The sequence below is a fragment of the Nocardia sp. NPDC050710 genome (assembly GCF_040654375.1).
GTDB lineage: Bacteria > Actinomycetota > Actinomycetes > Mycobacteriales > Mycobacteriaceae > Nocardia.
The window spans coordinates 1142324-1199626 of sequence record NZ_JBFAHV010000001.1 but is presented as its reverse complement, the minus strand read 5'-3'; the positions used below and the strand labels follow the sequence as shown (position 1 = coordinate 1199626).

Genomic DNA, 57303 nt, shown 5'->3' with positions numbered 1-57303 from the left:
GGTCGGATCAGGGTGTGCTGCTGCTGAACCGAGTTCTGACGGTGCAGCCCGGCCAGCCCGCCTCACACCGCGGCAAGGGCTGGGAAGCGGTCACCGAACAGGCGATCCGCGCGCTGGTGGCCCGGGACGAGCCACTGGTCGCGATCCTGTGGGGCAAGGACGCGTCCACGTTGAAGCCGACGCTGGCGGCCGCCGAGGTCCCCTACATCGAATCCGCGCATCCCTCGCCGCTGTCGGCCTCGCGCGGATTCTTCGGTTCCCGGCCATTCTCCCGTGTGAACGAACTGCTGGACGAACTGGGCGCCGAGCCCGTCGATTGGCGCCTGCCCTGACCACCGACCGTCCGGCGCCCGCCGGGCATGCACGACCGCTAGACCGGAAACAAGTGAGGAGCACTTCCATGCATAACAAGACTGTTCGCGGCGCGCTGCGCGGCACCACCGCCACCCTGGCCTTCTGTGCCGCGTTGGCCGGAGGCGCGGCGAGCGCCGGTGCGGCGCCGCTGGCGTTGGAACCCGCCGCGGACACCAGCGCGACCCCGGTCGGCGAGGAATTCACCTCCACCGGCTCCTCCACCATCTCCTCTTCGGTCAATGCCAAGGTCGCGTGCCTGTTCCAGAACACCTTCAGCGGCACCAAGCTGAACTGCTGAAATCCTGATCAGCGAGGGCTCGCGCAGGGCCGAACTTGTTACTGTGCGATCCTCGGATCGTGAGTAATGCGAACAATCTGCTCGAACCGGTCCGGCTGCGGCTGCGAGGTTCGGGCGGGATCGAGCTGGCCGCCGACCAATTCGGCCCGGTCGACGGCCCGCTCGTGGTCTTTCTGCACGGTGGCGGTCAGACCCGGCACTCCTGGAAGCAGACCGGCGCGAAGCTGGCCGCCTCGGGTATGCGGGTGGTCACCCTCGATGCCCGTGGGCATGGCGACAGCGCGTGGGCCGAGGACCGCGACTATCGCCGCGAAACCATGGTCGCGGATCTGGTAGCCGTGCTGGCACAGCTCGGCGCCACACCGGAGAACGGCGCCGTGACGGTCGGCGCGAGTATGGGCGGTATCACCGGCCTGCTCGCCACGGCGGTTCCGGAAGGAGCCGCGATCAGCGCCCTGGTGCTCGTCGATATCGTCACCCGCCCCGAGACCGAGGGCATTACGCGAGTCATCGACTTCCTCACCAAGCACCGCGACGGCTTCGACAGCGTGGAGCAGGCCGCCGACGCCGTGGCCGACTATCTACCGCACCGGCCGCGACCCAAGTCCACCGACGGGCTGCTGCGCAATCTGCGTCAGCGCGACGGCCGCTGGTACTGGCACTGGGATCCGGATATGCTCTCCGACCGGCTCGACGATCCGGCCCGGATGACCGAGGTGATGGAGGCGGCCGCCGCTACCCTGACGATCCCGGTGCTGCTGGTGCGCGGCGTGCAGTCCGATGTGGTGAGCGCGGAAGGCGCGGCCGCATTCCAGCGATTGGTTCCGCACGTGCAGCTCGTGGAGATCGGCGGCGCCGCGCACACCGCGGCGGGCGACGATAACGATGCCTTCACCGACGCGGTCGCCCAGTTCGTACTCGAGGCGCGAGACTAGCGGCGATCCGCGTCGGCGGCACTCAGCCGAGGTTCCGGTAGTCCGGCTTACGCTTCTGCGCGAAGGCGTCGACACCCTCGCGCCCGGCCGGGCTCTCGGCGGCGGCCGCGATGGAATCCCGTTCGCTGTCGAGTTGTTCGCTCAGTGTGGCCGAAGACGACTGCGCCAGAAGGGTTTTGATGGCAGCGTAGGTGGATCGCGGTCCGGTGGCGAGGTCTCGGGCCAGCTCGAGTGCCGCATCGCGCACCTCCTCGTCGGCGACCAGTCGGCTGAGGATGCCGAGACGCACCGCCTGCTCGGCGTCGAGAACCGCGTCGGTGAGCAGGATTTCGCGGGCGCGCCCGGTGCCGACGATGCGCGGCAGCGTCCAGGACATGCCGCCGTCGGGGCTCAACCCGATCCCGGGATAGGCCGGGCGCAGCTTGGTCGACGGTCCACCGAGGGCGATGTCGGCCGCGCAGACCAGGCTCATGCCCGCGCCCGCCGCCCAGCCCTGGACCCCGACGACCACCGGAACGGTGGCGGCGTCGAGTGCGCGCACGAAGTCGTGCAGATCCGTGGCCAGCCCGTGGATATGCGCCGAGCGGTCCGCCGCGGCGGCGAATCCGCGGACATTGCCACCCGCGCAGAAGTTCGCGCCCGAGCCGGTCAGCAGGACCGCGCCGACCTCGGATCCGAGTGTTCGCAGCGCCGCGGCCCCGGCATTGATGCCGGCGAAGTCCATCGAGGTGCCGTTCGCGGCGGTGGCGATGGTGATCTGGAGAACGCCGTCGACGGTGGTGACGTAATCGGTCTGCTCGGTGGAGGTCATAGTTTCGCACCCTATCGTTTGCTCGGGCGCGGACCAATCCGCTTCCATCGGAGCCGAGACGGTGAGCGTCAGGGTAGGGGGACAGCTGCCGCCCGTACCATGCGCACCATCAGCGCCGGGGTGAACTCCTCGATCTTGCGGGCGCCGTCGAGTTCGAAACCATGTTTGCGGTAGAAGGCCTTGGCGCGTGGGTTCTCGTCGAAGACCCACAGCGACACCGACTCTTCCGAGGACAGCGCGGCCCGGATGAGATCATCCGCGACCCCGCTCCCGTACCAGGGGGAGCGTACGTACAACGCGTTCAGTTCGACGGCCGCGACGGGTGATTCGTCGTGGGGCGCACCCGCGCTGGCGAACCCGATCACCGTCCCGTCGGCAATGGCCACATGGGTGCTGTCCGGATACCGGACCCGGTTGCGCTCCCACTGGTCGGCGCGTCGCTCGATATCGAAGGCGTCCAAGACATGGTCGGGGACCAGCCCCCGGTACGCCTCCCGCCAGCAAGCGATATGGCATTCGGCCAGGCCGCGGGTGTACTCGGCGGCAAGCCGCTCGATCCGCCAGCGCTGCTGCGCGATCATCTCTGCTCACCTGGTGGTCGAAGGGCGCCAACTCGTCTCGCCCGTACCCGGGCCCGCACAAGACAACGCCCCGGATCACCCATCAGGGTGCCGGGGCGTAGATCTGTATTACCGATCGGCCGGGGCCAGCTCAGCCGCGGGCGACCTTACCGGCCTTCAGGCAGGAGGTGCACACGTTCATCCGACGGGTGTTGCCCGGGGCGACCTGCGCACGAACGGTCTGGATGTTCGGGTTCCAACGACGGTTGGTGCGCCGGTGCGAGTGCGAGACCGACTTCCCGAAGCCGGGGCCCTTGGCGCAGACGTCGCAGACGGCAGCCATAGTCGCGAACTCCTTCATGTCAAGTGGGGACCGCTGCACGCGGCAGCACGTCCGGAAACAATGTCGTGATGTGCCCAACCGACTGACGTCGGCCAGCGCAAACCGGCGAGGCCGCGCGAGGCAACCCTGCAAGGGTAGCTAACCGCAACCCGATCCGCCAAACCGGTGATCCGGAAGACCGGGCCGAGACGATCCGGCACATCGGTGAGCCTACTCGGTCGGTATAGCGGGTCGCGTGTCGGGATGTCCCGCTAACCTGGCGGACGGTGGGTGATGTGCAGGTGGCGACAGGGAGTGAGGTGACGGTGCCCGGAGTGCGGGAATCGATCGATGGCGCGGCGCTGCTGCGCTGGGGGCGGACCTGTCTGGAGGGTCTGGAATACCGGCGCGAGGAGATCAACGCGCTCAATGTCTTCCCCATCGCCGATTCCGATACCGGCACCAACATGCTGGCAACCATGCGTGCGGCGGTGCGGGCCGCGGACGTGATGGTGCGTGCCGCGGCCGGTGGAGCCGAGTCGGCCGGCGTTGTTCCGTCCGCGCACGCGGTGGCCGCCGCGATGGCGCGCGGGGCGACCGTCGGCGCCCGCGGCAATTCCGGGATCATCCTGTCGCAGGTGCTGCGTGGCGTCGCCGAGGCCGTGCGCGAAGGCCCGCTCACCGCCATTACCCTGCGCGCCGCGCTGGCCGGAGCCTCGGTGCTGGTGCGCGATTCCCTGAGTGTGCCGGTCGAGGGCACCATTCTCACGGTTCTGGAGTGTGCCGCGAACAGCGCGGCGTCGTGCCCGGATGATTCGCTGGCCGAGGTGGCACTGGCGGCGGCCGACGGCGCCGCGAAGGCGTTGGGCGATACCCCGTCCCAGCTCGGGGTGCTGCGCGAGGCCGGGGTGGTCGACGCGGGCGCGCGCGGACTGGTGGTGCTGCTGGACAGTTTGGTCTCGATGACTCGCGGGGAGGCTCCGTCCAGGCCGGACTACGTCCCTGGGGATCTCGACGCCGGGGCGGGGGAGGCCGTGGCGGCCGCCGAGGATGGCCGCCCCGATGTCTCGGATGCGCACTTCGAGGTGATGTATCTGCTGGCCGATACCGATGATGAGCGAATCGCGCGGTTGCGATATCGCCTCGCCGAATTGGGCGATTCGGTGGTGGTCGTCGGCGACGGCGCGGGCATCTGGTCGGCCCATGTGCACTGTGCCGACGCCGGTGCCGCGGTCGAAGCGGGCCTGGCCGCCGGGACACTCGCTTCGATTCGTATCGAGAGCTTCGTGGTCACCGCCCCGCTCGCGCACCGCGAGCCGCGGTGGGACGGCGGCCCCGCGGACCGCGTGGTCCTGGCCGTGGCGGCGGGCGAGGGCGCCGCCGAACTCTTCGAGGCCGCAGGCGCGGTCGTACTCGGTGGCGGCGAAGGGCTCACCTCCGCCGCGCTGCTCGCCGCCATCCGGCGATTGCCGAACCGCGAGGTGCTGGTGCTGCCGAATGGTGCGCTGCCCGCGCACGAGCTGGTCGCGGTCGGTGTCGCCGCTCGCGACGCGCATCGTGACGTGCTGTTGCTGCCGAGCGGTTCGATGGTCCAGGGTCTGGCCGCGTTGGCGGTGCACGATCGCGGGCGGATCGCGGTGGACGACGCCTTCGCCATGTCCGAGGCCGCCGCCGCGACCCGGTGGGGTTCCTTGCGTGCGGCCACCCAGCGCGCGCTCACCATGGTCGGCACCTGCGAACGCGGTGACGGTCTCGGTCTGGTCGGCCAGGATGTGGTGGTCATTGATTGCGAGGTCCGGGCGGCGGGTCGCACCCTGCTGGATCGGATGCTCGGTTTCGGCGGCGAATTGGTCACCCTGCTGATGGGCGCGGACGCACCGGATGAGCTCGCCGCGGAGTTGGCCGCGCATATCGCGCGGGGCTTCCACGGCGTCGAGGTCACCGTGTATTCCGGTGGGCAGCACGGGGATCTGGTGCAGATCGGGGTGGAATGAACCGGCGTGCGGACAAAGGAATGAGGCATGGCGACACTCGGTGACCGGCTGGACCACATCCTCGGCGCGAAGGCGGCCGACTCGCTGGCCGAGGCGTTCGATATGAGTACGGTCGAGGATCTGCTGCGGCACTACCCGCTGCGCTATGCCACCCAGGGGCAGCCGCTGACGGAGGAGGCGCCGGAGGACGGTTCGCATATCACCGTCATCGGCCGGATCACCAAGACCGAGCTCAAGCCGATGCGCAACCGCCGCGGTTCGTTGCTGAAGGTACTGCTCGACACCGGTTCTGGCCGTCCCGTCGATGTCACGTTCTTCAATGGCGACAAGGTGAAATATGTTGTCAAAGAGGGACTTCGGGCGATGATGTCGGGCACGGTCAGCTATTGGCGGCCCGGCACCTGGAATCTGAGTCATCCCGGTTATCTGATTCTGCCCGAGACCGAGGACGATTCGGTCGGCACTTTCACCCGGGTGCGCGGCGGCGGTGATCTGCGCGGTCTCGCGGAGAGCGCGAAAGGCGCCGGGGGCGTGGATGTCTCGTTCATGGAGCGCGAGTTCATCCCGGTCTATCCGGCGACCGCGAAGGTGCAGAGCTGGGATCTGCTGGCTTGTGTGCGGCAGGTGCTGGAACAACTCGATCCCATCGATGATCCACTGCCGGAGGCGATTCGGGACGACCGCGCATTGCTGAAGGTTTCCGACGCGCTGCGGCTGATCCATCTGCCCGAGCGCAAATCCGATATCGACCAGGCCAGGGAGCGGCTGCGTTTCGACGAGGCGCTGGCACTGCAACTGGTGCTGGCCGAGCGCCGCCACGAGGTCGCGGGCCGGACCGCGCGGCCGTGCCCGCCGCGCTCGGACGGCATCGCCGCCGCCTTCGACAAGAAACTGCCGTTCGAGCTCACCGCGGGTCAGCAGCAGGTGATCGCGGAGATCGCGGCCGATTTGTCCCAGCCGCAGCCGATGCACCGGCTGTTGCAGGGCGAGGTGGGCTCGGGCAAGACCATCGTGGCGCTCCACGCCATGTTGCAGGTGGTGGATGCCGGTCAGCAGTGCGCACTGCTGGCGCCGACGGAAGTCCTTGCCGCCCAGCACTATCGGTCGCTGCGCGGCATGCTCGGAGAGCTCGGGACGGCCGGTGAGCTCGGCGCGGCCGATCAGGCGACGAAGGTGGTGCTGGTTACCGGGTCCATGTCGGCCGCGGCCAAGAAGGCCGCGCTGCTGGACGCGGTGACCGGCGAGGCGGGCATCGTGATCGGCACGCACGCCCTCATCCAGGACGCGGTGGAGTTCTTCGACCTCGGCATGGTGGTCGTCGACGAACAGCACCGCTTCGGTGTGGAACAGCGGGACGCGTTGCGCGCCAAGGCGAAATCCGGTACCAGCCCGCATCTGCTGGTCATGACGGCGACCCCGATTCCGCGCACCATCGCGATGACCACCCTCGGTGATCTGGAGACCTCCACGCTCACCCAGCTACCCAAGGGTCGTTCGCCGATCACGTCCAAAGTGGTGCCGCGCAAACAGCATCCGAACTGGGTCGACCGGGCGTGGGAGCGGATACTGGAGGAGGTCGGGGCCGGGCGGCAGGCGTATGTGGTCTGCTCGCGCATCGGTGACGACGAGGAGAACGGCTCCGGCAAGGGTAAGGGCAAGGGCAAGTCGAAGGCGCCGGAGGAGAAGGAGGGCCCGACCACCCAGGCCGCGCTCGAGGTCTTCGACACGCTACGTACCGGCCCGCTGGCGAGCGTTCGCGTCGGCCTGTTGCACGGTAGGCTGCCCTCCGATGAAAAAGACCAGGTGATGCGCGCTTTCAACGACGGCGCTATCGACGTGCTGGTCTGCACCACGGTCGTCGAGGTCGGCGTGGACGTGCCGAATGCGACGGTGATGGTGATCGTGGACGCCGACCGCTTCGGCGTCAGCCAGCTACATCAGTTGCGCGGCCGGATCGGCCGCGGCAAGCACGCGGGTCTGTGCCTGCTGATCACCGACGCCGCCCCCGCGGGTTCGGCCATGACCCGCCTGGAGGCGGTCGCCGCCACCACCGACGGCTTCGAACTCGCCGTTCTGGACCTGCGCCAGCGCCGCGAGGGTGACGTACTCGGTGCGGCCCAATCCGGCACCGCCAGTTCGCTGCGCCTGCTCTCGCTCCTGGACGACCTCGAAGTCATCACCGCGGCACAGGATCTCGCCCGCGAGCTGGTCGACGCCGACCCGGGTCTGGTGAAGCATCCGGGTCTGGCGAGCATGATGCATGCCGCCGTCGACGGCGAGCGCCTGGAGTACCTGGCCAAATCCTGAGCCGATGCGAGGCCGGGCGCGCACCGGCCTCGCGGCGGATCGGTATTACGCGGCAATGGTGGGCGCCGGTTCGCCGGAATCCGCTGTCTGCTGGGCGCTGCGGGAATCGGCGGTCCACAGCCCGATGACCGCGGCGGCGACGGTGATGAAGCCGCCGATCAGCAGTGCCCACTGGAAGCCGTTGGTCATCGCTTCCAGCGGCGGGCGTCCATCCTCCAACTGGCCGGTGGTGCGCGAGGTGGCGATCGCGGTGAGTACCGCGATGCCCAGTGCGCCACCGATCTGCTGCGCGGTATTGAGCAGTGCCGCGGCCAGACCGGCCTGTTCGGCGGGCACCCCGGCGTTGGCCGCGGTGGTGTTCGCGACGAAGACCGCGCCCGCGCCGACCGACAGCACGAGCATTCCGGGCAGCACATGGATCAGGTAGGAGCCGTCGGCCGGGATCCGCGACAGCCAGAACAGGCCGATCCCGGTGACCAGCGACCCGCCGACGATGAAGGGGCGGGTTCCGGTGCGGACGAAGAACTTCGCCGCCAGCCCGGCGGCCAGGCCGATGGTGAGGCTGACCGGAAGGTAGGCGTTACCCGCCTTCAACTCGCCGTAACCGAGTACGGACTGCATATAGAGGGTCACGAAGAAGAACATCGCGAGCAGGCCCGCGGCGATGGTGAAGTGTGTCAGGTTCGCCGCGGCAAGCCCTCGGATACGGAAGATCGACAGCGGCACCAAGGGATCGGCGGTGCGCCGCTCATTGACCACGAACGCGATCAGCAGTGCCACGGCCACACCGAGCATCCCGATCGTCCGTACCGAGCCCCAGCCGTGTTCGGGCGCCTCGACCAGGCCGTACACCAGCAGCATCAGTCCGCCGGTGGCCAGTGCGGTGCCGGGCAGATCGAATCCGCCGCGGATCTCGTTGCGGCGATCGTTGGGCACCAGTGCCGGGACCGCGGCCAGCACCAGCAGGCAGACCGGCGTATTCACGTAGAAGACCCAGCGCCAGCCGGGACCTTCGCTGAGTAGACCGCCGAGGAAGACTCCGGCGGCCGAGGCCAATCCGGCGGTGCCGCCCCAGACGCTGAGCGCGGTGGTGCGATCGGAGCCTTCGCGGAAGGTGGTGGTCAGGATCGAGAGTGCCGCGGGCAGCATCAGCGCCGCCCCCACTCCCTGTGCGAGCCGAGCTCCGATCAATACCGCGCTGGTATCGGCCAGGCCGCCGATGGCCGCGGCGACACCGACGATCACCGTGCCCGCGATCAGGATCCGGCGTCGCCCGAACAGATCGGCCAGCCGGCCGCCGAGCAGCATCAGCCCGCCGTAGGTGAGCAGGTAGCCGCTGGTGACCCATTGCAGGGTCGACACCGACAGGTCGAGCTCGCGCTGGATGGTCGGCAGGGCCACATTGACGATCGAGCCGTCGACGAAATCGAGGAAGGCGACCGTGCACAGCAGTGCCAGCGTGAGCTTGCCACGGCGGGTTGCCAGATACGAGGGTGCTTCGATGGGTGGATGCACGGTGGTGTCTTTCTCTCGGGTCCGACGGTGTGTCGTCCGTTCGCCAACCCAGAGCCCGTATTGCCGCGCGCCGTGACATCGGGCGGGCGATCCGAGATTCAGATCACAATCCGGGCCTCGGATGTCACCTTTGAGCGGCTGATTCACTCTTGGTGAGCGAGACCAGGGGCGCGGCCCACGCGCACGGAACAGAGGAGTCACGATGATCGACAAGGTGGAGGATCGCGCGACCAGGATCTTCGCCGACCATCGGGAACTGCTCTTCTCGATCGTGTACAACATGCTCGGCACCGTGGCCGACACCGAGGACGTATTGCAGGACACCTGGCTGGCGTGGGTGCCGCGCAACCGCGCGGACCTGGACGAGATCATCAATCCCCGCGCGTATCTGGTACGGATCGCGGTCAACAACGCGCTGGCCCGGCGTGCCGCGATCAATCGCCGCCGCGAAACCTATGTCGGACCGTGGCTGCCCGAACCGCTGGTCGCCGACGCTCCGGTGCGGCAGGACAATGCGGACGCCGCCGATACCGCACTGCGCGCCGAGTCGGTGTCCATGGCGATGCTGGTCGTGCTGGAAACGCTGACCCCGCTGGAGCGCGCGGTCTTCGTCCTGCACGAGGTTTTCGGCTACCCGCATGCCGATATCGCCGAGATTCTCGGCCGCCAGATCAGCGCGATCCGTCAGCTCGCGCACCGCGCCCGCGAACACGTTCATGCGCGACGCCCGCGCTATCAGGCCGACCCGGAGGTTCAGCGGGCGGTGACCGAGAAGTTCCTGGCGGCTCAGATCGGCGGTGACGTGACGGCCCTGTTGGAGTTGCTCGCGCCGGATGTCACCTTCTGGTCCGACGGCGGCGGCAAGTCACGGGCCGCGCTGCGCCCGATCCACGGGCCCGGCAAGATCGTTCGCCTGCTCACCAGCCCGATGGTCGTCGACGGGGTACCGGATTTGGGCATCCAGTACCGCTGGGTCAACGGCGATCCGTCCGCGGTGGTGCTGTCCGGCGGCGCGCCCTACGCGGTCGTCGTCCTGGATATCGATCCGGAGACCGCGAAGGTTCGTGGCATCTACGCGGTCCGCAATCCGGATAAGCTCAGCCACATCGACGCCCACTCACCGTAGGGCGCGCGGGTACGGCAGATCGACGCTGGTGTGCTCGGAAACCGCGAGCGGGCTGCCGATCTGCGGGAACGCGCGTTGCGGGCAGGCGGGTCGTTCGCATACCTTGCACCCCGCGCCGATCGGCACCGCCGCCGCCGGATCGTCGAGCTGCAATCCGGTGGAATACACCAGCCGGTCGGCGTATTCGATATCGCAGCCCACACCGATCGCGAAGTTCTTTGTCGCCGTGCCGAAGCCGTGCGGTGCGGTCATGGCGGTGCGGGCGATCCACAGATAACGCCGTCCATCCGGCATGGCCGAGACCTGGGTGAGGACGCGGCCCGGATGCGCGAATGCCTCGTGTACCACCCACAGCGGGCAGCTACCGCCGACCCGGGAGAAGTGGAAGGCGGTGGCGGACTGGCGTTTCGAGATATTGCCCGCGCGATCGGTGCGGACCAGGAAGAACGGCACGCCGCGCTGGCCCTGGCGTTGCAGGGTGCTGAGCCGGTGGCAGATCGTTTCGAAGCCGACCTCGAAACGCAGGCTCAGCAGGTCGATGTCATAGCGCAGTTCCTCGGCCGAGCGCAGGAACCTCCCGTAGGGCAATACCAGCGCACCCGCGAAGTAGTTCGCCAGGCCGATCCGCGCCAGCGCGCGGGATTCCCCGGTGAGCGAGGGGGCTTCGTCGAGCACCGCGTCCAGATCGGCTCCGTACAGCAGGAAGCCGAGGGTGGTGGCGATCTGGAACGCGCGCTGCCCCGGGCGCAGCCGCCGAGCCAGGGTCAGTGTGCGGCTCTCGGCCTCGTAATGCCGCTTGGGAATCGACGGATCCGCACCGTCACCGCGCACCAGCACCGTGACCCCCGCGCGCTCCTCGGCGATCCTGGCCAGCTGACGATCCAGCGACCCGATGGTCAGGCCGCACTCGTCGAAGAGTTGTTCGGCGGCCATATCCAATTGCGGAATGTGGTTGTGGTGGTCGTAGAAGAAGTCCCGCACATCCTCGTAGGGCATCGGCACGCCGGGGGCGCCCGTCGGCGCGGACACCCGGGACGAGAGCAGATCGAGCTGGTCGGTGGCCGCGCGCAGCCGCCGATGCATCGCGACCAGGATTCGAGCGACCTCCGGCTGCCTGGTGGCGAGTTCCTCCACCTCGGTCAGTGGCGCACTGTCACCGCCCGCCGCGTCCACCAGCACCTCGTGCAGGTCGGAGACGAGCCGAGCGTCCGAGTCGGCGGCGAAGAACTGCACGTCGAGGTCGAAGGTGGAGTTGAGCTTGAGCAACACCGGAATGGTGAGCGGCCGCTGGTCGCGCTCGAGCTGGTTGAGGTAGCTGGGCGATAGGTCGAGGGACTTCGCCAGTGCCGCCTGGGTCATCCGTCGTTCTTCGCGCAGTCGCCTCAATCGGGCGCCCGCGTACATCTTGCGCACGGGCGAAATCCTAGCCGTCCGGCTTCGCAAACATTGCAAAATGCGCAGTTCTCGCCCGCGGAAATCTGCTAGTGCAAGGTGTTTTGTGGCAGATGTGTCCTGCGTAGCGTGCGAAGGAACGGATCAGCACCCGTCACGAACTCCGGAGGATGCATGAAGACCCATATCGTACGCGCCCGCGGCGCCGCCGAGGACTTTCCGCGTTCAGAACATCTGGCAACGAAAGTTGCCGAGGTGGCCGTGGATCCGGTCGAGGTGACCGAGGAGGTCACCGAGATGATCGTGAACCGCATCATCGACAATGCCGCGGTCGCGGCGGCCGCGCTGGTCCGCGGCCCGGTGACCGGGGCTCGGGTGGACGCGGCGCTATCACTCGACCGATCCGGGCGAAAAGGCCTTCGGCGCACGAGCGGTGGTGACGCTGAAGAGCGGGGAGACCATCGTCGACGAACTCGCCGTCGCCGACGCGCATCCGCTCGGTTCGCGACCCTTCGCGCGGGCGCAATACATCGAGAAGTTTCGGACGCTCGCGGACGGGGTAGTTGATCTTGCGGAGCAGGACCGTTTCCTCGACGCGGCGCAACGCACCCCGGAGCTGGGTGCGGGCGAACTCGATCAGCTGACGTTCACCGTGGCGCCCGAGGTTCTAGGCCGGGCACCCGAGGCTCGTGAGGGGATCTTCTGATGCCCGGTCTAGTGCCCGCCCCACACCAGCGCCTGCGCGGCGATCACCTGGGCGCCGTTGTACGTCACCGCGGGGCCACCGTGCAACGCGTAGCCCTCGTCGAGCAGTGCGCTGATCCGCTTGCAGAATTCGTCGTCGTCGACGCCGGTGATCAGCCGGTATCGCAGTGGATGGTCGTCGGTCATGGCTTCAGCCTAGGAGACGCGCGATGACCGGACTGATAGCGGCCGCGACCAGCGCGGCGGATAAGCGGATCGCGCTGCGCGCCGGTCTCGGGTCCGGGCGCATCCAGCGGCTGCCCGGCGCCTTCAACCCCTTGGTGGCCAAGGTGGTGCAGGAACTCGGCTTCGACGGCGTCTATGTCTCGGGAGCGGTGGTGTCGGCCGAACTCGCGCTGCCGGATATCGGGCTGACCACCCTCACCGAGGTGACCGCCCGTGGGCAGCAGATCGCTCGGGTCACCGATCTACCGGTGCTGATCGATGCCGACACCGGATTCGGCGAGCCGATGAACGCCGCGCGCACCGTGCCCTTGTTGGAGGATGTGGGGCTGGCCGGATGCCATATCGAGGATCAGGTGAATCCCAAGCGCTGCGGACACCTCGACGGCAAGGCGGTGGTGCCCGTGGCCGATATGGTGCGGCGGCTGCGAGCGGGGGGAGTGCGCCGATAGCGGGTTCGGCACCGGATTCCGACCGTGTTGTGCGGCCGGAATTCGGTCCGATGTTCGGAGCCGGACTTCGATACCCGCCGCGTGCGTCGGCCGGACGGGCCGGTGACGACGCGGGCCGCGAAATTTCCGGCGATTGCGGGAACCGAAGCGGGGGGCCGTGCGTCGAAGATTGCAAGCCGGGAGAGATGGTCGACGTGTGAAAAGGGGTGGCACATGGATCGTTGTTCGGGAAGTCACGGGTTCAGGCGGCGTGGGATCGGTGCCAAGGTGCGGATGCGGCCGGTGCTGCGGGCGGGGGAGGCGTGCGAGACGTATACGTCGCGGCGCAGGCCACGTCCCGGTCCGAAACCTGAGACCGATGACGGGCGGTGACGAGGCCGCGCGACTAACCGGTGGCCTCCTCCGGGAGTAGGTGCGCGAGGAGGAGTTTGATCAGCAGCACCGGCGCGAACCAGGCGACCGCGTGCGGCACCGTAAGCACGCTGGTGACCACCATCAGCCCGAAGGCGGTGGCGCCGAAGGCGATCGGGCGACGCAATGGCCGTGGCGCGGTGGTCACGACCACGGCGCCGGTCAGCGCCACCGCGTATATGGTTGCGGCGGTGAGCCAGCCGAAACCGGGCACGACCGATGCCAGGATGAACGGTTGCACGTGGATCGCGACGAAACCCAGGTGGTGCACGGAGGTGCGGCCGGGACGATGAAACCAGCGTTTGGCGGCGCCGGTCGCATTGACCACGGCGCCGCCGAACATGTCGAAGGCGACCAGTGCGATGACGGCGACGCACAGCATCGACAGGTTCGCGTGCACCGCGAGAGCGAAAGCCAGTGCGGCACCGGCACATGCGACCGACAGGCTGGCCGTGACCTCACCGCGGGTGGCATTCGGCGCAATCAGTCGATCGGTCAGCGTCATCGCCGGATCCCCTCGACGCAGATCTGTAGCACGGGCTCGACCAGGTCGAGTAGTGACAACTCCGGATCGACCAGACCCTGCACCAGGCAGCCCTCGATCGTCCCCACGAGGACTGCCGCGTGCCGCTCATCGATGCCGTCCCGCAGTTCTCCGTCCTCCGCCGCCTCGCGCAGCAATTCCGCAATGGACCCGCGGTATTCGCGATACATCGCGGCCATATCGATGGGTGGATTCGACGCCCACACGTCCAACAGAACCCGCGCGTGGTCGGGGTATTCGGCCAGCATCTCGAGGGTGCCGCGCACCAAACGACGCAGCCGTTCCAGTGCGGTGCCCTCGCCCAGTTCGGCGGGCACCCGCGCCGCGCGTGCGGCATAGCTGTCGAATACCCCGGTGAGCAGCGAGTCACGACTGTCGAAGTACAGGTACACGCTGCCCTTGGCGATCCCCGCCTCGGCGGCCACATCTTCGATGCGCGACGCGGCGAACCCCTTGCGCGCGAACACTCGTGCCGCCGCATCCAGGATCTCCTCCCGACGCGCGGCCCTGTCGACGATCTTCGGCATGCGCTTTATTATGAATGACTGGTCAGTCATAAACAACCCCTTGCCGAGCCCGAACCGGTTCCGCGCGGATCGCCTGCGCGGAACCGGTGTCGATCAGCGGACGGCTCGGGTGGCCGCGACCATATTGCGCAGCGACGCCTCCACCTCGACCGGTCCGCGGGTCTTCAGTCCGCAGTCCGGATTGACCCAGAGCCGTTCGGCCGGAACGGCTTTCAGCGCGGCCCGCAGCGAGGCGGTGATCTCCTCGACGCTCGGCACCCGCGGCGAATGGATGTCGTACACCCCCGGTCCCACACTCAGGTCGAAGCCCGCGGCATTGAGGTCGTCGAGCACCTCCATCCGCGAGCGGGCCGCCTCGATCGAGGTGACATCGGCGTCCAGGCCCGCGATCGCGTCGATGACCTCACCGAACTCCGAATAGCAGAGGTGGGTGTGGATCTGGGTCGCGTCGGCGACACCCGAGGTGGCCAACCGGAAAGCCCGCACCGACCAGTCCAGGTACGCGGGCTGTTCGGCGGCGCGCAGCGGCAGCAATTCGCGCAGCGCGGGTTCGTCGACCTGGATGATCCGGATGCCCGCGGACTGCAGGTCCACCGTCTCGTCCCGGATCGCCAGCGCCACCTGCTCGACCGAATCGGCCAGCGGCTGATCGTCGCGCACGAACGACCAGGCGAGGATGGTGACCGGCCCGGTGAGCATGCCCTTGACCGGTTTGTCGGTCAGCGACTGGGCGTAGGTGATCCAGTCGACGGTCATCGGATTGTGCCGGGTCACATCGCCGTACAGGATCGGCGGCCGCACGCAACGGGTGCCGTAGGACTGTACCCAACCCTGTTCGGTGGCGGCGAAGCCGCCGAGCTGTTCGGCGAAGTACTGCACCATGTCGTTGCGTTCCGATTCTCCGTGCACCAGCACGTCCAGCCCCAACCGCTCTTGCAGCGCAACGACATCCGCGATCTCGGCGCGCATCCGGCGCAGGTACTCGGCCTGATCGATCTCGCCCTTGCGCAGCGCCGCGCGGGCCAGCGGGATCGCCGAGGTCTGCGGATATGAGCCGATCGTGGTGGTGGGCAGTGCGGGCAGGTGCAGGCGTTCGGCCTGCACGGCGCGCCGCTCCTCGGCGGGCGCCCGCCGGGTGGCGCCCGGGCCGAGCGCGGCGAGCCGGGCCCGCACCCGCGGGTCGGACAGCCGGGGATCGGTGCGTCGCGCGGCCAAAGCCGCACGGACCGCATCCAATTCGTCGCTGATCGCCGCCGGTCCCGAGCCCAGGGCCGTTGCAAGCAGTCGCACCTCGGTGACTTTTTCGGAGCCGAAGGCGAGCCAGGACCGCAGCTCGTCGTCCAGCTGGGTTTCGACGGCCAGCGAGTACGGCACGTGCAGCAGTGAGCACGAGCTCGAAACCGCGACCGACGCCGCGGAGCCGAGCAGGGTGCCCAGTGTGGCCAGCGCCCGATCCAGATCGGTGCGCCACACATTTCGCCCGTCGACGACACCCGCGACGAGCAGCTTATTCGCCAGTGCGGGCACCGCGACCACGTCGGACAGGTCGCTCTCATAACCGATATCGAGTGCGACGCCCTCGATATCGGTGCTCGCCAGCGCGGACAGCGCCGCGCACGGCCTGCCGAAATACGTGGCCACCAGCAGCGCTGAGCGCTCGGTCGCCGCCGAGAGCTCAGCATAGGCGCCGCGCACCAGCTCGATCTCGGCCTCGGTGAGGTCGGTGACCAGCACCGGCTCATCGATCTGCACCCACTCGGCGCCCGCCGCGGCCAGCAGTCGCAGCAGTTCGCGGTACAGCGGAATCAGCTCACCCAGTCGATCCAGGGCCGGGCCGCCGGTCGCCTTGGCCAGCTTCAGGAAGGTGACCGGGCCGATCACCACCGGCCGGGCGGGTACGCCGAGCGCGAGCGCCTCGGCCAGTTCCTCCAGCAGTTTTCCGGATGCAGCGAAAACGTGGTCTCCGGACCGATTTCCGGCACCAGGTAGTGGTAGTTGGTGTCGAACCATTTGGTCATCTCCAGTGGTTCCACCGTGTCCGTGCCGCGGGCCGCGGCGAAATACCGATCCAGTGGATCGGCAATTCCGGCCACTCGGGGCGGCAGCGCGCCGAGCAGCACGGCGGTGTCGAGCACCTGGTCGTAATAGGAGAAGGTACCCACCGGCACCGAATCCAGCCCGGCCGCCTGCAATTCGGCGAATTGGGTGCGGCGCAGGTCGCGGGCGACCCGGTGCAGTTGCTCGGCGTCGATGCGCCCAGCCCAGTAGGACTCGGTGGCGCGCTTCAATTCCCGGCGCGGTCCCACCCGTGGCAGCCCGAGAACCGTTGCGGTGAACTCGGGGGCTGGCGATCGGCGGGGTGAGTGAACCCGGTATGCGAAGAAACAGTCACGATGTTTGCTCCAGTGCTGTGAACGTAAACCATCGCCATACGGGTACGCGGCAACCAGTCGACGACTCGGCGGTCCGCCACGATGGTCGGAGCCCGAGAAGTTCAGCACTGGAGGTCCGCGCGCCCAATCCACGAGGCGGTGGCCGCCGGATACGGCGTATCCGGCACAACCGGCAGGTCTTCGGACTCGCAGGCACGGGCCTTCTGGCCGGCCCCGGCGTCCGGGGCTCCCCTACTGGCCGTCGCTTCCCAGGCTTGCGCCCAGTGCGTATGACGGCGGTCGTTCCTGCATACCGCTGCGGGACAGTCCCGGATTCCCACCGGGTTCCCTCTCACCCGCGCGCCGCATCGGCGGACGGGCTTCGACTCCGGTACGCGACGTCGGGGCTCCAACTCGTCGGCGCACCGGAGAAACCAGCTGCCTCGCCAGTGTATGCGGTGCGCTCGATCGCGTCGCTCATCGGTTGCCCGCGTGGGCGAAGCCGCCCGCCGATGGCAAGGATCCGTTCCGCACAGCGGAACGGAGGCTACGGTGATATGTGACCGCCCGATGAACACAACTTCGCAAGCCTGCTACATCTCGTTGTGAAGATTTCTGCGAAGGGGACTTCCGTGTCAGAGCCGGGTTCGGGGGCGGGTACCTTAGTTCAATGTTCTCGAAAGTCTTGGTTGCAAATCGCGGCGAGATCGCCATCCGTGCCTTCCGCGCGGCCTACGAACTGGGCATCGGGACGGTCGCCGTCTTTCCGCACGAGGATCGCAACTCGGTCCACCGGTTGAAGGCCGCCGAGTCCTACCAGATCGGTGAGCAGGGACACCCGGTGCGGGCGTACCTGTCCATCGACGCGATCATCGATGCCGCCAAGACCGCGGGTGCCGATGCCATCTACCCCGGGTACGGCTTCCTGTCCGAGAATCCCGATCTGGCGGCGGCCTGCGCCCGCGAGGGCATCACCTTCATCGGACCCTCGGCCGAGGTGCTGGAGCTGGCGGGTAACAAGGCCCGCGCCATCGAGGCCGCCAAGGCCGCCGGGCTGCCGGTGCTGCGGTCCAGCGCGCCGTCCGCGGATGTGGACGAATTGCTCGCCGCCGCCCAGGAGCTCGATTACCCGATCTTCGTCAAGGCGGTCGCGGGCGGCGGCGGGCGTGGCATGCGCCGGGTCGCCGCCGCCGAGCAGTTGCGCGAATCGATCGAGGCCGCGTCCCGCGAAGCGGAATCGGCATTCGGCGATCCGACGGTGTTCCTCGAGCAGGCCGTGGTGAATCCGCGCCACATCGAGGTGCAGATCCTGGCCGACCAGCACGGCAATGTCATGCACCTGTTCGAGCGCGACTGTTCGGTGCAGCGCCGCCACCAGAAGGTGATCGAACTCGCACCCGCGCCGAACCTGGATCCCGCACTGCGCGAACGGATCTGCAACGACGCGGTGGCCTTCGCCCGCCAGATCGGCTACAGCTGCGCCGGCACCGTGGAGTTCCTGCTCGATGAGCGCGGCAATCACGTCTTCATCGAGATGAACCCGCGCATCCAGGTCGAGCACACGGTGACCGAGGAGGTCACCGATGTGGATCTGGTGCAGTCGCAGCTGCGGATCGCGGCGGGGGAGACCCTGGAGCAGCTCGGCCTGAGCCAGGACAAGATCACCGTCCGCGGCGCCGCGCTGCAGTGCCGGATCACCACCGAGGATCCGGCCAACGGTTTCCGCCCGGACACCGGACGCATTACCGCCTACCGCACCCCGGGCGGCGCGGGTATCCGGCTCGACGGCGGAGCCAACCTCGGCGCGGAGATCGGCGCCTACTTCGACTCCATGCTGGTGAAGCTGACCTGCCGTGGCCGCGATCTGCCCGCCGCGGTGGCGCGCGCCGGTCGTGCCCTCGCGGAGTTCCGCATCCGCGGTGTGTCGACGAATATTCCGTTCCTGCAGGCCGTGCTGGACGATCCGGATTTCAAGGCGGGGCGGGTCACCACCTCGTTCATCGATGAGCGCCCGCAGCTGCTGACCCTGCGCGGTTCGGCCGACCGCGGCACCCGGATCCTCAACTACCTGGCCGACGTCACCGTCAACAAGCCGCATGGTGAGCGTCCGACCACGGTGTATCCGCACGACAAACTGCCCGCCATCGACCTGAGCGTGCCGCCGCCGTCCGGCTCCCGGCAGCGCCTGCTGCGGCTGGGCCCGGAGGGTTTCGCGCAGGCGCTGCGCGACCAGAAGGCGGTCGGTGTCACCGACACCACCTTCCGCGACGCGCACCAGTCGTTGCTCGCGACCCGGGTGCGTACCAACGGCCTGCTCGGCGTCGCCGGGCATGTGGCGCGGCTGACCCCCGAACTGCTCTCGATCGAGGCATGGGGCGGCGCGACCTACGATGTGGCGCTGCGCTTCCTGTACGAGGACCCGTGGGAGCGACTGGCCGCGCTGCGCGAGGCGGTGCCGAATATCTGCCTGCAGATGCTGCTGCGCGGCCGCAATACCGTCGGGTACACGCCCTACCCGGAGCAGGTGACGCGCGCCTTCGTCTCCGAGGCCGCCGCCACCGGTATCGACATCTTCCGCATCTTCGACGCGCTCAACAATGTCGACCAGATGCGTCCCGCCATCGACGCGGTACGGGAAACCGGCACCACCATCGCGGAAGTCGCGATGAGCTACACCGGCGACCTGTCGGATCCGAACGAAACCCTGTACACCCTCGACTATTACCTCAAGCTGGCCGAGCAGATCGTGGACGCGGGCGCGCATGTGCTGGCCATCAAGGATATGGCGGGTCTGCTGCGCGCGCCCGCCGCGGCGACGCTGGTCACCGCGCTGCGCCGCAACTTCGACCTGCCGGTACATGTGCACACCCACGACACCCCGGGCGGTCAGCTGGCCACCTACCTGGCCGCCTGGCAGGCGGGTGCGGACGCGGTCGACGGCGCCAGCGCCGCGATGGCCGGAACCACTTCTCAGCCCGCCCTGTCGGCGATCGTCGCGGCCGCGGCCAATAGCGAGTTCGATACCGGCCTGAATCTGCAGAACGTCTGCGATCTGGAGCCGTACTGGGAGGCGCTGCGAAAGGTGTACGCGCCCTTCGAATCCGGTCTGCCCGCGCCGACCGGCCGGGTCTACACCCACGAGATCCCGGGCGGTCAGCTGTCGAACCTTCGCCAGCAGGCCATCGCCCTCGGCCTCGGCGATCGCTTCGAGGAGGTCGAGGCGAAGTACGCGGCGGCCGACCGGCTGCTCGGCCGCCTGGTCAAGGTGACCCCGTCCTCCAAGGTGGTCGGCGACCTGGCCTTGGCGCTGGTCGGCACCGGTGTCGACATCGAGGACTTCGCCGCCGACCCCGGCCGCTACGACATCCCCGATTCGGTGATCGGCTTCCTGCGCGGCGAACTCGGCACCCCGGCCGGCGGCTGGCCCGAACCCTTCCGCACCCGCGCTCTGGCCGGCCGCGGCCCCGCCAAGCCCGAGACGGCGCTCACCGCCGACGACGAGGCCGGGCTGGCCGGTGATTCGAGCCGGCGGCGCGCGACGCTGAACCGGCTGCTGTTCCCCGGCCCGACCTCCGAATTCCTGGCGCACCGGGAGAAGTACGGCAATACCTCGGGGCTGTCGGCCAATCAGTTCTTCTACGGGCTGCGCCGTGGCGAGGAACACCGGGTCCAGTTGGAGAAAGGCGTCACCCTGCTCATCGGCCTGGAGGCCATCTCCGAGCCCGACGAGCGCGGTATGCGCACCGTGATGTGCATCCTGAACGGGCAACTGCGCCCGATCGCGGTGCGGGACCGCTCGATCTCCAGCGAGGTCCCGGTCGCCGAGAAGGCCGACAAGACCAACTCGGGCCATCTCGCCGCCCCGTTCGCGGGCGTGGTGACGCTGTCGGTCTCCGAAGGCGATACGGTCGCCGTGGGCGACACCATCGGCACCATCGAGGCGATGAAGATGGAGGCGGCGATCACAGCGCCGCGCGCGGGCATCGTGGCCCGGATCGCCATCGGCAAGGTGCAGCAGGTCGAGGGCGGTGACCTGCTGGTCGAGCTGGCCGGGCGCGAGTCCGCCGCGGAATGACGCGGATCGTCGCGGGAACGGCGGGCGGGCGACGTTTGCGGGTGCCGCCCGCGGGCACCCGGCCCACCTCGGATCGGGTGCGCGAGGCGCTGTTCAGCGCGCTCGACGCCCGGATGGATTTCGACGGCGCCCGGGTGCTCGACCTGTACGCGGGCTCGGGCGCACTCGGCCTGGAGGCGTTGTCGCGCGGCGCCGCCCGTGCCCTGCTGATCGAGTCCGACCGCAAGGCGGCGGCCATCGTGCGCGGCAATATCGCCGATCTGGGTCTGCCGGGCGCGGAATTACGCGTCGGAGCGGTCTCGGCGGTATTGGAGCAGGCCGGGGCCGGGGAGTTCGACCTGGTCTTCTCCGATCCGCCCTATGACGTCGAGACCGGCGCGGTCACCGCCGATCTGCGTGCCCTCGCCGAACGCGGCTGGCTGACGCCCGACGCGGTGGTCGTGGTCGAGCGCTCCATCCGCTCGCCCGAAATCGACTGGCCCGCAGGCTATATCCCCGCCAAGGCGCGCAAGTACGGCGAGACCAGGATCGAGCTCGCGGAGTTCGCTCCGGACAGCTGACCCGGCACAGCTGTCGGTGGTCGGCGCTACCGTGAGGGCGTGAACCGCACGGACCGGTTGTACGCCATCGTCGAAGAACTACGGGCGATCGCGCCACGGCTACGCACCGCACGCGAGCTGGCCGAACGATACGAGGTCAGCGTGCGGACCATCGAACGCGATATCGGCGCGCTCCAGCAGGCGGGCATCCCGATCTACGCCGATGTCGGCAGGCGGGGTGGTTACGCGCTGGAGAAGAGCATGTCGCTGCCACCGCTCAACTTCACCCCGGCGGAGGCCGTCGCGCTCGCCGTCGCGCTGCAACAGAGCACGGGCAGGCCGTTCGAGCGGGCCGGGCACAGCGCGTTGCGCAAGATCGTGGCGGCGATGTCGGAGCGCAATGTCGCGGCCGCACGCGATCTGGCGACCCGGGTGCGGTTGCTCGATTCGTCGGATACGCCACGCGCCCAACGGATTCCCTCGGTGATCGAGCAGGCGATCGAATTGCGGCGCGTGCTGCGGATCGAGTATCTGGACCGATTCGGCGCACCCAGCGCACGAGAGGTCGAGCCGATCTCATTTCTGCACGGCGCCAACGGGTGGTACCTGGTCGCCTGGTGCCAGCTGCGCGACAGTTCCCGATGCTTCCGGCTCGACCGCATCCGGTCGGTGACGATGACCGAGCATCCGGTGTCGGGACGCTCATGGGAGGGCAGCGTGTCCGACCCACCGGCTCTCGCACTCAGGAGTGTCGCGTTGTAAAACACCGACAGGGGGTTGTCGCGGCGTCGGGCGATCGTGATCGGGCAAGACGTGATCCCCGATATTTGGAGAAGACAGATGAGTACACCCCTGGAGAACACCGTGACCTGGTTCCAGGTCGGTAGTGACAAGCCGGAGGAGGTCGAGAAGTTCTACGGTGGCCTGTTCGGCTGGAACTTCACCCCCGACCCGAACAGCGACGGCTACGACCTGATCACCTACCCGGGCAGCGACACCCCGAGCGGCGGCATCGCACACGCCCCCGATGCCGCCGCCAATCACGCGACCTTCCTGGTCTTGGTCGCGGATGTGGCGGCCACCATCGCGGCCGCCGAGAGTCTGGGCGGCAAGGTGCTCGTGCCGCCGACCACGAGTAAGGACGGGCTGGTCTTCGCCCACATCCTCGACACCTCGGGGAACAACTTCGGTGTTTTCACCCCCGCGCCGCGCTAGCCGGTAGCCGAGGTGACGGCGGCCCCGGCTCTCGAGGCCGGGGCCGCCGTGTCCCGAGCCGAGGATCCCGGGCCGGATGCGTCACCCCGCGAAGCCTTCCGGCTGATACCGTCAGCCCATGGCTGGAGCACTGTGCCCCGGGTCGTTCGATCCGGTGACCAATGGACATCTCGACGTATTCACCAGGGTGGCGGCGCAATTCGACGAGGTCGTGGTGACCGTCATGATCAACCCGAAGAAGCAGGGCATGTTCACCGTCGAGGAGCGGATGGAGATGCTGCGCGAGGCGACCGCGCATCTGCCCAATATCCGAGTGGAATCCTGGCAGGGTCTGCTGGTCGACTTCGCCAAGCAGCAGGGTATCGGCGCCATCGTCAAGGGCCTGCGCGATGCGGGTGACTTCGGCTACGAACTGCAGATGGCGCAGATGAACAAGAAGCTCTCCGGCGTCGACACCTTCTTCATCGCCACCAATCCGTCTTTCAGCTTCCTGTCGAGTTCGCTGGTCAAGGAGGTCGCCTCCTATGGCGGCGATGTCACCGACATGCTCCCGCCGTTGGTGCACAAGCGCCTGCTGGCCCGCTTGGCCGAGCTGCGGGGCTGAACGCTGAGGAATTCTTGCGTAACAACCGATTTCACAAGAACATGGGTAACTCGCCGGGTACGGGCTAACGCGACCACTTACCGGCCGTCGGCCGCCAACGCTGGCTGGCGTACTACCTGAATCTGGCCTGAAGACGCGGAGAGGCGGCTCAGAAGACCAGACCGCGCAGTGCCAGGAAGCGCATGCCGCCGACCGCGGCGGTAATAGCGAGGACGGCCGTGGCCTGCATGGTGCCGCCGAGTCCTGGCGCCCAGATTTCCAGTGCGGCCAGGCCCGCGGTGGTGATGCCGAGGCCGACCAGCGCCAAGCCGCCGCCCTCCCACTGTGCGGTGAACCAGCCGACCCGGCCCGCCGCGTGGAAGGTGAGCTGGCGGTGCAGCTCGTTGGCGATGACGGTGCTGACGATCGAGCCCGCGACATTGGCGATCAGCGGGCCGATGCCGTGCATGGCAAAGAACAGCAGGACGTAGGCGATATTGCTGGATCCGCCGACCAGGGCGAACCGGACCAGTTGCGCGAAGGCGTGATCGCCGCGCAGGTACCCCATCAGCTGACCGAACCGCTCGCCGACCGGCGCGGAGCGCAGCACCGGGTACGGGCCGGCCCACGGCGTGTACATGCTGGCGGGCAACACGGTCGTCCGCGGCACTTCCAGAACGGTCATGGTCTTTCCGATCCAACGTGAGCCTTCGGTATGGACAACAGCGATGGACATCGCTTTCCTTCCCGTCGACTGATCAGTTCCTCATGTATTGCGTGTTCAGTATGTACTGAACAGTTGGAACAAGTCAATCGGTATTGGAAAGGGTGATCCGACCGACGGCCTCCTCTCGGCTTCACAGTCCCGGGCGGGGCCTGTAATCCGCTTATGAAGATCTTGTTCCGACCCTCATCAAAAAATGTAGCACGAAGCGGAGGGGGGTTCTCCACTTGATTTCTGTGGTCTGCGAGACACTGGCCACGACACACCGGAAGGTGACTCGGCGTCAGCCGTGATGAGGGGCACACTGGGCTCGGCGGAAAGTTTCGCCGTAGGTCTGCAGGAGAGCGGGGTAGTCAGCATGTATCGCGTATTCGAAGCGCTCGACGAGTTGGTGGCCATCGTCGAGGAGGCGCGTGGCATCCCGCCGACCCGCAGCTGCATCGTGCCGCGCGGTGACGTGCTGGAACTGCTCGACGATGTGCGCGATGCGCTACCCGGCGAACTCGACGACGCCCAGGACGTCCTCGATCACCGCGATAAAATCGTCACCGATGCCCGCAATGCGGCCGAGATCGCGGTGACCGGCGCCAATGAACAGGCCGCCGAAACCATCGGATCGGCGCGCGAGGACGCCGACCGCATCCTCGCCGACGCCAAGGCGCACGCGGACCGGATGGTGGCGGAGGCCAGCGCGCACGCCGATCACCTGGTGAATACCGCGCAGGCCGAGGCGGATCGGGTCGTCGCCGACGGCAAGGCCGAGTACGAGGCGATCGTCGGCCGGGCCCGCGCCGAATCCGAGCGCGTGATCGAGGCGGGCAAGGCCTCCTACGCCGCCTCCGTCGCCGAAGGGCAGGCCGAGCAGGCCCGTCTGGTGGCGCAGACCGAGGTGGTGCGTGCCGCGCACGTCGAATCCGCCCGTCTCATCGACGGCGCGCAGGCCGAGGCGGACCGGTTGCGCGACGAGTGCGATCACTATGTCGACTCGACGCTCGCCGACTTCGAGGAGACGCTGAACACCACGCTGCGCACCGTCGGACGGGGCAGGCACCAGTTGCGTTCCGGTGCGGGCGCCCCCGATTACGCGAGTGAGTACCGCCGGTAGTCACCGCGCCCGGGTTTTGGTTCGCCCGGTGGACCTCGCGTATTGTTGAGTGGTTGCCCATTCCCCTTCGATCGTGAGTGAGTTCGTGATGTCCGCCGGTTCCGGTTCTACGTCGCGTTCGCGTGCGGCCTCGCACCGCCAGCCGGACGCGGCCTTCGTGCTGGACGTCCGCAGCCTCGGTCGCCGTCCCGGCACCATGAAGGAGTTGCGGCGCACGGTGATCGCGGCCGATCGAATCGGCCTGGAGATGATCGCCGTTCCGGTCGGCTCGGAGGTCGAACTCGATCTGCGCCTGCAGGCGGTATCCGAGGGTGTGCTGGTCACCGGCACGGTCTCCGCGCCGACAGCCGGGGAGTGCTCGCGTTGCCTGGAGGCATTCACCGGTGAGGCGGAATTGAATCTCACCGAACTATTCGCCTACCCCGACAGTGCCACCGAGCAGACCACCGAGGACGACGAGATCTACCGCATGGTCGACGACACGATCGACCTGGAACCGGTGATCATCGATCAGCTCGGCCTCGAGCTCCCGCTGCAGCCGCTGTGTACGCCGGACTGCGCCGGCCTGTGCCCGGAATGCGGTGTACGGATGGCGATTGCGGGTTCTGATCATGGGCATGAGATACTTGACCCTCGCTGGGCCGGGCTGGCGAAGTTCGCCACCGAGTCGCCCGGCAGCGGCAGCCCCGATTCGGGCGCGGCCGAGCACCCAGACCACTGAGAGCAAGAGCAGTCAGCCGCCATGGCAAACGATGTCATGGCAAGCAATAGGACAGAGGAGAAGTAGTCGTGGCCGTTCCCAAGCGCCGGATGTCCCGTTCCAACACCAGGTCGCGGCGCAGCCAGTGGAAGGCCACCGCGCCGACCCTGATCACCTGCCCGAACCGCGCCTGCGGCGAGAAGACCCTGCCGCACATCGCCTGCCCGTCCTGCGGCACCTACAAGGGCCGTCAGGTTACCGCCGCTGTCTGACAGTTCGATCTGTCGTATCGACGTGACCGTCAGCAAGGACGAAACCGGCCCGTCCGGTGAACACGCGAGTCTGCTAGAGGCGCTCGGCGTCGAGGTGGGGCCGGAGTTGCTGCGGCTCGCGCTGACACACCGGTCCTACGCCTACGAAAACGGCGGGCTGCCGACGAACGAGCGCCTGGAATTCCTGGGTGACTCGGTACTCGGCCTGAGCATCACCGAGCGGCTGTACCACGAGCACCCGGATAAGTCCGAGGGCGAACTGGCGAAGCTGCGCGCGAGCGTGGTGAATATGCATGCGCTCGCCGAGGTGGCGCGCGGGCTCGGTGAAGGCGGACTCGGCGTGCATCTGCTGCTCGGCAAGGGCGAAGAGCTCACCGGCGGCCGGGACAAGCCGAGCATCCTCGCCGACGGCATGGAATCGCTACTCGGCGCGGTGCACTTGGAGCACGGCATCGACGTGGCGCGCGAGGTCGTGCTGCGTCTGTTCGCCGAACTGCTCGAGCGTGGACCCCGGATGGGCGCCGGTCTCGACTGGAAGACCAGCCTGCAGGAGCTCACCGCCGAGCGTGGTATCGGCGTGCCCAGTTACGAGATCACCTCGACGGGCCCCGACCACGACAAGGAATTCACCGCCACCACGGTGATCGGCGGCCGGTCCTACGGGCAGGGCGTCGGCCGATCCAAGAAGGAAGCCGAGCAGAAGGCTGCGGGCGCCGCCTATCAGGCGTTGACCGCCGAATCCTGATATGCCCGAACTCCCCGAGGTCGAGGTGGTCCGGCGCGGGCTGGCCGAGCATGTGGTCGGCCGCACCGTGGAATCGGTGACGGTGACGCACCCCCGGTCGGTGCGTCGTCATCTCGAAGGCTCCGCGGATCTCGCCGCCCGGTTGACCGGGCGGCGAGTCGAATCCGCCGAGCGGCGCGGCAAATATCTGTGGTTCACCTTCGACGAGCCCGATATCGCGCTCGTCGTTCATCTCGGTATGAGCGGTCAGATGCTCGTACAACCCGCCGACGCTCCCGTGGAGAAGCACGCCCACATCCGTGCCACCCTGCACGACGGAGCCGAACTGCGTTTCGTCGACCAGCGCACCTTCGGCGGCTGGGCACTCGCCCCATTGGTCGAGGTGGACGGTTCGCTACTGCCCGAATCCGTCGCCCATATCGCCCGTGATCCGCTGGACCCGCACTTCGAACTCGACGCCGCGGTCGCCGCGCTGCGCGCCAAACAGTCCGAGATCAAGCGTGTGCTGCTGGATCAGTCGGTCATCTCCGGGGTCGGAAATATCTACGCGGACGAATCGCTGTGGCGGGCCCGGCTCCACGGCAACCGTCTCGCATCCGGTCTGACCCGGCCCGCGCTGCGTACCCTGCTCACCGAAGTCGGTGCGGTCATGGGTGACGCGCTCGCGGCGGGTGGTACCTCGTTCGACGCGCTCTACGTGAATGTCAACGGTCAATCCGGCTATTTCGAGCGGTCGCTGGCGGTGTACGGCCGCGAGGACGAGCCATGTCGCCGCTGCGGCGCGCCGATCGTGCGCGAGCGCTTCATGAACCGTTCGTCCTACTCTTGTCCACGCTGCCAGCGGAAGCCTCACCACCGCTGAGCCGAGCGAGCTAACGTTTCCCTAGGCGGTCGGGAGACCACTGCGGCCGTGGAGGAAGGACATATGCGCAAGCTCGCACGATATGGATCATCAGAACCCTTCGGAGGGCGGTGACCGATGCGAAAGCTGACCTATTACGTCGCGTCGACGATCGACGGATTCATTGCCACCGAGGAGGGGTCGGTGGACTTCTTCCCGGTCGGTGGCGATCACGGTCCGGCGATCACGGCGCAATACCCCGAGACCCTGCCCACCAAGGTGCGGGAGGCCCGGGGGATCACCAAGCGCAACGCCAACTTCGACACGGTGCTGATGGGACGTAAGACGCATGATTTCGGGGTGCGTACCGGAACCTCCAGCCCCTACGCGCATCTGCGGCAGTTCGTGGTCTCCACCACGCTGCCGGAGAGCCCGGATCCGGCGGTCGAGTTGATCTCCGAGGATCCGCTGGCGAAGGTGCGTGAGCTCAAGCGGGACAGGGGGCTCGGGATCTGGCTGTGCGGCGGCGGGGAGCTGGCGCAGGTGCTGCTGCCGGAGATCGACCAGATCTTCCTCAAGCTGTATCCGATCGTGCTCGGCCGCGGCAGGTCGCTGTTCGGAACGGGGCCGAGGTTGCCCGAGGCGGCCCGGTTCCGGGTGATCACCAGCCGGGTGTTCGAGGACGGCGTGGCCTTCGTGAAGTACAGCAGGATTCGATAGTCACTGTGCCGGAACAGGATCCGACAGCGGCGCCGAGTCCGGCCGCGGTGCCGGGCCCGGTCGGGGCGCTGCGTGAGATCGGATTCTGGCTGGAACGTGCACGAGCGCAATCCCATCGGGTCAAGGCCTACCGACGCGCCGCCGATATCGTGGCGGCGTTGCCGGAGGACGAGCGCGCCGCGCACCGGGCGGCGCGCAGCTGGCGTGAGATCGGGGGGATCGGGCCGAAGACCGCGGCCGTGATCGAGCAGGCGTATTCCGGCGTGGTGCCGGAGTATCTGACCGAGCTGCGGGCGGCCGCGGAACCCATCGGAGCCGTGGGTAAACCGTTGCGCGCCAGGCTGCGTGGTGATCTGCACACCCATTCGAACTGGTCCGATGGCGGCAGTCCGATCGAGGAGATGATGGGGGTCGCGGCAGCGCTCGGACACGAATACTGTGCGCTGACCGATCATTCGCCGCGGTTGACGGTGGCCAACGGCCTGTCCGCGGACCGGCTGCGACGCCAGTTGGATGTGGTCGCCGAGCTCAACGAGCGGATGGCGCCATTGCGGATCCTCACCGGTATCGAGGTGGACATTCTCGACGACGGCACCCTCGATCAGCAGTCGGATCTGCTCGCCGAGCTGGATATCGTGGTGGCGAGCGTACATTCGCATCTGCGGGCCGACAGCGATGTGATGACCAAGCGCATGGTGTACGCGGTGGCGAATCCGAATGTGGATGTACTCGGGCATTGCACCGGCCGACTGGTGGAGGGGCAGCGCGGCACCAGACCGGAGTCGAGCTTCGACGCCGAGGTGGTCTTCGAGGCGTGCAAGCGGTACGGCACCGCCGTCGAGATCAACAGCCGCCCGGAACGCCGTGACCCGCCCGCGCGGCTGCTGCGCCTGGCGGTGGAGATGGGCTGCTTGTTCGCCGTCGACACCGATGCGCACGCGCCCGGCCAATTGGACTGGCAGGGTTACGGATGCGAGCGTGCGGTGATGAACGGCGTTGTGGCGGAACGGGTTATCAATACCTGGCCGGTCGAGCAGCTGCTGGCATGGACGCGATCGACGGATCGGTGAACCGGCGGGGGATCGCGCTGTGGCACTGGTCGGTTGACTTTTCGTGAACTGTTGCCGAACACTGGCGCCGGGTCCGGGCATGATCGCGATCGCGTCCGAAAATGATGGGCACACAGCGGTGGCCGAAGGTCGCGCCGTGGCCGCCGAGTAGGGGAGGGGAATAGCGGATGGGTGGGTTTCCGGTCGATACCGTGCTGGCACTCATCGGTATCGCGGTGCCGATCGCCGCGTTCTTCTGGGAGTTCGTCTTCGTCGGACGCCGTCGCCTCGGCTACCGGGTGCAGATGGATACTCCGGTCACCGGTGAGGTCGAGGCGGTGTTCCCCGGCGTGCTGACGCGGCTGCGTGAGGACCGGGGCACCGAACTACGTGATCTGTCCATCGTTCTGGTGCGCATCGAGAACAGCGGCACCTCCACCATCGAATCGGCCGACTATCTGGCCCCGGTCCCTCGGGTCGGCTTGCACCTGCGCTTCCCGCAGCGTCGGGTGGTCGGATTGGCGGTGACCGAGCTCAGCGATCAGGATCTGGCCGACAGCCTGGGCCCGAATTCGGGCATCGGCGTCCGTGAGGACACCGGTGGGCATATCGGCGTCATCGATCTGCCCAAGGTGCCGCTGAACCGCGGGGATCACTACAAGATCCTCGCCATCCTCCAGCGCTCCGAGGGCAACGGCGAGTACCCGGCGCCCGTGCTGCTCGGCGGGATCAAACGCGGGCGGGTCACCGAAACCGAGAGCCGCACGGGGGTGTCACGAATAATGCTGGCGCTCATCACCTTCCTGGTGCTGGTGATCGTGGTGCAGTTCGTCGTCGCGGCGGTCGAGCCGCCGCCGAACCCGTTGGATTGCGCCACCGGGAAACTCATGGTGGTCGGATCGTCCGCCTTCGAACCGGTCATCCGCGATGCCGCATCCCGGTATGAGAAGCGTTGCGCCGGAGCCGAGTTCGCCTTCGACTTCGCCGGGACCGAACGGGGTCTGGATCGGGTGGCGGAGGCGGGCGCCGATCCCGAGCTGCTGACGATCAGCGACGGAGCCAAGGGCAGAGGGTATCCGGCGCTGTTACCGCGTCCGCTGGCGCTATCACTCTTCACGGTGATCGTGCACCCGGATCTGGGTATCACCGACCTCACCGCGGCGCAGATCGCCGACCTGTTCACGGGCCGGATCACCAATTGGAGCCAGGTCGGTGGACCGGATCGCGCGGTGGTGCTGGTGAACCGCACGCCGGGCTCCGGGACCAGGAATATCTTCGAGCGCAGACTGCTCGGCGGTGCGCAACCCGAACGCCCGCATCAGAGTTGCACGGCGATCAAGGACACCGCGGGCACCTACTGCGACGTGCCGGTGACCAGGGATATGCACAAGGCGGTCGCCGAGATCCCGGGCGCCATCGGCTACAGCGAATTCTCCGAGGCGCGCGAGGCGCGTATGCGGATCGTCACCATCGACCGGATCGCCGCGGGCCGGCAGCAGGGGATCGACCGCTCGTATCCGTTCTGGGGGGTCGAATACGCATACAGCAATGGCGATTTGCCCGCGGACTCGCTGGCCGCCGGGTTCCTGCACTACCTGACCGGAAGTATCGGTGCGGAGGTATTGCGGGCGCATGGGAACGAGCCGTGCGGCAGCGACCTGATCGAGCCGCGACGGTGCTATCCGGAATCGTGATGTCACATTCGGCGCCGCCGAATCGTCCTGTGTGGTGTATCGACCACCCGATGAAAGGACGAAACCGTGGCGCGAATGAATCTCTCCGAGATCGCCCCCGAGGTTTATCACGCGTGGTACGCGGCGGAGGTGGCGATCCGGCGCGGCCCGCTGGACGCGACGGTCAGGGAACTGGTCAAGATCCGCGTATCCCAGATCAACGGCTGCCTCTACTGCGTCGATCTGCACACCACCGATGCCCGCCTGGCCGGTGAGACCGAACAGCGCATCTACCACCTCAGCGCCTGGCGCGAATCGGTGAAGTTCACCGAGCCCGAGCGCGCCGCCCTCGCCTACGCCGAGGCCGTGACCACCCTCGGCGACCACGGCGTCGGCGACGAGATCTGGGCCGAGGTGGAAAAGCACTTCGACGAGGGCGCGCGGGGCGGGCTGGTCGCGGTCACCGCGATGATCAACCTGTGGAATCGCATCGGGGTACCGCTGCGAATGCAACCCGCCGCGGTGTGAGGACGGCCGCGCCGCCCGGCCGCGCCACAGCGGATCTGTCGGTGGCATCGGCGAGGATTGCACCATGACGGAGCTATCGTTGCGTGAGCTGAACCGAACACTGCTGGTCCGCCAGATGCTGGTGGAGCGGGTGGCGTTGAGTCCGTTCGAATTGGTGCGGCATCTGGTGGCGGTACAGGGTCAGGAGCCGAACTGGCCCTACGTCGGATTGTGGGCCCGGCTCACCGACTTCGCGCACGACGATCTGGCGGTGCTGTTGCGCGATCGGAAAGTGGTGCGTTCCACCATGATTCGCCGAACGGTGCACCTCGCCGACGCTTCCGATTTCCGTTGGCTGCGGCCCACCGTGCGGCCGATCGTCCATGCCGCGCTCCAGGCGCCCTACTATCGCGAGGAGATCGCGGGCCTGGATTTGGACGAGCTCGCGGCGGCAGGGCGCGAGGTGCTCGCGGGGAAGACATTGAGTCGCAGTGACTTCGGGAAACTACTGGGTGAGCGCTTCCCGAATCGCCTGCCGCGCAGGCTCGCCGAATCGGTGGAGCTGATGGTGCCGATGGTGCACGGTTCGGAGACCGGCGAATGGGGTCGCTGGCGCAACCGCTATGTCACCATCGGCCTCGCCGAGGAGTGGATCGGCGCGCCGATGTCGGACGCCCCGGACCCGGAGCAGCTGATCCTGCGCTATCTGGCGGCCTTCGGCCCCGCCACGGTGGCCGATATGCAGGCATGGGCGGGCGTCACCCGCTTGGCCGAGGTCATCGACGATATGCGCGACCGTCTGCGGGTATTCACCGACGACAAGCACAAGGTGCTTTTCGACCTCCCAGACGCGCCGCTGGCCGACCCGGACCTTCCGGTGCCGGTGCGCTTCCTGCCGGCCTTCGACAACGCCCTGCTCGGCCACAAGGACCGCCGCCGGGTCATCAGCGACGAGGACCGCGGCCGCATCGCCAAGGAAGCCTCAGCCGGTGTGCCGATGTACCTCGTGGACGGTTTCGTTCACGGTCGCTGGGCGCTCGAGAACGAATCGACTATTCGGATCACCCCGTGGCACCCGATGTCGGTCGCGGATGAGGCCGCGGTGCGTGCAGAGGCCGAGCATTTGCCGCTATTTCTCGCTCCGGATGAGGACGGCAAGATCGTGCTCGACGCCTGATAGTTGGTCCGCTGACCAGGTAATTTAAGACCGAGTGACTGGTTTTAGGGACAGGAAACGAGGTACCTTTCTGACGGCCCCCCTGTTCACACTTCGGTGTGACCAGGCCAACCAAGCCCCATGGACGGCGGTGCTGCTTCTCGCTCCACCTCCGCCGCGGCGGCCACCTTGCTAGGCGCCCGGTGCTCCGAGGTGCTGGGTGGATACGAGTGCTGATGGTTGTGCCCTTGGAAGGACGGTCATGAACACTGCCTTAACGGTGCCGATGACGGCGCCCGAAAGCTCTTCGGATCTCTTGTCTCTCGGTCACAGCGGCGAACGATTCCGCATTGCCATGGTTGTCCCGCCCTACTTCGACGTTCCGCCCAAAGCGTACGGAGGCGTCGAGGCGGTGGTCGCCGATCTCGTTGACGCACTGGTGGATCGCGGTCACGACGTGACCCTGCTCGGCGCGGGTGAGCCCGGAACCAAGGCCAAGTTCGTACCGGTCTGGGATCGCGCGATGCCGGAACGCCTCGGCGACCCGTTCCCCGAGGTCGTGAACGCGCTGCGGGTGCGCCGCGCGATCGAGCGGCTCGCCGCCACCAGCGGGGTGGACCTGGTCCACGACCACACCTTCGCCGGACCGCTCAACGCACCGGCGTACCGGGGTCTCGGACTGCCGACTGTGGTCACCGTGCACGGGCCGGTCGAGGACGATTGTTACCACTACTACCGGGAACTGTCCTCGGACGTCGCACTGGTCGCGATCAGCGACCGCCAGCGCCAGCTGGCGCCGGATCTGCAGTGGGCCGGACGGGTTCACAACGCCCTGCATGTGGACCAGTGGCCCTTCCGCGCCGACAATGACGGCTACGCGCTGTTCCTCGGCCGCTTCAACGAATGCAAGGCGCCGCATCTGGCCCTCGAGGCGGCCCACGCGGCGGGAATTCCCTTGGTGCTGGCCGGCAAATGCAGCGAAGCCCCGGAAAAGGCCTACTTCGAGCGCGAGGTCGTTCCGCGGTTGACCGATAGCGACCATGTCTTCGGGCTCGCCGATGCCACGGCCAAGCGCAAGTTGCTGACGGGTGCGAGCTGCCTGCTGTTCCCGGTGCGCTGGGAGGAGCCCTTCGGCATGGTCATGATCGAGTCCATGGTGTGTGGCACCCCGGTGATCGCACTGCGCGGTGGCGCCGTGCCCGAGGTGATCGTGGACGGGGTGACCGGGCGCATCTGCGAGGATCCCGACGAACTGCCCGGCGCGATTGCCCAAGCGGGAGAACTGGATCCGGCGGCGTGCCGCGCGCATGTCGTGGCCAACTTCGGCTCCGACACACTCGGTCGCGGCTACGAAGAGGTATACCGCAAGCTGCTGCGGGAGCGGCGCAAGCAGCGGGTTGCCCGACTACTGGAGGTCACTGCCCCCGTCCCGGTGGGTGCGAGCGGGTTCGCGTGACACCCGAGGGCAGCCCAACGCCGTTCAACTCGGGCGAGCCGACGGGGCTCGGCGGGTGCGGCGGGACGGTAACCCTGGTCGAGGGCGGCACTTTCTGCCTGTCCAACCGGCTCGGTGATGTCGAGCCGGGCCGCCCGCACGGCCTGTTCTTCCGTGACGCGCGGGTGCTGTCGCGCTGGGAGCTCTTGGTGGACGGTAAGCCCGCCGAATCGCTCTCGGTGCTCAGCCCCGAGGCGTTCGCGGCCCGGTTCGTGCTGCGAAGGCCCCCGCAGGCGGGGCTGGCCGACAGCACGCTGCTCGTGGTGCGCGAACGCCTCGTCGCGGACGGGATGCACGAGATCCTGACCCTGGAGAACATGGGTAGTGAGCCGACGGCGGTCAGTTTGGAGCTGCACGTCGACGCGGATTTCGTTGATCTGTTCTCGGTCAAGGAGGGTCGGGCCGGGCATGGACGCGCCGAGGTGATGGTGACCGAGGGCGAGCTGGTGTTGCACGATCGCTCCGATCGGGTGCGCGGGCTGTCGGTCTCGGCCACCATCGAACCTGCGGTGCTCCCGAATACGCTGGTGTGGCGGGTCGTGGTGCCGGTGGGCGGTGTCTGGCAAACCGACATCACCGTGCAGCCGACTCTCGGCAATCAGCGGATCCAACCGGCGCTGGCCCCGGGTGAGCATTTCGGGGTCAGCGCGCCGGGTCGCAAGATCGAGGAGTGGCGCGATAGCGCGACGAATGTGGACGCTTCCGATCCACTGCTCGCCACGGTATTGCGGCGCACCGAAAGTGATTTGGGCGCCTTGCAGATTCGCGACGATACCGGCAGCGGCAGGCCCTTCGTCGCCGCGGGCGCGCCCTGGTTCATGACCCTGTTCGGCCGCGACAGCCTGCTCACCGCGTGGATGGCGCTGCCGCTCGCGGTCGATCTGGCCGTCGGCACCTTGCAGCAACTCGCCGAATTCCAGGGCCAGGTCGTCGACCCGCTCACCGAAGAGGAGCCGGGGCGGATCATGCACGAGATGCGCCGCGGTCCGGCCAGCGGACAGGTGCTCGGCGGTCAGCGGTACTACGGGACCGCCGACGCCACACCGCTTTTCGTCATGCTGCTGGCCGAAAGCAGGCGCTGGGGCGCGGATCCGGTGCTGATCGCGGAGTTGCTGCCTGCCGCCGACGCGGCGCTGCGCTGGATAACCGAGTATGGGGACCGCGACGGTGACGGATTCGTCGAATACCGCCGGGCCACCGACCGCGGCCTGATCAATCAGGGCTGGAAGGACAGTTTCGACGGTATCAACGACGCGACGGGACATCTCCCGGAAGCGCCGCTCGCGCTCTGTGAGGTCCAGGGTTACGTCTACGCGGCCATGCTGGCGCGGGCCGAACTCGCCGAGGAGTTCGGGGAGACCCGCATCGCGGGACGGTGGCGCGAACGCGCCGCCGAGCTGCGCGGCAAATTCGCCGAGCAGTTCTGGTTACCCGACAAGGGTTGGTACGCCGTCGCATTGGACGCCGGGAAGCGTCGCGTCGACGCGCTCACCTCCAATGGGGCGCACTGCCTGTGGTCGGGGATCGCCACGGACGAACATGCCGCCGAGCTGATTCGGCATCTGTCCGATCCGAAGATGGACAGCGGATTCGGGTTGCGCACCCTGGCCTCGTCCATGGGCGCCTACAACCCGATGAGCTACCACTGCGGATCGGTCTGGCCGCACGATACCGCGATCGCGGTAGCCGGGCTGCTGCGCTACCAGCATCTGCCGGGAGCACTCGCGCTGGCGCACCGGCTGACGGACGGATTGCTCGACGCGGCAGCGAATTTCGGTGGCAGACTGCCCGAGTTGTACTGCGGATTCCCGCGCTCGGATTTCGGCACACCGGTGCCGTATCCGACGTCCTGCTCACCGCAGGCGTGGGCGAGCGCCGCGCCGCTACTGCTGCTGCGATCCTTTCTCGGATTGGAACCGGACGCTCCCGGCCGTGTCCTCAACGTGCAGCCGAATCTGCCGCCGAGGTGGGGCCGGGTCAGCCTGGAGAATCTGCGCCTCGGTAGGGAGACCATTTGCCTACAGGCCGAGGGGGATCAGGTGCTCGACGTTCGGCTGCCCGACGGCTGGCAGCTGCGCGGCCCGGAAAAGCGAGCATGATCGGGATGAATTGCCACTGACCGGGTACCCCACGGATGTAAAGACATTGGGCATGCCTCTCGGAGCGCTATACGCAGACTGGAGGTGCACGATGCAGACATCGTCGGATACCCGGGATCTGTGGAGCTCGACATATCGGGACTGTACGGCGGAACCCGATACCGACCTCGATATGGATCGAGCCCAATTCATCCGCAGCGTCCACGCCGGACACGGACCCGACTGCCGCCAGTATCTCGCGGCCGCTGCCTACTGTTTCGGCCACGCGAGCGAGGACGACCCGGCTACGGCCGGTCGAGCCGGGTAGCCGCGGCGCCGGACTCACTGAAGGCCTTCCACGGCGACTGGCATCCTCTGGGCGTCAGCAGATTTGCATCCGGTGTCGAGGGCTGGTCGACTCGCCGGGATACGACGGCGCGGCCGGTGACACCGTGGTCACCGGCCGCGCCGTCTCATTAGGGTGTTTCAGCCTCGGAACGGGTACCGGCTGTCGAGGTCGAGGTTCAGTTCGACCACATTGACGGCGGGCTCGCCGAGGATCCCGAGCGCCCTGCCCGTGGTGTGCGCGTCGACCAGTTCACGCACCTGGTCCGCGGAAATGCCGCGGGCCTTGGCGATGCGCGCTACCTGGATCTCGGCGTAGGCGGGTGAGATGTTCGGGTCCAGCCCGCTACCGCTGGCGGTGACCGCGTCGACGGGCACGGCCGGGTCGGCGGGGGCATCGCCGCGGATCGGGACGATCCGGCCCTCCGCGTAGCCACCGAGCTGTTCGGCGCATTTGACTTCGACGCCCTGGTAGCGGTCCAGGAACGGCTTCGGGTGCTCCGAGCACAGCTCGTTGACGCTGAATACCGCCGTCGGATGCGCGACCTCACCGTTGGTTTCGCGCGGGCCGATCACCGAGAGCACCGCACCGATACCGTCCGCGGTGCAGAACGGGCGGGCACCGTCGACCCCCTCACGGTCGGCGATGTCCTTGCTTCTGGTGCAGACCTGGGTGAGCAGGCTCGGCACGACCTCGTCCTTGCCGTCCTCGTCCTGGGTCATCGTGTCGATGATGCTTTCCGGGCCCAGGTTGGAGGCGGCGGTGGACAGCGGGTCGTATCCATCGCCCGCCGCCGACGGCCTGCTCTGGAAATACTGCACCAGGACATTTCCGTCGGCGTCGGTGAACGACTGCCCGATCAGGCTGCTGCCCACCGTCTTTCCGTCGACGGTGATCAGCGATCCGTCGGCCTTGTCCTTCAGTCCGGGAAGCTGGCCGACCGCGAAAACCGCCACCGGATAGACGATTCCGGTGATGACGGTCAGCACGAGCAGGGCGCGCAGCGCCGCCAGATGCTGCCGGATCCACGTTGACATACGCATATCAGGACATCCCAGGGAGGAGTTGGACGACGAGGTCGATGATCTTGATGCCGATGAAGGGCGCGATGATGCCGCCCAGCCCGTAGATCGTCAGGTTGCGGCTCAACAACTTCGAGGCGTTGCTCGGCCGGTAGTTCACACCGCGCAGTGACAGCGGGATCAGCGCGACGATGATGATCGCGTTGAAGATGACCGCCGACAGAATCGCCGACTGCGGACTGGACAACCTCATGATGTTGAGCAGGTCGAGGCCAGGAAACAGCGTCACGAACAGCGCGGGAATGATCGCGAAGTACTTGGCGATGTCATTGGCGATGGAAAACGTGGTCAACGCACCGCGGGTGATGAGCAGTTGCTTGCCGATTTCCACGATCTCGATCAGCTTGGTCGGATCCGAATCCAGATCGACCATATTGCCGGCTTCTTTGGCCGCCGAGGTACCGGTATTCATCGCGACGCCCACATCGGCCTGGGCCAGCGCGGGCGCGTCATTAGTGCCGTCACCGGTCATGGCGACCAGCCGACCGCCGTCCTGCTCCTTCTTGATCAGCGCCAGCTTGTCCTCCGGAGTGGCTTCGGCGAGGAAGTCGTCGACACCGGCTTCATCGGCAATCGCCTTGGCGGTCAACGGGTTATCGCCGGTGATCATCACCGTGCGAATGCCCATCCTGCGCATCTCGTCGAAGCGCTCGCGCATGCCCTGCTTGACGACGTCCTTCAGGTGGATGACGCCGAGCAGCTGAGCCTTGCCGTCTTTGACCTCGCCGACGACCAGGGGCGTGCCACCGGAGGCCGAGATGCCGTCGACGATTACGCCGATCTCGCCGGGTACGGCCCCGCCTTGGGCGCGAACCCAATCGGTGACGGCATTGGCCGCACCCTTGCGGAGTTGGTGGCCGTCGGCCAAGTCGACACCCGACATCCGCGTCTGCGCCGTGAATTCCACCCAGGTCGCCCCGGTCAACTCGCCCGGGGTGCGCTCGCGCTTGTTGAATGCCTGCTTGGCGTACACCACGATGGAGCGGCCCTCGGGGGTCTCGTCGGCGAGGCTGGACAACTGGGCGGCGTCGGCCAGTTCGTCGTCCGCAACACCGGGAACCGGCACGAATTCGGAGGCCTGACGGTTGCCGAGGGTGATGGTGCCGGTCTTGTCCAGCAGCAGGGTGTTCACATCGCCCGCGGCCTCGACCGCGCGCCCCGACATGGCCAGCACATTGCGCTGTACCAGCCGGTCCATGCCCGCGATACCGATCGCCGAGAGCAGCGCCCCAATGGTGGTGGGGATCAGGCAGACCAGCAGCGAGACCATCACGATGCCGGTGATGCCGTGCAGGTCGAGTGCCGAAGTGTCCGGCACACCGGGGTTGTTCGCCTTCGAGAAGATCGCCAGCGGCTGTAGCGTGACCACCGCGAAGACGAAAATGATCGTCAGCGCGGCGAGCAGGATGTTCAGCGCGATCTCATTGGGCGTCTTCTGCCTGCTGGCGCCTTCGACCAAGGCGATCATCTTGTCGATGAAGCTGGCGCCGGGCTCCTGGGTGATCTTGACGACGATCCGGTCGGAGAGCACCGTGGTGCCGCCGGTCACCGCCGAGCGGTCACCGCCGGATTCCCGGATGACCGGCGCGGATTCGCCGGTGATGGCCGACTCGTCCACCGACGCGATGCCCTCCACCACGTCACCGTCGCCGGGGATGATCTGCCCCGCCTCGACCACCACATAGTCGCCGCGTTGCAATTCGGGAGCGCCGACGCGTTCCTCGACCACCCGGCCGCCCGGTGTCCAGTCGACCAGCCGCCGGGCGATGGTATCGGTTTTGGCTTTGCGCAGGCTATCGGCCTGCGCCTTGCCGCGTCCTTCGGCCACCGCCTCGGCGAGATTGGCGAACAGGACGGTCAGCCACAGCCATACGACGATGGCCCAGGCGAAGAACGTGGGATCGGCGATGGCGAGAATGGTCGACCAAGCGGCGCCGATCTCGACGATCAGCATTACCGGATTGCGCCACATCTGGCGCGGGTCGAGCTTGCGCGCGGCCTCGGGCAGCGAGGTCACCAGCATCTTAGGGTCGAGCGCGCCTTTCGGCACGCCCTTACCCCGGTGTTCCGGCTCCAGACCGGACTTGTCTTCGATTGCGGCACTGGACATATCAGTGAATTCCTTCGGCGAGCGGCCCGAGTGCGAGTGCGGGCAGGAAGGTGAGTGCGACCAGGATCACCGTCACACCGACGACCATGCCGACGAACTGCGGCCGGTGCGTCGGCAGCGTGCCGATCGACTCGGGGGTGGTGCCCTGCTGCGCCAGCGAACCGGCCAGTGCGAGCACGAAAATAATCGGCAGGAAGCGACCGAAGGCCATGGCCAGACCCAGTGCGGTGTTGTACCACTCGGTATTGCCCGACAGGCCCGCGAACGCGGAACCGTTGTTATTGGCCGCGGAGGTGAAGGCGTACAACACTTCAGAGAGTCCGTGCGGCCCGGAATTGAGCATGCTCGCGCGCTGGCCCGGCAGCGCCATCGCGAGTGCCGTGCCGATCAGTACGATCAGCGGGCTGATCAGGAAATAGGAAGCGGCGAGCTTGATTTCGCGGGGTGTGATCTTCTTCCCGAGGTACTCCGGGGTGCGCCCGACCATCAGACCGGCGACGAAGACGGTGATCACCGCGAGGATGAGCATGCCGTACAGGCCGGACCCGGTACCGCCGGGCGCGACCTCACCGAGCTGCATATTGAACAGCAACATCATGCCGCCGAGGCTGGTGTAGGAGTCGTGGAACGAGTCCACCGCGCCGGTCGAGGTCAGCGTGGTCGAGGCGGCGAAGGTCGCCGAATTCGCCACGCCGAAACGCTGTTCGACGCCTTCCATCGAGCCGCCGATCGCGGTCGGCACGGTGCCGTGGTGCTGTAGCTGGAACAGGTTGGTCAGCGTCACGCTGATCAGTGCGATCGTGCCCATCACCGCCACGATCGCGTACCCCTGCTTGCGGCTGCCGACCATGCGGCCGAAGGTGCGCGGCAGTGAGAAGCTGATCACCAGCAGCAGGAAGATCTCGATCCAGTTGGTCCAGGTGGTCGGGTTCTCGAACGGGTGTGAGGAGTTGGCGTTGTAGAAGCCGCCGCCGTTGGTGCCGAGTTCCTTGATGACCTCCTGGCTGGCCACCGGGCCGCCGGTAATGGTCTGCGTGCCGCCGTTCAACGTCTGCGCGACCTGGTCGTGCAGCTGGAAGTTCTGGATCACGCCGCCCGCGATGAGCACGATCGCGAAGACGAACGAGATCGGCAGCAGGATGCGTATGGTGCCGCGCACCAGGTCGACCCAGAAGTTGCCGAGTTCGCCGGTATGCCTGCGGGCGAAACCGCGCACCAGCGCCACTGCCACCGCGATGCCGACCGCCGCGGAGACAAAGTTCTGCACCGCGAGTCCAGCCATCTGCACCAGGTGGCCCTGGGTGGATTCGCCGGAGTAGTTCTGCCAGTTCGTATTGGTCACGAAACTGACCGCGGTGTTCCAGGCCAGAGCCGGGGTCATCTCGGTACCGGGGTCATTCAGATGCAGCGGCAACTTGCCCTGGATCAGCTGGAAGAAGAACAGGAACAGAATGCTGACCGCCGAGAACGCCAACACGCTGCGTGCGTAGACGCCCCAGGTCATTTCCACCTGGGGCTCGGCTCCGATGGCCTTATAAATGAGGCGTTCGGCGCGGGAGTGCTTCTCGCTGTTGTAAACGCGGTACATGTAGTCGCCGAGTGGGACATGCACCAGGGCCAGCGCGATGATCAGGGCCGCGATGAACGCGATCCCCGCCGTTGTCGTGTCCACTTAGAACCTCTCGGGGAAAAGCAGAGCCGCGATCATGTAGATCGCGACGAGAATGGCCAGCACGAGACCGATCAGGTTCGCGATCACAGCTTCTCCACCCCCCGCTGGACCAGGCCCAGCAGTGCGAACACCGCCACGGTGAGCACCGTGAACACCACGACAGACATGAATCAACAACCTCCTTGCGCTCCTATGGTGGAGCGCGCCAGGCGAGTCAAGCGTCAGATCGGGCCGCCGCCGAGGCTTCTAACGAGTCCTTAGCGCCGTCGACTCGTGCATTGACGGTTCTTTGACGCCCTGCCCCAGATAGCTGGAATGATGCCGTCAAGGTCGGTGGCCAGGCCGTCAACACTCCGTAAAGATCGGCGTCGAGTCGCATCGCGGCGGTAGAAACGACAGGTCCGGCCAGGCGGAAACACTCCAGCGCAACCGGGTGTACGCATGGTCTGAGGGAAGGAATGTCATGTCGACTGTCACTGTCGCCGTGGTTACCGGTTTTCCGTGTTGCGCGCTGATCATTCGCGCCTTCGCGGTCAAGGGGGCGGCGCGGGTGCCCGCCCCGGGGCGCGGTGGCGCGCGGATGCGCCCGGTCCGTCGGATGGGGTTCATGCGGGCCGATGTATAGGGCCTCCATAACGTTCCCCGTGCCGGTTGGGCCTGCGGAGTGCGCGGGCGCGCGATGATGAAACAGTGAAACGCGGACAACTTCGCATCTACCTCGGTGCGGCGCCGGGAGTGGGCAAGACCTTCGCCATGCTCGGCGAGGCGCACCGCAGGCTGGAACGCGGCCGCGATGTGGTGGCCGCGCTGGTGGAGACGCACGGACGGGCCAAGACCGCCGAACTGCTGTCGGGTATCGAGCGGATCGCGACGAAGCCGATTGCCTATCGCGGCGCCGAGTTCCCCGAACTCGACGTCGAGGCGGTGCTGCGCCGCCGCCCCGCCGTGGTACTCGTCGACGAACTGGCCCATACCAATACTCCCGGTAGCAAGCACGAAAAGCGCTGGCAGGATATCGACGAGCTGCTCGACGCTGGCATCGATGTGATCTCCACGGTGAATGTGCAGCACCTGGAGAGTCTCAATGATGTGGTCGAACAGATCACCGGGATCCAGCAGCGGGAGACCGTTCCGGACGCGGTGGTTCGCGGCGCGGATCAGGTCGAACTGGTCGATATCACCCCGGAGGCGTTACGGCGCAGGCTGTCCCACGGCAATGTCTACGCCGCGGAGAAGATCGACGCTGCGCTGCGCAACTACTTCCGGCCCGGGAACCTCACCGCGCTGCGCGAACTGGCGCTGCTCTGGCTCGCCGACCAGGTCGACGCGGCGCTGGCGAAATACCGCGCCGACCACAAGATCACCGAACTCTGGGAAGCCCGCGAACGCGTCGTCGTCGCGGTGACCGGAGGTCCGGAATCGGAGACGGTGGTGCGCCGGGCCAGCCGCATCGCCACCAAAGCCAGTGCCGACCTGGTGCTGGTGCATGTGGTCCGCGGTGACGGGCTGGTAGGCGTCTCCGCGCAACGGCTGGCCCGGCTGCGCGACCTGGCCGCGAGTCTGGATGCCAGCCTGCACACCGTCACCGGTGACGATGTGCCGACGGCGCTGCTGGAGTTCGCGCGCGAGGTCAACGCGACCCAGCTGGTACTCGGCACCTCCCGGCGTTCTCGCTGGGCCCGGATGTTCGACGAGGGCATCGGGTCCACCGTCGTGCAGCGATCCGGCAAGATCGACGTGCACATGGTCACCCACGAGGAGGCCCATCGCGGGCTGCGCTGGCGCCGCTTCACCCCGCACCAGCCCTTGCTGGCCTGGCTCGCCGCGGTCGTGGTGCCCGGGCTGGTGTGCGCGATCAGTGCCGCCTTCTTGGACGGACTGCTCCAACTCGGCGGCCTCAGTGCGATGTTCTTCATCGGTGTCGTCGCCGTCGCGCTGCTGGGTGGCGTAGTGCCCGCGGCGTTTTCGGCCCTGTTCTCCGGGCTGCTGCTGAACTGGTTCTTCGCCGATCCCCGGTACAGCCTGACCATCGCGGAGCCGGACAGCTTCGTCACCGTGGTGGTGCTGCTCATCATCGCGGTCGCGGTGGCCGCGCTGGTGGACCAGGCGGCGAAGCGAACGCGGCAGGCACGTAGGGCATCCCGGCAGGCGGAGCTGCTGACCATGTTCGCGGGCGCGGTGCTGCACGGCGCCGATCTGCCCAATCTGCTGGAGCAGGTGCGCGAGACCTACGGCCTGCGCGCGGTCAGCATGGTGTGCGGTGAGACGGTGGTCGCCGCGGTCGGCATCGAGCCGCCGCAGCGGTCTGCCGACGCCGAGACCGCCATCGAGGCGGGCGACACAACCAGCTGGCTGCTGCTTTCCGGGCGGCCGCTGTCCGCGGGCGATCGGCCGGTGCTCAACGCCGTCGCGAATCAGGCGGCCGGACTGGTCCGGCAGGCCGCGCTCGCGGAGGAGGCGAGCGCGGCGGCGGCGCTGCTCGAGGCGGATCGGCTGCGCAGGGCCCTGCTGTCGGCGGTCAGCCACGACCTGCGCACCCCGCTGGCGGGCGCCAAAGCGGCCGTCTCCAGCCTGCGCAGCGACGATGTCGAGTTCTCCGCCGAGGACACCGCCGAACTGCTCGAGGCCATCGAGGAATCGGTGGACCAGCTGACGGCGCTGGTCGGCAATCTGCTCGACTCCTCCCGGCTGGCGGTCGGGGTGGTCTCGCCACAGCTGCGGCGGGTCTACATGGACGAAGTGGTGCATCGCGCGCTGGTGAGCGTCGGGATGGGCACCCGCGGGCTGCGGCGCGCCGCGATGGACCGGGTGAAGGTCGAGGTCGATGAGGTCTCGGTGCGGGCCGACGGCGGTCTGCTGGAGCGGGTGCTCGCGAATCTGATCGATAACGCGCTGCGCCACTCCGGACGTGACACGCCGGTTCGGGTCACCGCGGAGAAGGCCGGTGACCGGGTATTGATCACCGTTGTCGATGTCGGACCCGGGGTGCCCGCCGGAGCTGAGGAACAGCTGTTCGAGCCGTTCCAGCGGCTCGGCGACCGCGACAACACCACCGGGGTCGGGCTCGGCCTCGCGGTGGTTCGTGGGTTCGTGGAAGCGATGGGCGGCACCGTGCACGCCGAGCCGACACCTGGTGGAGGATTGACGATGATCGTGGATCTACCGGCAGCCGAAGGCCCGCAGGCACTGCCGGGCACCGCGGAATCGGCCGTGCTCGCCGATCCGGCGGTTATCGGTGACTCGAACGGTGAACGGACCTCGGCAGGCGCGTCGACGGCCGAGCATCTGGCTGACGAAAGTGAGGCCGGTAGCCGATGATGACAGCACAGGCAGAGAGGCGGACCGAAGTCGCGATGACCGACAAGAAGCAGGACGCTCCGAGCATAAAGGTTCTCGTGGTCGACGACGAACCACAGATCGTGCGCGCGCTGCGGATCAACCTCTCGGTGCGCGGCTACGAGGTGATCACCGCGGGCAATGGGGCCGCCGCTCTGCGCGCCGCCGCCGATAAGCATCCCGATGTGGTGATCCTCGACCTCGGCCTGCCGGATATGGACGGCATCGATGTGCTCGCCGGACTGCGTGGCTGGACCTCGAAGCCGGTGATCGTGTTGTCGGCCCGTACCGATTCGGCGGATAAGGTCGAGGCGCTGGACGCGGGTGCGGACGATTACGTCACCAAACCGTTCGGCATGGACGAACTGCTGGCCCGGCTGCGGGCCGCGGTGCGGCGTGGCACGACGGCCACCGATACCGCCGATCCGGTGGTGTCGACCGCTTCGTTCACGGTCGATCTGGCGGCCAAGAAGGTCACCAAGAACGGCGAGACGGTGCATCTGACACCCACCGAGTGGGGCATGCTCGAGATGCTGGTGCGCAATCGCGGCAAGCTGGTCGGACGCAAGGAACTGCTGCGTGAGGTGTGGGGGCCTTCGTACGCCACCGAAACGCATTATCTGCGGGTGTATCTAGCTCAGCTGCGGCGCAAGCTCGAGGACGACCCCTCGCATCCGAAACACCTGCTGACGGAGGCGGGGATGGGGTACCGCTTCCAGGAGTGAGCGGACCATCGCCGCGACGCCGCGACGGTCGGGTTCGGATGTGCCCGAGACCGGGTTCCGGCCGGACACTCTGTGCGGGCGCTCGAAGATCACACGGACCGGCGGTGCGGTAGCGACTATCGCCGGTCCGTGAGTGTTCGACCGCGCGGCTCAGATACAGATACTGAAGCTGAAGAACCCCAGCGGAACGGTGAAGCATATGGCCACCGAACCCACCGCGGGGGTCGATGCCGGTGCTACCGGATCTGCCGATGCCGCGGGAGCGCCTAGCGTGGCGGCGGACAGAATGATGCCGATTGTGACGAGTGCACTAGCGATCTTGGTGGTCATTTCAACGTTCCTTGCTGGGTGACGACGATGAGATCCCGACCTGGTGATGCCTGATTGCTATAGATACAGATGGTCCATCGATACCGCGACCGCCACAAGACTTGACAGGGCAGTATTGCGGGATATTTGCTAGTCGATCGCGTGTCGATAATCGTCACCGATGCGGGTCGGCGCCGGTGGCTGCCGGCCGGTGCCCGCTCCCACGGTGGCGTCGGGCGCGGAATGCCCACGCCTACCCCTGGCGTTGGCAGGCGTGAGTTGTTTCCGACCAGGATGGCAGGATCGAACCATGGTTGACCAGATCGCACCTGTGACTACCGCCGCCGCGACGAACGGCGCGGAGCCCACCACGCTGTGGGCCGAGCGCACCGGGACCCGCGAGTACACCGGCCGCAGCTCGCGGGGCGCCGAGGTGCTGATCGGGTCGCAGGGGGTGCCCGGCCGGTTCACCCCGGGTGAGCTGCTGAAGATCGCGCTGGCCGCCTGCTCGGGTTTGAGCGCGGACTTCGCGCTCTCGCGCAAACTCGGCGACAATTTCGACGCGACGATCCGGGTTTCCGGCGACGCGGACCGGGAGAACGAGGTCTATCCGCAGCTCGACGAGATTTTCGAGCTCGACCTCAGCGAACTGGACGATGAGGCGCGGGAGCGGCTGCTGGTGACCGTGCAGCGCGCGATCGACAAGGTCTGCACCGTGGGGCGAACGCTGAAGGCGGGGTCGAAGGTCACGCTGTCCTTCGACACGGAGGCATAGCGCGCATTCGGTGCGCCGATGGACTCCGGGAGGGGTGGGCCGGTGGTTCCGATCGTGATCCCGGGAGGCACCCGTTAGGGTCGGCCCATGGGCGATACACCTGCTTCCGGCACCGAACCTCCCGACGCCGTCCGCCTGAGCGCCTGGGTGCACGGCGTGGTGCAGGGGGTCGGTTTCCGGTGGTGGACGCGATCGCGCGCGCTGGAACTCGGACTCACCGGACAGGCCAGGAATGCCCCCGACGGCCGGGTGCACGTCGTCGCGCAGGGGTCGCGGGCGGCGTGCGAGAAGTTGCTGGGTCTGCTGCGTTCGGGCGAGGCCCCTGGCCGGGTGACCTTGGTTGTGGAAAGCTGGGAGCCCGCGCGGGGTGATATGTCCGGATTCGAGGAGCGGTAGTGGTGGTTTCGACGACGCAGGGGAGTGATCGTTGAGCACGCGGCCGCCGGAGGACCCCGGCCGGGACGAGTCCGAATCCGGCGTGCCCGCGCAGCCATCGGTGCCCGAGCAACAGCCCGGCGCCGAACCGGCGGGTACGCACCCGCCGGACCGGTCCGGCCCCACGCCGCCCTCCGGCCCGGAACAGCTACCGTCGGCCGCGACTCCCGGTGTGCCCCCGCAGGTTCCACCGAGTCCCACCCCGCCGCGGCAGGGCAGTATCCAGCGCCAGGAGCCCGGTGTCACCCAACCGCGACCACCGACGGTCGCCGAGGCCAGAGCCAGGGATAAGGCCCGCAGACGCGCCGAGGAGGCGCACCGTGCGGCCGTAGCGGCCGCGGATGCCAAGCGGCGCACCCGGAATCGGGTGCTCATCGGCGGTGTCGCCATCGTCGGCGTGGCCGGACTGGTGGGCGGCGGCTATCTGGCGTACCGCGCGCTCACCGCACCGGACGAGGTCACCGCCTCCTGTGTGCAGATCGACGAGAACGGCCAGGAGGTCGTGGTCGAGGACAAGTTCTGCCAGCCGGGGCAGGCGGGTTTCGTCGACGACAGCGGTTCCGGAGCGAGCAGCGGGCACAGTCACGGCGGCGGCATCATCGTGCTCGGCGGCTGGCCGCAGTATCGCTACTACTACGGCGGCAACACGACCGTCGGCAAACCGCCGACCGGCGCCACCACGGTGCGCCCGAAGAACGCGGAGATCAAGACCAAGAGCGGCACCACCGTCCAGCGCGGTGGACTCGGCAGCAAGAGCAGCGGGGGTGGTTCGTAGTGCGGCGCATACGCGGGACGCCCCGACCGGGATGGCAGCAGATCATCGAGGGTCAGGGCCTGGTCTACGGTGCACCGGGGCGCGACGCCAGCGGACTGCCCCGGCCGTACTGGGACGAGTCGGTGCACTATGAATTCGACATGCCGGAGATCCTCGCGCTCGAGGCGGATGTCGAACTGTTGCACTCGATGTGCCTGCACGCCGTCGAACACGTCGTCCTGACCGAGCGGTTCCGGGATTTCGGCCTGCCGGAATGGAGTTGGGAGCCGATCGCCGAATCCTGGCGGCGCGGCGACCCGCACGTGTACGGCCGCTTCGATCTGCGCTACGACGCCCGGCGTCCGGCGAAGCTGCTGGAATACAACGCCGATACGCCGACCTCGCTGCTGGAGGCGGCCATCATCCAGTGGCATTGGCTGACCACGCTCTACCCCGACGACGACCAGTGGAATTCCTTGCATGAGAAGCTGGTCGAGCGCTGGACCGAGTTGCGCGACCGGTTGCCGTCGACGCAACTGCATTTCAGCTGGTCCGGGGCCGACGCCACCGGCGAGGACAACGTCACCACCGCCTATATGCAGGAGACCGCCGCCGAGGCCGGCTTCGACACGATCGCGCTACCGATCGAGGAGGTCGGATTCGATTCGGAGCTGGAACGTTTCGTCGATCTGGCGGAGGCGCCGATTGATGCGGCGTTCAAGCTGTACCCGTGGGAGTGGGTGCTCGACGACGATTTCGGCAAGCGGGTCGTGCAGAGTCTGCCGCAGACCATGTGGGTGGAACCGCTCTGGAAGACCCTGCTCAGCAATAAGGCGATCCTCGCGGTGCTGTGGGAAATGTATCCCGGACATCCGAATCTGTTGCCCGCCTACCTCGATCAGCCGAACGAGCTCACCGAATACATTCGTAAGCCGAAGCTCGGGCGTGAGGGCGCCAATATGACCATCGTCGGCGCGGGTCTGGAGACGGCCACCGGCGGTGTCTACGGCGCCGAAGGGTTCGTGTACCAATTGCTCGACCCGCTACCGGAATTCGACGATATGCGCCCCGTACTCGGCGCCTGGATCGTGGGCGATACCGCCGCCGGTCTCGGCATTCGCGAGACCGCGGGGTTGATCACCGACGACGGTGCGGCCTTCGTCCCACACCGCATACCCACGAACTAGACATTCAGTTCTCAGGAAGGACCATCGATGACCGCAGTCGCCCTCGAATCGGGTTACTGGAGCTCGCTCGGCGAAGGCGTAGGGGCCATCCTCCTTTACGCGATCATCGGCCTGGTGCTGATGCTCATCGGCTTCTTCGCCATCGACCTCACCACCCCCGGGCGCCTGCGGGCCCTGGTGTCCGAAGGTAAGCCCAACGCCATCATCGTCACCGCCGCGGGCATCGTCAGCATGGCGTTGATCGTGGTGCTGGCGATCTACTCCGCGGGGGGCAAACTCTCCGAGGGACTGATCGCCGCACTGGTGTACGGGCTGGTCGGCATTGTCGCCCAGGTCATTTCGGTGCGGGTGCTGGAGCGCGTCCTCGGCATCGATATCGGCGCCGCCCTGCACTCCGACGTCTACACCACCGAGGTTCTGGTGGTGGCCGCCGCCCACTTCGCCCTCGGTTTGGTCGTGGCCTTCGCGATCCTGTAATCCTCCTGGGACCGCACCGTCCCACCGAGGCGTCGCATGAACGGCGTGACCGCGCGATGCCGGTGGTGCTAGTGCCCGCGCGCGATCCAGTCGGCCAGTGACGGCTTTTCGGCGCCGATGGTGGTGCCGTCGCCGTGGCCGGTATGGACCACCGTCTCCTCGGGGAGGGTGAGCAGGCGGTCACGGATGGAGTCGATGATGGTGTCGAAGTCGGAGTAGGAGCGGCCGGTGGCGCCGGGGCCGCCGTGGAAGAGGGTGTCCCCGGTACACAGGGCCGCGAGCTGCGGAAGATGGAGACTGACGGAGCCGGGGGAATGGCCCGGGGTGTGCAGGATATCGATATCCGTGCCCGCCACCGAGATTCGCGTGCGGTCCGCCAGCGACTCGTACTCCACGTCGGGGTGGGTCATGCGCCAGAGCGGATCGTCGCCGGGGTGCAGCAGGATGGGGGCGTCGAAACGCCTGCTCAACTCCGGTGCGACGGTGACGTGGTCGTTGTGGCCGTGGGTGCACAGCACGGCGATCACGTTGCGGCCCCCGACCCCGGCCTCGATCGCGTCCGCATCGTGTGCGGCGTCGACGACGAGCACCTCGGTATCGTCGCCGATCAGCCAGACATTGTTGTCGACCGCCCAGGTGCCGCCGTCGAGGGAGAAGGTGCCGGAGGTGACGACCCGGTCGATGCGCGCCGTCACAGCACCACCACCGAACGCAGGACCTCACCCGCGTGCATGGCGTGGAAGGCCTGCTCCACCTGGTCGAGTGCGATGCGTTCGGTGACAAAGCGTTCCAGCGGCAGCCTGCCCTGCCGGTAGAGGTCGATCAGCATCGGGAAGTCGCGTTCGGGCAGGCAATCGCCGTACCAGGACGACTTGAGCGCGCCGCCGCGGGAGAACAGGTCGATCAGCGGCATCTCGATGGTCATTTCGGGGGTGGGCACGCCGACCAGCACCACGGTGCCCGCCAGGTCGCGGCCATAGAAGGCCTGCTTCCAGGTCTCTGGGCGACCGACGGCGTCGATGACGACATCGGCGCCGAAGTCGCCGGTGAGTTCCTGGATGCGCTCGACGACATCCTCGACACTGGCGTCGATGGTGTGGGTGGCGCCGAAATCGGTTGCCCAGTCGAGCTTCTTGGGGTCGCGGTCGATGGCGATGATGGTCTTCGCCCCGGCCAGTCGCGCCCCCGCGATGGCGGCATCGCCGACACCGCCGCAGCCGATTACGGCCACGGTATCGCCGCGGGAGACGTTTCCGGTGTTCATGGCGGCGCCGATACCTGCCATCACGCCGCAGCCGAGCAGTCCGGCGATGGCCGGATCGGAGCTGGGATCGACCTTGGTGCACTGCCTTTCGTGGACCAAGGTCTTATCGGCGAAGGCGCCGATACCGAGGGCGGGGCTGAGTTCGGTGCCGTCGGTCAGCGTCATCTTCTTGCTCGCATTGCTGCTGTCGAAGCAGTACCAGGGGCGGCCGCGCTTACACGCACGACACTCGCCGCAGATCGCCCGCCAGTTCAGCACTACGAAGTCGCCCGTCGCTACATGGGTGACTTCGGCGCCGACGGTTTCGACGATGCCCGCCGCCTCGTGCCCGAGCAGGAACGGGAATTCGTCGTTGATTCCGCCCTCGCGGTAGTGCAGATCGGTGTGGCAGACCCCGCAGGCCTGGATGCGCACCACCACATCGCGCGGTCCGGGATCGGGAATGACGACGTCGACGATCTCGACCGGCGCACCTTTGCCGCGGGCGATGACGCCCCGCACGGTTTCCGACACGAATGCCTCCTCGGAGTCTGGCCTTGCCGAACGACAGCAGGACCCATCCTGCCGTGCGGACCGCCGGTACGTCACGAACATCCGGTATCGGCCGGGGCGGTACTTGACATTCCACATTGGAGGGTCCATAGTGGTGTGACATTCCAATGTGGAACATTGCGTCATAAGGAACTGGATATGGACATCACTACTGGTACCCGGGCGTCGGACGCGGAGCGGGACACGGTGGTGCGGCTGCTCAGCAGGCACCTGGCCGACGGCAGGCTCGACCTCGCCGAGTACGACCAGCGAGTGGCGCAGGTCTACGGCACCGCCACCCGGGACGACCTGCAATTGGTGCTCTCCGACCTCCCCAAGCTTTCGAAAGAAACACCCGCCGAAGGTAAGTCGCCGAGCCGGATGCCGATCTGGCAGCGCATCGAAGGCACCACGTGGCTCGGGGTGAGCGTGCTGGTGCTGGTGATCTGGGCCGCGATCTCGATCGGCGTCGGCGAATTCACCTACCCGTGGCCGGTGTGGGTGATCGGTCCGTGGGGCGCCGTCCTCGCCTTCCGCATGGCGGCCGGATTCGAATCCGGCCGATTCCGCCGCCGCACCAGCTGCTGAGGCTTCGCTGCCCGGACCGCGCGGGGGCGCTCGGGCGTTGGCGGTCTACCAGTTGTGGCGCGACCGGGGTCGGTCGTCGTAGTGGGTGGCGTAGTCGGATCCCGACGGGTCCGGGTCGTCCTCGATGAAGTGGCGCGCGGGAACGTGGTCGGGCGATGTCCGGGAGCGGCGCTGACGGGGGTGGGATTCGGCCGGTTCGGGCACGGAGTGCGCGGAACGGCCGTTCCGGATTCGTTGCGGAGCGGAGGCGGGATCCGCGCGCGGGGCGTACTCCTCCCGCGCGGGTCGGCCGGGAACCGCGGGGGACCGGTCGGATGAGTTCGGCGGGCGGCGGCCACCGCGCATCGGATCGGGTCGGTCGACAGTGCTGGGCGCGTAGGGATCCGGATCGGGCGGTACGGGACGCCGAGTGTTACCGGAGGTGGATCGACCGGCGGCTGGAGAGGCGGGTCGACCGGGCGTCGGGGAGTAGCGCGTCGCCGGATCCGAACGATCGGGAGTGGTCCCCGCATGACGATCCGATCGGGGTGATCGGTCGGAGGCGTTCTGCACGTAAGGATTCGAGGCAGCCGACGCCGAGCGCGCGGGCATCGCTGGGCGGTGCGACTCGTCGACCGACCGACGTCCACGGGTATTCGGGGTAGGTCGGTCGAACTCGTCGTGTTCCCGGTGCGTCGGCCCGGGTTGAGGTGTGTTGCGGGTCGGTGGGATGCGGCGGCCCGGGATGGCCGGGGGCTCGCCCGAGGTGCGTTGTCCGCGTGTGGATTCGCGATGGTTCGGTGCGGAATCGGCCCCGTCGTCGGTGATCGGGGTGCGGCGGTTCGAGGCAGGCCGGGTGGGTGTGTCCGGTGCGCGCCGCCCGTGCGTGGCCCGGTCGGATCGGTCGAACTCGTCGTGTTCCCGGTGCGTCGTTCCGGGCTGGGGTGTGTTGCGGGTCGGTGGAATGCGGCGGTCCGGCATGGACGCGGGCTCGCCCGAGGTGCGTTGTCCGCGTGTGGATTCGCGATGGTTCCGTGCGGAGTCTGCCGCGTCGTGGGTCGGCGGGGTGCGGCGGTTCGGGGTGGGCCACGCGGGCTCGGCCGGTGGTCGGTGGCCGGAGGCGATCGGGCCGGAATGCGGGGGTACGGATTCGGTGGTGGGACGCCGTCGTGATCCGAGTCCGTCGGACTGCGCGGGGGTACGCCGATCGGATGATGTGTGCGTACGACGGTCGCGGCGAACGGGCTCGTCGTAGTCGAGGTCAGCGGAATCGGCGGGATTGTCGTAGTCGTCCTCGTCGTATTCGTCGTCCTCGTAGTCGTCGTCGAACTCGTCGTCGAGGTCGGTGTCGCGATTCGGCAGAACGCGCGCGAATAAGCTTCGGGCCTGATCGAATCGAGTCGCGATGGAATGTCCGCGCTCGCCGTGTTCATCGGAATCCGGTGCGTGCGAGGCCTGCTCATCGGAGGCCGAGCGTCGCATCGAGGTGCGCAAGCGCGCCGATAACGATCCGACAAGCCCGATTTCCGGCTCATCGGCCGGTGCCGCGACGTGAGCGGTGCGTGCGGACGCGGACGACCGACTGCCGCGAACAGCGGACATCGGCGCTGAAAGCGCGGGTTCCGCATGGTCGGCGCCCGACGGGGACGGCGACGGGCGGCGGCCGGAGGACAGTGCCGATCGAACTCCTTCTCGCTCGGCCGGGGTGCGGGCCAGTCGCTGTTCGCCGTGGCCGATGCCTCGGGGTAGTCCGCGTTTGAGGATGGGGAGTTTGCGGGTGGTCTGGCTGGGGTTGTCGCCCTTCTCGCGGTAGGTGGCGGGGATGCCTTGGGCGCGCAGCCAGGCGCCGGGGTCTCGACGGCTGTGCTGATCCAGTTGCGGGACAATGTGTTCGAGCAGGAGCACCAGATCCTCGGTGCCGCCGCCGAGGGCGGCGCGGATGGCGGGGAAGGTACCCGGCCGGAAGGTCCACGACCATTCGTGACCAGCGGCGATGCCCTCGGTTTCGCGGCCGTGGAAGACCAGGTTCCCGGAGGGCGCGATGCGGGCCCGGACGGTCCGGTCCTCGGATTCCAGGAGGAACTCCCCGGTTTCCCCGGTTTCGGCGGCCTCGAGTTCCGCGGCGCGATTGTTGAGCGTGATCTCGAACCACGCCGCGGCGATCCCGGCGATGCCGAGTCCCGCCGCGAGTACCACCTCACCCCACACATCGGACAGCATCGAGCTCCGGCTGCGCTCACAGGCATAGAGGAAAACGAGGCTGCCGACCACCAGTGCGGTGATACGGGCAAGCCGGTAGCTGGTGCTGGTCCCGGGCCTAGGGGCTGGCATCGGCGTTACTCCCGAACAAACATTCCGCTGGCGAATCAGGTGGATGGTATTCGGAGCGGGCCTTTCATGGCGGAGTTTGCTCGTTCGGGTGGGCCGTGGGGTGAACCCGAGTCGACGCTCGGACGAATTCGGCGACCGCGCCACCACGCCGTGGCGGCGTCGCGGACCAGCACGGTGTCGACGACGGTGATCAGCGCGGCCTCGGCGGCGTCCGGGGAGTCGGCTCGTGGCCGGTTACTTGCTGTTCTCGCACCCGGTTGCGGTGCATATAGTGGAAATAGAAATCGGTGCCGGGTGCTTCACGGTTGTTCAGCGAACGAACGTGGTCAAAATGGGACAGCAACAGAAGGCGTCGATCCGGCCCATCCGGATTGCTCCGCTACCGGGCGAGTCGCCGACGCTGGAATCGACCTCGCTGGCGCGCATGCGGGAGCGCGGTGGCGCACGGGAGTTCCGCGACCCTCAGCGCCTCGATTTCGACCTATTGATGCGGATCGAGCACGGGCACGCGACGCATACGGTCGACTTCACCGACTATCCGCTGGTCCCCGGCGACCTGCTGTGGATTCGAGCGGGACAGGTACACCAATGGGGTCGGATCGGCGATATCGAGGGAGCGGTCGTGCTGTTCTCGGCCGCGGCGCTGGACGACCGAACCCGTGACCTGGTGAAAGCGGTGGGCTGGCGGTTGCGTAATCACTGGTCCGGCGCGGACCTGCGTGACTCGCCCGCCGGACTCGGCTGGGACCTGCTGCGCGCATGCCTCTCGGCCACCCCACGGGCTCCCGAACTGCACCGAGCCGTCGCCATCCATGCGCTGGGCGCGCTGGTTCTGCTGCTCGCCGAAGAGACCACCGACCGCGTCGATCGGCAGGTGCCGACCCATGAGGCGTATCTGTGGCTGCGCGACGAAATCGAGGCGCAGTTCACCACCATGCACAAGGTCACCGAATACGCCGCCCGCCTGGGCTATTCGACCCGAACGCTGAACCGACTGGCCCGTGAGCACACCGGCCGCACCGCCAAACAACTGATCGATGACCGGATCGTGCTGGAGGCCAAGCGGCTGCTCACACATGCCCAGGACCCGGTGACGCGGATCGCTGAGCGGCTCGGATTCGATGACGCGTCCAACTTCTCCAAATACTTCCAGCAGCGGACGGGATCGACCCCCGCGGCCTTCCGCGGCGCCGTGAGGGGCGCTCCGGCAAATCTCAGGCGTATCGAAATACCCGACATCACCAGCTGACTCGATAACCTGGAGCGGGACTGCCGACCGCCTGCGGGGTGCCCGGTCACCGGCGGATACCATGGCTGGTCGCTCCGCAGTACTGCCGGCCGGGCAGAACACGGCAGGTCAACCCCGAAAGGTCGTCCGAATTTGCACCTGAAGAGTCTGACGTTGAAGGGGTTCAAATCCTTCGCGTCCGCGACGACGCTGCGGTTCGAACCGGGCATCACCTGTGTGGTCGGCCCCAACGGTTCGGGCAAGTCCAATGTCGTCGACGCGCTCACCTGGGTCATGGGTGAGCAGGGTGCGAAGGCTTTGCGCGGCGGCAAGATGCAGGACGTCATCTTTGCCGGGACCTCCGGGCGCGCGCCGCTGGGCCGCGCCGAGGTGACCCTGACCATCGACAACTCCGACGGTGCGCTGCCCATCGACTACGCCGAGGTGTCCATTACCCGGCGCATGTTCCGCGACGGTGCGGGTGAGTACGAGATCAATGGCAGCTCTTGCCGTCTGATGGATGTCCAGGAACTACTCAGCGACTCCGGCATCGGCCGGGAAATGCACGTCATCGTCGGACAGGGTCAGCTCTCGGCCATTCTGGAATCCCGCCCGGAGGATCGCCGCGCCTTCGTCGAAGAGGCCGCGGGCGTGCTCAAGCATCGCAAGCGCAAGGAGAAGGCGGTCCGCAAACTGGAGGCGATGCAGGCCAATCTAGCTCGTCTCACCGACCTCACCACCGAACTGCGCCGCCAGCTCAAGCCGCTCGGCCGTCAGGCCGAGGTGGCCCGGCGCGCCCAGACCGTGCAGGCCGATCTGCGCGACGCGCGACTGCGCCTTGCCGCCGACGACCTGGTCACCCGGCGCGGCGAGTTGGAGAGCCAGCAGAGCAAGGAAGCGTACGCGCGCGAGCAGCAGATCACGGTGCAGTCGGAACTGGACGCCGCCAATGCCGCACTCGCCCAGCAGGAATTCCAGCTCTCCCGGCTCACTCCGAGCGCCGAGGCCGCGGCCCAGATCTGGTTCCAGCTCTCCGCGCTGGCCGAACGGGTGAACGCGACCATTCGCATCGCCGGTGATCGCGCCCGCCACCTCGATACCGAAGCACCGGTCGGCACCGGTCGCGACCCGGATCAGTTGGAGGCCGAGGCGGCGCGGGTCGAGGCGGAGGAGGCCGAGCTGCGCGAGGCGGTGGAGATCGCAGCCGAAACTCTCGAGGCGGCCCGCGATGCCCTGGCCGAGCGTGAATACGCCGCCAAGGCCGCCGAGCAGGCGCATCTGGCGGCGGTGCGGGCGATCGCCGACCGGCGCGAGGGGCTGGCGCGGCTGTCCGGGCAGGTCGACACGCTGCGTACCCGGGCGCAGTCGGTGGATGCCGAGATCGCACGGCTTTCGGTGGCGATCACCGAAGCCAGACATCGCGGCGAGGCGGCCCAGGCCGAATTCGATACGGTGCAGACCGAACTCGGCGAGCTCGACGCGGGCGAGGAAGGCCTGGACGCGCAGCACGAGCATGCGGTGCAGGCGCTCGCGCTGGCCGATCAGCGTGTCACCGAATTGCGCGAACAGGACCGCGACGCGAGTAAGCGGGTCGCCTCGCTGACCGCGCGTATCGAGGCGCTCAGCATGAACCTGGCGCGCCGCGATGGTGCGGCGTGGCTCGTGGAGCATCAGGCGCAGGGGCTGCTCGGTCCGCTGTCGGGGATGCTGCGGGTGCACAGTGGTTTCGAGGCCGCGGTCGCCGCGACATTGGGGCCACTGGCCGATGCGGTGGCGGCCGACACCGGCGATGCGGCGCACGCGGCGGTGCGGGCGCTGAAGGAAGCCGATGGTGGGCGGGTCGCGCTGGT

The 57303-nt window shown here is 67.6% G+C and carries 51 protein-coding genes, 3 pseudogenes and 1 riboswitch (2 of these 55 only partly in view); of the genes and pseudogenes, 36 read left to right on the top strand and 18 right to left on the bottom strand.

All coding sequences use genetic code 11. From position 1 onward, the window contains the following. From AB0H61_RS05625 to AB0H61_RS05615, 3 genes are all read left to right on the top strand, one after another. On the top strand, positions 1–332 hold the 3' portion of the coding sequence (locus tag AB0H61_RS05625) for a uracil-DNA glycosylase (RefSeq protein WP_357299556.1). The gene continues 352 nt to the left of window position 1, outside the view; 332 of the gene's 684 nt are visible here — the last part of the coding sequence; its start codon lies off the left edge, out of view; the stop codon is at positions 330–332. A gap of 68 nt (positions 333–400) precedes the next feature. Next, entirely contained in the window at positions 401–652 is a 252-nt protein-coding gene (locus AB0H61_RS05620) for a hypothetical protein (protein WP_357299554.1), read from the top strand. 59 nt (positions 653–711) lie between these two features. Next, positions 712–1587 carry an alpha/beta hydrolase gene (locus tag AB0H61_RS05615; protein WP_357299553.1) on the top strand — a complete coding sequence of 292 codons (876 nt, stop codon included), beginning with the start codon at positions 712–714 and terminating at the stop codon, positions 1585–1587. A gap of 22 nt (positions 1588–1609) precedes the next feature. Here the strand turns inward: AB0H61_RS05615 and AB0H61_RS05610 are convergent, their stop codons facing one another. The 3 genes from AB0H61_RS05610 to rpmB form a co-directional block, all read right to left on the bottom strand. After that, entirely contained in the window at positions 1610–2398 is a 789-nt protein-coding gene (locus AB0H61_RS05610; protein WP_357299551.1) for an enoyl-CoA hydratase-related protein, read from the bottom strand. A gap of 68 nt (positions 2399–2466) precedes the next feature. Next, positions 2467–2979, bottom strand: coding sequence for a GNAT family N-acetyltransferase (locus AB0H61_RS05605; RefSeq protein ID WP_357299548.1), 513 nt, complete (start codon positions 2977–2979; stop codon positions 2467–2469). 130 nt (positions 2980–3109) lie between these two features. Next, a complete protein-coding gene (gene rpmB / locus AB0H61_RS05600; protein ID WP_039799620.1) occupies positions 3110–3301 on the bottom strand; it encodes a 50S ribosomal protein L28 in 192 nt (63 codons plus the stop codon). A 266-nt stretch (positions 3302–3567) separates the two neighbouring features. Here rpmB and AB0H61_RS05595 point away from each other — a divergent pair, with 266 nt between their 5' ends. Both AB0H61_RS05595 and recG read left to right on the top strand, forming a co-directional pair. Further along, on the top strand, positions 3568–5274 hold the full coding sequence (locus tag AB0H61_RS05595; protein WP_357299545.1) for a DAK2 domain-containing protein: 1707 nt from the start codon (positions 3568–3570) through the stop codon (positions 5272–5274). 27 nt (positions 5275–5301) lie between these two features. Further along, positions 5302–7581 carry an ATP-dependent DNA helicase RecG gene (gene recG / locus AB0H61_RS05590; protein ID WP_357299543.1) on the top strand — a complete coding sequence of 760 codons (2280 nt, stop codon included), beginning with the start codon at positions 5302–5304 and terminating at the stop codon, positions 7579–7581. Between the two features lie 45 nt (positions 7582–7626). On the opposite strand, the gene AB0H61_RS05585 is transcribed toward recG, so the two are convergent. Next, positions 7627–9096 carry an MFS transporter gene (locus tag AB0H61_RS05585; RefSeq protein WP_357299541.1) on the bottom strand — a complete coding sequence of 490 codons (1470 nt, stop codon included), beginning with the start codon at positions 9094–9096 and terminating at the stop codon, positions 7627–7629. Between the two features lie 202 nt (positions 9097–9298). Between AB0H61_RS05585 and sigJ the strand changes: the two genes are divergently transcribed. Continuing rightward, entirely contained in the window at positions 9299–10222 is a 924-nt protein-coding gene (gene sigJ, locus AB0H61_RS05580; RefSeq protein ID WP_357299538.1) for an RNA polymerase sigma factor SigJ, read from the top strand. Here sigJ and AB0H61_RS05575 read toward each other — a convergent pair. Next, complete coding sequence (locus tag AB0H61_RS05575; protein WP_357299537.1) at positions 10214–11635, bottom strand: short-chain fatty acyl-CoA regulator family protein; 1422 nt, start codon at positions 11633–11635, stop codon at positions 10214–10216. The two genes, sigJ and AB0H61_RS05575, sit on opposite strands and share 9 nt — an antisense overlap. Before the next feature lie 355 nt (positions 11636–11990). On the opposite strand from AB0H61_RS05575, the pseudogene AB0H61_RS05570 reads away from it, so the two are divergent. Next, a pseudogene (locus tag AB0H61_RS05570) lies at positions 11991–12320 on the top strand (MmgE/PrpD family protein); the annotation flags it as partial. An 8-nt stretch (positions 12321–12328) separates the two neighbouring features. Here AB0H61_RS05570 and AB0H61_RS05565 read toward each other — a convergent pair. Beyond that, a complete protein-coding gene (locus tag AB0H61_RS05565; RefSeq protein WP_357299534.1) occupies positions 12329–12505 on the bottom strand; it encodes a DUF1737 domain-containing protein in 177 nt (58 codons plus the stop codon). 23 nt (positions 12506–12528) lie between these two features. On the opposite strand from AB0H61_RS05565, the pseudogene AB0H61_RS05560 reads away from it, so the two are divergent. Further along, a pseudogene (locus tag AB0H61_RS05560) lies at positions 12529–12975 on the top strand (isocitrate lyase/phosphoenolpyruvate mutase family protein); the annotation flags it as partial. Positions 12976–13378: 403 nt separating this feature from the next. Here AB0H61_RS05560 and AB0H61_RS05555 read toward each other — a convergent pair. The 3 genes and pseudogenes from AB0H61_RS05555 to metE form a co-directional block, all read right to left on the bottom strand. Beyond that, complete coding sequence (locus AB0H61_RS05555) at positions 13379–13909, bottom strand: hypothetical protein (protein WP_357299531.1); 531 nt, start codon at positions 13907–13909, stop codon at positions 13379–13381. Further along, entirely contained in the window at positions 13906–14475 is a 570-nt protein-coding gene (locus AB0H61_RS05550; protein ID WP_357299529.1) for a TetR/AcrR family transcriptional regulator, read from the bottom strand. Before AB0H61_RS05550 ends, AB0H61_RS05555 begins: the two co-directional genes overlap by 4 nt. Before the next feature lie 93 nt (positions 14476–14568). Then, positions 14569–16790: pseudogene (metE, locus tag AB0H61_RS05545) on the bottom strand (5-methyltetrahydropteroyltriglutamate--homocysteine S-methyltransferase). A gap of 231 nt (positions 16791–17021) precedes the next feature. Beyond that, positions 17022–17243: riboswitch (cobalamin riboswitch) on the bottom strand. Between the two features lie 274 nt (positions 17244–17517). Here metE and AB0H61_RS05540 point away from each other — a divergent pair. The 5 genes from AB0H61_RS05540 to coaD all read left to right on the top strand — a co-directional run bounded on the left by AB0H61_RS05540 (position 17518) and on the right by coaD (position 23280). Beyond that, the gene (locus tag AB0H61_RS05540) at positions 17518–20922 is read left to right on the top strand and encodes a pyruvate carboxylase (RefSeq protein ID WP_357299526.1); all 3405 of its coding nucleotides are present in this window, start codon (positions 17518–17520) and stop codon (positions 20920–20922) included. Then, a complete protein-coding gene (gene rsmD, locus AB0H61_RS05535; RefSeq protein WP_357299524.1) occupies positions 20919–21482 on the top strand; it encodes a 16S rRNA (guanine(966)-N(2))-methyltransferase RsmD in 564 nt (187 codons plus the stop codon). Before AB0H61_RS05540 ends, rsmD begins: the two co-directional genes overlap by 4 nt. 39 nt (positions 21483–21521) lie before the next feature. Then, the gene (locus AB0H61_RS05530; RefSeq protein ID WP_357299523.1) at positions 21522–22223 is read left to right on the top strand and encodes a WYL domain-containing protein; all 702 of its coding nucleotides are present in this window, start codon (positions 21522–21524) and stop codon (positions 22221–22223) included. A 78-nt stretch (positions 22224–22301) separates the two neighbouring features. Further along, positions 22302–22676 (top strand): VOC family protein, encoded by a 375-nt coding sequence (locus AB0H61_RS05525; RefSeq protein ID WP_357299521.1) that lies wholly within the window; start codon positions 22302–22304, stop codon positions 22674–22676. A 118-nt stretch (positions 22677–22794) separates the two neighbouring features. Continuing rightward, a complete protein-coding gene (gene coaD / locus AB0H61_RS05520; protein ID WP_357299520.1) occupies positions 22795–23280 on the top strand; it encodes a pantetheine-phosphate adenylyltransferase in 486 nt (161 codons plus the stop codon). 148 nt (positions 23281–23428) lie between these two features. On the opposite strand, the gene AB0H61_RS05515 is transcribed toward coaD, so the two are convergent. Further along, positions 23429–23944 (bottom strand): GtrA family protein, encoded by a 516-nt coding sequence (locus AB0H61_RS05515; RefSeq protein ID WP_357299518.1) that lies wholly within the window; start codon positions 23942–23944, stop codon positions 23429–23431. A 397-nt stretch (positions 23945–24341) separates the two neighbouring features. On the opposite strand from AB0H61_RS05515, the gene AB0H61_RS05510 reads away from it, so the two are divergent. The 12 genes from AB0H61_RS05510 (at position 24342) to AB0H61_RS05455 (ending at position 36345) form a co-directional block, all read left to right on the top strand. Beyond that, on the top strand, positions 24342–25088 hold the full coding sequence (locus AB0H61_RS05510) for a DivIVA domain-containing protein (RefSeq protein WP_357299923.1): 747 nt from the start codon (positions 24342–24344) through the stop codon (positions 25086–25088). Positions 25089–25176: 88 nt separating this feature from the next. Next, the gene (locus tag AB0H61_RS05505; protein ID WP_357299921.1) at positions 25177–25809 is read left to right on the top strand and encodes a DUF177 domain-containing protein; all 633 of its coding nucleotides are present in this window, start codon (positions 25177–25179) and stop codon (positions 25807–25809) included. Positions 25810–25877: 68 nt separating this feature from the next. Next, positions 25878–26060, top strand: coding sequence for a 50S ribosomal protein L32 (gene rpmF / locus AB0H61_RS05500; protein ID WP_014987105.1), 183 nt, complete (start codon positions 25878–25880; stop codon positions 26058–26060). Between the two features lie 22 nt (positions 26061–26082). Next, positions 26083–26805, top strand: coding sequence for a ribonuclease III (gene rnc, locus AB0H61_RS05495; protein WP_357299516.1), 723 nt, complete (start codon positions 26083–26085; stop codon positions 26803–26805). A 1-nt stretch (position 26806) separates the two neighbouring features. Continuing rightward, positions 26807–27667 carry a bifunctional DNA-formamidopyrimidine glycosylase/DNA-(apurinic or apyrimidinic site) lyase gene (mutM, locus tag AB0H61_RS05490; RefSeq protein WP_357299513.1) on the top strand — a complete coding sequence of 287 codons (861 nt, stop codon included), beginning with the start codon at positions 26807–26809 and terminating at the stop codon, positions 27665–27667. A 117-nt stretch (positions 27668–27784) separates the two neighbouring features. After that, on the top strand, positions 27785–28366 hold the full coding sequence (locus AB0H61_RS05485; RefSeq protein WP_357299510.1) for a dihydrofolate reductase family protein: 582 nt from the start codon (positions 27785–27787) through the stop codon (positions 28364–28366). Positions 28367–28371: 5 nt separating this feature from the next. Beyond that, positions 28372–29436, top strand: a complete 1065-nt coding sequence (locus tag AB0H61_RS05480) for a PHP domain-containing protein (protein ID WP_357299507.1) — start codon at positions 28372–28374, stop codon at positions 29434–29436. 167 nt (positions 29437–29603) lie between these two features. Then, positions 29604–31109 carry a substrate-binding domain-containing protein gene (locus AB0H61_RS05475; protein ID WP_357299505.1) on the top strand — a complete coding sequence of 502 codons (1506 nt, stop codon included), beginning with the start codon at positions 29604–29606 and terminating at the stop codon, positions 31107–31109. A gap of 75 nt (positions 31110–31184) precedes the next feature. After that, positions 31185–31616: a carboxymuconolactone decarboxylase family protein gene (locus tag AB0H61_RS05470; RefSeq protein ID WP_357299918.1), complete on the top strand. Its 432-nt coding sequence runs from the start codon at positions 31185–31187 to the stop codon at positions 31614–31616. A gap of 64 nt (positions 31617–31680) precedes the next feature. Beyond that, positions 31681–32772 (top strand): winged helix DNA-binding domain-containing protein, encoded by a 1092-nt coding sequence (locus AB0H61_RS05465; protein WP_357299503.1) that lies wholly within the window; start codon positions 31681–31683, stop codon positions 32770–32772. 265 nt (positions 32773–33037) lie between these two features. Beyond that, a complete protein-coding gene (locus AB0H61_RS05460) occupies positions 33038–34207 on the top strand; it encodes a glycosyltransferase family 4 protein (protein WP_357299916.1) in 1170 nt (389 codons plus the stop codon). Beyond that, entirely contained in the window at positions 34204–36345 is a 2142-nt protein-coding gene (locus AB0H61_RS05455) for a glycogen debranching N-terminal domain-containing protein (RefSeq protein ID WP_357299500.1), read from the top strand. The genes AB0H61_RS05460 and AB0H61_RS05455 overlap by 4 nt, the downstream gene beginning before the upstream one ends. Before the next feature lie 465 nt (positions 36346–36810). On the opposite strand, the gene AB0H61_RS05450 is transcribed toward AB0H61_RS05455, so the two are convergent. The 4 genes from AB0H61_RS05450 to AB0H61_RS05435 are packed head-to-tail and all read right to left on the bottom strand — an operon-like array spanning position 36811 to position 41621. Continuing rightward, entirely contained in the window at positions 36811–37713 is a 903-nt protein-coding gene (locus AB0H61_RS05450) for a potassium-transporting ATPase subunit C (protein WP_357299498.1), read from the bottom strand. Position 37714: 1 nt separating this feature from the next. Continuing rightward, the gene (gene kdpB / locus AB0H61_RS05445) at positions 37715–39862 is read right to left on the bottom strand and encodes a potassium-transporting ATPase subunit KdpB (protein ID WP_357299496.1); all 2148 of its coding nucleotides are present in this window, start codon (positions 39860–39862) and stop codon (positions 37715–37717) included. 1 nt (position 39863) lies between these two features. After that, positions 39864–41534: a potassium-transporting ATPase subunit KdpA gene (gene kdpA / locus AB0H61_RS05440; protein ID WP_357299494.1), complete on the bottom strand. Its 1671-nt coding sequence runs from the start codon at positions 41532–41534 to the stop codon at positions 39864–39866. Beyond that, complete coding sequence (locus tag AB0H61_RS05435) at positions 41535–41621, bottom strand: potassium-transporting ATPase subunit F (protein WP_357299914.1); 87 nt, start codon at positions 41619–41621, stop codon at positions 41535–41537. 376 nt (positions 41622–41997) lie between these two features. Here AB0H61_RS05435 and AB0H61_RS05430 point away from each other — a divergent pair, with 376 nt between their 5' ends. From AB0H61_RS05430 to AB0H61_RS05420, 3 genes are all read left to right on the top strand, one after another. Beyond that, positions 41998–42159 carry a hypothetical protein gene (locus tag AB0H61_RS05430; RefSeq protein ID WP_357299490.1) on the top strand — a complete coding sequence of 54 codons (162 nt, stop codon included), beginning with the start codon at positions 41998–42000 and terminating at the stop codon, positions 42157–42159. Between the two features lie 65 nt (positions 42160–42224). Then, positions 42225–44852: a sensor histidine kinase KdpD gene (locus AB0H61_RS05425; protein ID WP_357299487.1), complete on the top strand. Its 2628-nt coding sequence runs from the start codon at positions 42225–42227 to the stop codon at positions 44850–44852. Between the two features lie 35 nt (positions 44853–44887). Beyond that, complete coding sequence (locus tag AB0H61_RS05420; RefSeq protein WP_357299484.1) at positions 44888–45595, top strand: response regulator; 708 nt, start codon at positions 44888–44890, stop codon at positions 45593–45595. 150 nt (positions 45596–45745) lie between these two features. Here AB0H61_RS05420 and AB0H61_RS05415 read toward each other — a convergent pair whose 3' ends face one another. Continuing rightward, positions 45746–45925 (bottom strand): hypothetical protein, encoded by a 180-nt coding sequence (locus AB0H61_RS05415; RefSeq protein WP_357299483.1) that lies wholly within the window; start codon positions 45923–45925, stop codon positions 45746–45748. 289 nt (positions 45926–46214) lie between these two features. Here AB0H61_RS05415 and AB0H61_RS05410 point away from each other — a divergent pair, with 289 nt between their 5' ends. The 5 genes from AB0H61_RS05410 (at position 46215) to AB0H61_RS05390 (ending at position 49532) form a co-directional block, all read left to right on the top strand. After that, positions 46215–46679, top strand: coding sequence for an OsmC family protein (locus AB0H61_RS05410; protein ID WP_357299481.1), 465 nt, complete (start codon positions 46215–46217; stop codon positions 46677–46679). Positions 46680–46766: 87 nt separating this feature from the next. Next, a complete protein-coding gene (locus AB0H61_RS05405) occupies positions 46767–47075 on the top strand; it encodes an acylphosphatase (protein WP_357299479.1) in 309 nt (102 codons plus the stop codon). 31 nt (positions 47076–47106) lie between these two features. Next, positions 47107–47889 carry a hypothetical protein gene (locus AB0H61_RS05400; protein WP_357299476.1) on the top strand — a complete coding sequence of 261 codons (783 nt, stop codon included), beginning with the start codon at positions 47107–47109 and terminating at the stop codon, positions 47887–47889. After that, the gene (locus AB0H61_RS05395) at positions 47889–49055 is read left to right on the top strand and encodes a glutathionylspermidine synthase family protein (protein ID WP_357299473.1); all 1167 of its coding nucleotides are present in this window, start codon (positions 47889–47891) and stop codon (positions 49053–49055) included. The genes AB0H61_RS05400 and AB0H61_RS05395 overlap by 1 nt, the downstream gene beginning before the upstream one ends. 27 nt (positions 49056–49082) lie before the next feature. Next, a complete protein-coding gene (locus AB0H61_RS05390; protein WP_357299471.1) occupies positions 49083–49532 on the top strand; it encodes a DUF350 domain-containing protein in 450 nt (149 codons plus the stop codon). Positions 49533–49600: 68 nt separating this feature from the next. On the opposite strand, the gene AB0H61_RS05385 is transcribed toward AB0H61_RS05390, so the two are convergent. Then, positions 49601–50227: an MBL fold metallo-hydrolase gene (locus AB0H61_RS05385; protein WP_357299470.1), complete on the bottom strand. Its 627-nt coding sequence runs from the start codon at positions 50225–50227 to the stop codon at positions 49601–49603. After that, positions 50224–51309, bottom strand: coding sequence for an S-(hydroxymethyl)mycothiol dehydrogenase (locus tag AB0H61_RS05380; protein WP_357299468.1), 1086 nt, complete (start codon positions 51307–51309; stop codon positions 50224–50226). The genes AB0H61_RS05385 and AB0H61_RS05380 overlap by 4 nt, the downstream gene beginning before the upstream one ends. 177 nt (positions 51310–51486) lie before the next feature. Here AB0H61_RS05380 and AB0H61_RS05375 point away from each other — a divergent pair, with 177 nt between their 5' ends. Further along, positions 51487–51915, top strand: a complete 429-nt coding sequence (locus AB0H61_RS05375) for a DUF1707 domain-containing protein (protein ID WP_357299465.1) — start codon at positions 51487–51489, stop codon at positions 51913–51915. A 45-nt stretch (positions 51916–51960) separates the two neighbouring features. Here AB0H61_RS05375 and AB0H61_RS05370 read toward each other — a convergent pair whose 3' ends face one another. Continuing rightward, a complete protein-coding gene (locus AB0H61_RS05370) occupies positions 51961–54225 on the bottom strand; it encodes a hypothetical protein (RefSeq protein WP_357299462.1) in 2265 nt (754 codons plus the stop codon). 331 nt (positions 54226–54556) lie between these two features. Between AB0H61_RS05370 and AB0H61_RS05365 the strand changes: the two genes are divergently transcribed. Together AB0H61_RS05365 and smc are read left to right on the top strand one after the other, a co-directional pair. Next, positions 54557–55474, top strand: a complete 918-nt coding sequence (locus AB0H61_RS05365) for a helix-turn-helix transcriptional regulator (protein ID WP_357299461.1) — start codon at positions 54557–54559, stop codon at positions 55472–55474. 132 nt (positions 55475–55606) lie between these two features. Next, positions 55607–57303, top strand: partial view of a chromosome segregation protein SMC gene (smc, locus tag AB0H61_RS05360; protein WP_357299458.1) — the 5' end (the start) only. Its footprint extends 1921 nt past the window's final position; only the first 1697 of its 3618 coding nucleotides appear in the window; its start codon is at positions 55607–55609; its stop codon lies off the right edge, out of view.

What these genes read in the sequence shown, in the direction of transcription:
- AB0H61_RS05620 (WP_357299554.1), top strand. Translation starts at nt 401, where the DNA reads ATGCATAACAAGACTGTTCGCGGCGCGCTGCGCGGCACCACCGCCACC.
- AB0H61_RS05610 (WP_357299551.1), bottom strand. Translation starts at nt 2,398, where the DNA reads ATGACCTCCACCGAGCAGACCGATTACGTCACCACCGTCGACGGCGTT.
- AB0H61_RS05605 (WP_357299548.1), bottom strand. Translation starts at nt 2,979, where the DNA reads ATGATCGCGCAGCAGCGCTGGCGGATCGAGCGGCTTGCCGCCGAGTAC.
- rpmB (WP_039799620.1), bottom strand. Translation starts at nt 3,301, where the DNA reads ATGGCTGCCGTCTGCGACGTCTGCGCCAAGGGCCCCGGCTTCGGGAAG.
- recG (WP_357299543.1), top strand. Translation starts at nt 5,302, where the DNA reads ATGGCGACACTCGGTGACCGGCTGGACCACATCCTCGGCGCGAAGGCG.
- sigJ (WP_357299538.1), top strand. Translation starts at nt 9,299, where the DNA reads ATGATCGACAAGGTGGAGGATCGCGCGACCAGGATCTTCGCCGACCAT.
- AB0H61_RS05565 (WP_357299534.1), bottom strand. Translation starts at nt 12,505, where the DNA reads ATGACCGACGACCATCCACTGCGATACCGGCTGATCACCGGCGTCGAC.
- AB0H61_RS05555 (WP_357299531.1), bottom strand. Translation starts at nt 13,909, where the DNA reads ATGACGCTGACCGATCGACTGATTGCGCCGAATGCCACCCGCGGTGAG.
- AB0H61_RS05550 (WP_357299529.1), bottom strand. Translation starts at nt 14,475, where the DNA reads ATGCCGAAGATCGTCGACAGGGCCGCGCGTCGGGAGGAGATCCTGGAT.
- AB0H61_RS05540 (WP_357299526.1), top strand. Translation starts at nt 17,518, where the DNA reads ATGTTCTCGAAAGTCTTGGTTGCAAATCGCGGCGAGATCGCCATCCGT.
- rsmD (WP_357299524.1), top strand. Translation starts at nt 20,919, where the DNA reads ATGACGCGGATCGTCGCGGGAACGGCGGGCGGGCGACGTTTGCGGGTG.
- AB0H61_RS05525 (WP_357299521.1), top strand. Translation starts at nt 22,302, where the DNA reads ATGAGTACACCCCTGGAGAACACCGTGACCTGGTTCCAGGTCGGTAGT.
- coaD (WP_357299520.1), top strand. Translation starts at nt 22,795, where the DNA reads ATGGCTGGAGCACTGTGCCCCGGGTCGTTCGATCCGGTGACCAATGGA.
- AB0H61_RS05515 (WP_357299518.1), bottom strand. Translation starts at nt 23,944, where the DNA reads ATGACCGTTCTGGAAGTGCCGCGGACGACCGTGTTGCCCGCCAGCATG.
- AB0H61_RS05510 (WP_357299923.1), top strand. Translation starts at nt 24,342, where the DNA reads ATGTATCGCGTATTCGAAGCGCTCGACGAGTTGGTGGCCATCGTCGAG.
- AB0H61_RS05505 (WP_357299921.1), top strand. Translation starts at nt 25,177, where the DNA reads ATGTCCGCCGGTTCCGGTTCTACGTCGCGTTCGCGTGCGGCCTCGCAC.
- mutM (WP_357299513.1), top strand. Translation starts at nt 26,807, where the DNA reads ATGCCCGAACTCCCCGAGGTCGAGGTGGTCCGGCGCGGGCTGGCCGAG.
- AB0H61_RS05485 (WP_357299510.1), top strand. Translation starts at nt 27,785, where the DNA reads ATGCGAAAGCTGACCTATTACGTCGCGTCGACGATCGACGGATTCATT.
- AB0H61_RS05475 (WP_357299505.1), top strand. Translation starts at nt 29,604, where the DNA reads ATGGGTGGGTTTCCGGTCGATACCGTGCTGGCACTCATCGGTATCGCG.
- AB0H61_RS05470 (WP_357299918.1), top strand. Translation starts at nt 31,185, where the DNA reads ATGAATCTCTCCGAGATCGCCCCCGAGGTTTATCACGCGTGGTACGCG.
- AB0H61_RS05465 (WP_357299503.1), top strand. Translation starts at nt 31,681, where the DNA reads ATGACGGAGCTATCGTTGCGTGAGCTGAACCGAACACTGCTGGTCCGC.
- AB0H61_RS05460 (WP_357299916.1), top strand. Translation starts at nt 33,038, where the DNA reads ATGACGGCGCCCGAAAGCTCTTCGGATCTCTTGTCTCTCGGTCACAGC.
- AB0H61_RS05450 (WP_357299498.1), bottom strand. Translation starts at nt 37,713, where the DNA reads ATGCGTATGTCAACGTGGATCCGGCAGCATCTGGCGGCGCTGCGCGCC.
- kdpB (WP_357299496.1), bottom strand. Translation starts at nt 39,862, where the DNA reads ATGTCCAGTGCCGCAATCGAAGACAAGTCCGGTCTGGAGCCGGAACAC.
- AB0H61_RS05430 (WP_357299490.1), top strand. Translation starts at nt 41,998, where the DNA reads ATGTCGACTGTCACTGTCGCCGTGGTTACCGGTTTTCCGTGTTGCGCG.
- AB0H61_RS05420 (WP_357299484.1), top strand. Translation starts at nt 44,888, where the DNA reads ATGACCGACAAGAAGCAGGACGCTCCGAGCATAAAGGTTCTCGTGGTC.
- AB0H61_RS05415 (WP_357299483.1), bottom strand. Translation starts at nt 45,925, where the DNA reads ATGACCACCAAGATCGCTAGTGCACTCGTCACAATCGGCATCATTCTG.
- AB0H61_RS05410 (WP_357299481.1), top strand. Translation starts at nt 46,215, where the DNA reads ATGGTTGACCAGATCGCACCTGTGACTACCGCCGCCGCGACGAACGGC.
- AB0H61_RS05405 (WP_357299479.1), top strand. Translation starts at nt 46,767, where the DNA reads ATGGGCGATACACCTGCTTCCGGCACCGAACCTCCCGACGCCGTCCGC.
- AB0H61_RS05390 (WP_357299471.1), top strand. Translation starts at nt 49,083, where the DNA reads ATGACCGCAGTCGCCCTCGAATCGGGTTACTGGAGCTCGCTCGGCGAA.
- AB0H61_RS05375 (WP_357299465.1), top strand. Translation starts at nt 51,487, where the DNA reads ATGGACATCACTACTGGTACCCGGGCGTCGGACGCGGAGCGGGACACG.
- AB0H61_RS05370 (WP_357299462.1), bottom strand. Translation starts at nt 54,225, where the DNA reads ATGCCAGCCCCTAGGCCCGGGACCAGCACCAGCTACCGGCTTGCCCGT.
- AB0H61_RS05365 (WP_357299461.1), top strand. Translation starts at nt 54,557, where the DNA reads ATGGGACAGCAACAGAAGGCGTCGATCCGGCCCATCCGGATTGCTCCG.